Origin of the sequence: Rhodococcus sp. ARC_M6 (assembly GCF_022810305.1) — a bacterium.
In the GTDB taxonomy this organism is placed as follows: Bacteria; Actinomycetota; Actinomycetes; order Mycobacteriales; family Mycobacteriaceae; genus Rhodococcus_F.
The window spans coordinates 1-57671 of sequence record NZ_JALGQH010000007.1 but is presented as its reverse complement, the minus strand read 5'-3'; the positions used below and the strand labels follow the sequence as shown (position 1 = coordinate 57671).

Below are 57671 nucleotides of genomic sequence, written 5' to 3'. Positions count from 1 at the left end.
GGCGAAGGACCTAAGACATGCAAAACGCCCCGGCGCAGGGCGCACGGGGCGTACAGAGGAGACAAACAGGAACGGATTGAACCGCTTCCGACAGTTTCCCCCTACCTCGTCCTCCTGCGTGGGCGCCGGGCAATCCCGGACTTTCAACCACACTCATTTCTGAGTGCAATAACCAACGGTCTTGGGTAGAACATGATTTTGGGGTGAAGTTCATATCCAGCACTGAACTTCGTGTCGAAGACTACCGCACATGGGAGTGCATCTCCAACTCGCCCGCAATCCGAACATCTCACCAGTGAAGTGCGTCACAAGGTAGTCCGGATGTGATGCGCAAGCCATGAAATATGTCGAATTATACGTAACTTAAAGTAACGGTTAAAGGTTAGCGTTGCTCCATGACGCACACCACAGAAATGCCACCGGAAGCCCGAAGGTCACCGATCACCTCCCGCTCCGGACGATTCATCGCGCTTGCCGTCATCTGCCTTGCCGAATTGTTGGTCGTTCTCGACAACACGATCGTGAACGTAGCTCTGCCCTCGATCGGCGTCGAACTTCGTACGAATGTCAGCGGACTTCAGTGGGTTGTCGACGCCTACACACTCACGTTTGCCGGACTACTACTCGCCTTCGGCAACCTCGGCGACAGGCATGGTCGTCGGAAGATAATGATCGTCGGACTGATCGGCGTCGGAGTCATGTCTGTCGCGGGGGCGATGTCGGGTTCATTGGAGCAGGTCATCGCTGCCCGGGCCGCGATGGGAATCTTTGCCGCAGCGGTCTTTCCGGCAACTCTGGCCCTCATCATCAACATCTTCGACGATTCACGTGAACGCGCACTTGCCATTGCCGCTTGGACTGCGATGGCCGGATTCGCGATCGCTATCGGTCCGATGTCCGGCGGCTGGCTTCTTGAACACTTCTCCTGGCATTCCGTCTTCTGGATAAACGTTCCGGTCGCCGCCGTCGCGGTCCTTGCAGTCCTGCGTTGGGTTCCGGAGTCGAAGTCGTCGAAGGTTTCCCGTGTCGACAAGCTCGGAATCGTCTTGTCGATCACCGGCATCACGCTTCTCGTCTGGGCAATCATCGAGGCCCCTCGCTATGGCTGGCTGAGTTCGACAACTCTGGGCGTCGGTATCGGCGCCGTAGCGATCCTCGTCGGGTTCGTTGCGTGGGAACTGCACACTGCCTCGCCAATTCTCGACATGCGCCTGTTCCGCAACCGCCGTTTTGCTCTACCCGCGCTCGCCATCGCCATCGCGTACTTCTCGATGTTCGGCTTCCTGTTTCTGATCACCCAGTACTTCCAAGGTGTTCGCGAGTACACGCCATTCGAATTCGGGGTGGCATCGTTGCCGTTTGCCGTGTCGGTGGCCGTCGGCGCACCGGTCGCGACGCTCCTGGCCCAAAGAATCGGGTCCACTGCTGTCATAGTGACCGGCCTGCTTCTCACCGGTCTCGGGCTGTTCCTCGGCGGACTCGTCGACGTGAACAGCAGCTACTTAATCGACGTTCTGCCGTCGATGGTGTTCATGGCACTCGGACTCGGCATTGTCCAGGGTCCCGCGACCGAATCGATCATGTCCTCACTCCCACTCGACGAGGCCGGCGCAGGCTCGGCGGTCAACGACACGACGCGCGAAATTGGCGGCACCCTCGGCGTCGCAGTTCTCGGATCGATCGTCGCGTCGTACTACTCCAGCAAAGTCAGTCCCCTCATCGACCAGGTGCCCGACGCGATGATGTCCGACGACGAAAAGGGATTCGCGAAAGCCTCGGTACTCAGTGTCCTCGAGATGCGTGAACGGGAAGTGCCGCAGATCTTCGACGCCTCACGCGAGACGCTGATCACCTCGATGAAGTCCGCAGTCCTCGAAGGTTCGCACACAGCCTCACTGGTCGCGACCGGATCCGTCTTGATCTGCGCTGTTGTCGTCGCGGTTTTCCTCCCCTGGGCACCCGCGGACAACGACTCGGTATTGCTCGCTTGGGAAAGAAGGACTGACGAACAGCAAGAAGGCCGGTAGGGAGTGATCCCTACCGGCCTTCTAGTGTTCAGCGAACTGCTTACGCGTCTGCAGCATCCTCGAGGAGGTTGCGCGTACGGTTCGGATCCACCGGGATGCCCGGACCGGTGGTGGTCGAAACCGTGATCTTCTTCACGTAGCGGCCCTTAGCCGACGAGGGCTTCGCACGCAGGATCTCGTCCAGCGCTGCGCCGTAGTTCTCCACCAGCTTCTCATCGTCGAACGATGCCTTGCCGATGACGAAGTGCAGGTTGGCCTGCTTGTCGACGCGGAAGTTGATCTTTCCGCCCTTGATGTCGTTGACAGCCTTCGTGACATCCGCCGTAACGGTGCCCGTCTTCGGGTTCGGCATCAGGCCACGGGGTCCGAGGACTCGGGCGATGCGGCCGACCTTGGCCATCTGGTCAGGGGTCGCGATTGCGGCGTCGAAATCGACCCATCCACCCTGGATGCGCTCGATCAGGTCTTCTGCACCGACTACGTCAGCGCCTGCAGCCTCAGCTTCTGCTGCCTTCTCGCCAACAGCGAACACGATGACGCGAGCGGTCTTACCGGTGCCGTGGGGCAGGTTGACCGTTCCGCGGACCATCTGGTCAGCCTTACGGGGGTCGACGCCCAGACGAACTGCAACCTCAACGGTTGAATCCATCTTGGTGGACGACGTCTCCTTGGCGAGCTTTGCAGCCTGAAGCGGGCTGTAGAGCTTGTCTGCGTCGATCTTCTCAGCGGCGGCGAGGTACGCCTTGCTGCGCTTTGCCATTTGTTCTGTCCTTACTTCTCACCGCAGTGCGGTACTACCTGCAGCGGGTGAATGGTTCAGTTGTGGTCAGGGCCTGGCCGGCCCTCCCACGCGATGCTGTGGAGCGGAGAGCTGTTAGCCCTGGACCGTGATGCCCATGGAACGAGCGGTGCCGGCGATGATCTTCGCGGCCTGCTCGATGTCATTGGCATTGAGGTCTTCAGCCTTGGTCTTTGCGATTTCGCGCACCTGATCCATGGTCACCGTGGCGACCTTGGTCTTGTGCGGCTCGCCGGAGCCCTTTGCCACGCCGGCAGCCTTGAGCAGCAGACGCGATGCGGGAGGAGTCTTCAGCTTGAAATCGAAGGTCCGGTCTTCGTAGACCGAGATCTCGACAGGCACAATGTTGCCGCGCTGGGACTCAGTCGCCGCGTTGTAGGCCTTGCAGAACTCCATGATGTTCACGCCATGCTGACCGAGCGCGGGACCCACGGGAGGTGCAGGGTTAGCCTGACCTGCGGGGATCTGCAGCTTGATGAGCCCGGCGAGCTTCTTCTTCTTTGGGGGCATCTCTAGTTCCTAGTTTCTAGCTTGGGTGTGTGTCTTGCGTCTTACAGTGCAAGTGTGGGGGTCAGATCTTCGCGACCTGGTTGAAGTTGAGTTCAACCGGGGTTTCACGACCGAAGATCGATACGAGAACCTTGAGCTTCTGCTGCTCGCCGTTGACCTCGCTGATGCTGGCCGGCAGAGTCGCGAACGGACCATCCATGACTGTGACGGATTCGCCGATCTCGAAGTCGACCTCGATGAGGGGCTTGCCGAAGGACTCGGACGGTGCCTCGCCTGCTGCGACAGCAGCCGCTGCTGCCTGCTGCTTCTTCTGCTCCTGCTGTGGAAGCAGAAACTTTACGACGTCGTTGAGAGACAACGGAGACGGGCGCGACGTGGCGCCGACAAATCCGGTGACGCCCGGCGTGTTGCGCACTGCGCCCCACGACTCGTCGTTGAGTTCCATGCGGACCAGGATGTAGCCGGGCAAAACCTTGCGGTTGACCTGCTTACGCTGACCGTTCTTGATCTCGGTGACCTCTTCGGTGGGAACTTCCACCTGGAAGATGTAGTCACCGACGTCGAGGTTCTGAACGCGGGTCTCGAGGTTGGTCTTGACCTTGTTCTCGTAACCTGCGTACGAGTGAATGACGTACCAGTCGCCCGGTGCGCGGCGCAGAGCAGCCTTCAATTCCGCAACGGGATCCTCGACCTCGAGGTCTGCTTCGGGAGCAGCTTCGTCGGAGTTCTCGGCGTCCTCGGAGATGACGTCTTCTGTTGCTTCGGTCTCGACAGCATCTTCGGTCTCGACAGCGTCGGCTTCGGTGCCATCGGCACTGTCAGCATCGGTGCCTTCGGCAACCACGACGTCTACTTCGGCTGCCGCCTCGGCAGAAACACGCTCTTCGGCCAAGGCCTCATTCGTGTCGTTCTCGGGGGTGCTCACTGGGGCACTCGCTTCCTCTCGTTACTCGGACCCGGGTCGGGTCGGGTCGTGTCGCGCTCGCAGGCAAAGACGCCCGGTTGTACGGCGATCAGCCGAACAGCCAGGTGACACCCTTGATCACAGCGATATCGACGCCGCTGATGAAAGCGACCATGAAGACCACGAACGCCAGCACGACGCTGGTGTAGGTGACCATCTGCTTGCGGTTCGGCCAGATGACCTTGCGGAGTTCTGCGATGACCTCGCGGAAGAACTTCCGAAGGCGCTTGAAGAGGTTGTCCTTCTTCGCCTTGGGCTTCTTGCCGGGGTTCTGTGCAATCGGCTTTGCCGATGCCGTCCGGGCCGGAGTCTTCACGGTGGACGCGCTGACCGAGGCGCCGCGTGCAGCGCGCTTTCCGGTCGGCTTGTTGGAAACCCCACTCGAAGTGGAAGGTGACTCTTGGTCACCGTCCTTGTCCAGCGAGAGATCGGAACGCGTGACCGCGTCAGCTGCAGTGTCGTCAACACCGGTCGAATCGGCAGACTGTAAAGTCTCCGCGTTCGATGTGTCGGCGTCGCGCTTGTCGCGCTCCTCGCTCACGTCGTTCCTCTCAGTCGCTGGCATCCGGGGGCAGGGGCGACAGGACTTGAACCTGCAACCTGCGGTTTTGGAGACCGCTGCTCTGCCAGTTGAGCTACGCCCCTTTGGTTGACGTCTCCGGCCGACATTTTCATGCCTGCTGTTTCAATCAACCGCTCTGCGATCACACAACACACGCGCTACCCAAGGTGAACATCTTGCGACGTTCAGGGCAGCGCGCAGCGCTGAGGAATCCCAGAAATCTCAGTGTACTTCAAAGCCCCGGAACAAACACAATCTACCCGGCTATCAGGCCAGACGGACCGTGGCAGTGGCTCGACCGAAGATTTTCTTGCCTTCGGACTTCGCCACAATTGCCAGTACTGCAGTCTTACTTTCCTCGTCGATCGACTTCACCTTACCGGTGAACTCGATCTCGGCAGCCTTGTCAGCCGCCACGATAACCGGGCTAGTGAACCGTACATTGTACTCGGTCACAGCGCCCGGGTCCCCCAGCCATTCGGTGACGTAGCCGGCACCGATGCCCATGGAGAGCATGCCGTGCGCCACCACATCGGGTAGGCCGGCAAGTCGAGCAACCTCGTCACTGAAGTGAATCGGGTTGGGATCACCCGCGACACCAGAATAGTTGGCGAGGTTTCCACGCGTCAGCGTGACGGCCTTCTCCGGAAGGAGATCGCCGACGCTCACGTCGGAAAATTTACGAAGCGACATGCATCATCACGTCCTTGACTGCGTGGGCGATATTCTCGTCCACCTCGCCACCGGTGCGGGCAACCAGAGTTGTCCACATCGTGACGACCTTGTCGTCGTTCTGATCAGTGATGATGTTCTTGGTTACGATGATGTCGCTACCGGCTGCCTGCCTGAACGAATCCAGGTAGACGTCGCAGAAGAGTCGATCCCCAACCTGAATTGGCTTATGCAGCACAACCCGTTGGTCGGTATGGAGGATCTGACTCAGGTCGTAGCCGGTGACGATTTCATCGAACAGACGTCGCTGAGCGATACTGCCCACGATCGCAACAAACGTCACCGGGGCAATCAGGCCATCGTATCCGAGGCCTTTAGCAGCGGTTTCGTCATAATGCGCGGGGTGCGCGTCCTGGACAGCGCGAGCGAACTCGCGCACCTTCTCGCGCCCGACCTCGTAGAAGTCTTCGACACGATAGTGGTGACCAACCATCTGGACGGCATGAGCGGCCGGGTCCAGAGGGACCTCGGCCGCTGCCTCGTTCACTTGCAAATCTGTCACGCGGAAAAACTCTCTTCTAGCTTGGACCCGAAGACGCAGGCCCGGAGAGGGTTTACCGCGAAAATCGCTGTCCGGTTAAGGACTGTGCTACTTCGACTCGCGATGCGACTGGTGGGTTCCGCAGTTGGCGCAGAACTTCTTGAGCTCCAGGCGATCGGGGTCGTTACGCCGATTCTTCTTGGTGATGTAGTTACGGTGCTTGCATACCTCGCAGGCCAAGGTGATCTTGGGCCGAACGTCGGTCGAGGAGGCCACGGGATGCCTTCTTTCGGGTGTATCTGATTACGAGCAATCAGGGTGGATCATGCATATTGTGTAGCGGTGACCGGACTTGAACCGGCGACGCAACGATTATGAGTCGTTTGCTCTACCAACTGAGCTACACCGCCTCGGTGTCGAGTGTCGCGCGTAAGCACGGCACCCCAATCCAGCGAGCCCCCTAACGGAATCGAACCGTTGACCTTTTCCTTACCATGGAAACGCTCTACCGACTGAGCTAAGGGGGCGTGGCCTCTGGAGTGCGTTTCCGCTCTCTTGAAGCCTCCGAAAGATTACACAGAAACAGTCGTCAGCACCAAATCGGCTGGTCAACGCGGCAAAATTGGTACCGGAGCCCATTGTTGCACCGATTGGGGCGCATGGCGAGGCCTATCTGCGAACTGGGACGGCGTCAGAACACCGCAGATGGACCCAAGATTCCGCCCCGGAAGGTCGTACTCCTGCCGAAAGGCCCTTCTAGCGGGAAACCGAGCGGTTCCGGGATCAAACCCCACCGCGGAGAGTCCCCGGGCTGACATCTGCCCCGTCAGGAGCTGTCGAGAGTCCCCGGGCTGACATCTGCCCCATCGAGAGAGTGCATAAGGAGAGTGCAACGCAGCAAGCGCCGATGCAGGGCGCGATTGACCGACCGTCGACACGAACCAACCTGCAGATACAAATAAGTCAGCCCCGATCTTCTGATTCGAAGATCGGGGCTGACTGTGTGTGGCAGATGTAGGATTCGAACCTACGTAGGCATACGCCGACGGATTTACAGTCCGCTCCCATTGGCCGCTCGGGCAATCTGCCATGCTGCACCAGGGTCCTGATCGATGCTCTCGCAATTGTATCGCGATGCGCAGCGGCCAAGAACGACTTCCTTGGTGCGGTGAGAAGAATACAACGAACCCACCCCCATTTAGCAAACCGGGTGGTAACAGGCGGTGCCGAACCGATACCGTCGACGTATCCACCGGTATGGAAGGTGGATGCAACACGATGTTCGTGAATTACCGGGAAGCGGGAGTGTGAAGTGGCTGATTCGTCCTTCGACGTGGTGAGCAAAGTAGACCGTCAAGAGGTAGACAACGCCTTGCATCAAGCTGCCAAGGAGTTGACCACGCGTTTCGACTTCCGGAACACCGGTGCGTCAATCGATTGGTCGGGTGAAGAGACGATCACGTTGAACGCCGATACCGAGGAGCGTCTGCTGGCCGCACTCGAGGTGTTCAAGGAAAAGTTGATTCGCCGTGACATCTCGCTGAAGGCGTTCGATGCCGGCGAGCCGGCCCAGTCCGGAAAGATCTACAAGCTGTCCGGGACATTGGTCCAGGGCATCACCAGCGAGAATGCCAAGAAGATCACCAAAAAGATCCGCGACGAGGGCCCGAAGGGCGTCAAAGCACAGATCCAGGGTGAAGAGCTCCGCGTGAGCAGTAAGAAGCGTGACGACCTCCAGACCGTCATGGCTCTCCTCCGCGGTGAAGACTTCGGAATCGCCCTGCAGTTCGTGAACTACAGGTAGGCGCTGCGCCCCTGTGCGCCTTTTTGGTAGTCCGTACTACCAAAAAGGCGCACGTCGGGCCGCAGGGTCCCGACATCGGCACAGCGCCGAAGGCCCCTTACATTCCCGCCATCTTCTCCAGACGCTCGATCCGATCGGCCATCGGCGGATGCGTCGAGAACAGCTTGCTCATCTTCTCCCCCGCCCGAAACGGGTTTGCGATCATGAGATGCGACTGAGCCGCCAATTGCGGCTCCGGCGGCAAAGGGGCGGCTGCAACGCCCGCTTCCAGCTTCCGCAATGCCGAAGCAAGCGCCAACGGGTCTCCCGTGAGCTCAGCTCCCGATTGATCAGCCTGATACTCCCGTGAGCGGGAGACCGCGAGTTTGACCACCGTTGCCGCTATCGGCCCGAGCAGCGCGACGAGTAGCAGCGCGATCGGGTTGGATCCCTGCCCGTTTCCCCGACCGCCGAACATGCTGGCGTACATCGCGAAGTTGGCGAGACCGGAAATCACGGCGGCCATCGCGCCGGCCACGGACGAGATCAGAATGTCCCGGTTGTAGACGTGTGACAGTTCGTGACCGAGTACGGCCCGCAGCTCACGTTCGTTCAACAGAGCCATGATTCCACTAGTCACGCACACAGCGGCATGTCGCGGATTACGGCCCGTAGCGAAGGCGTTGGGCGCGTTTGTGGGGCTGATGTAGAGGCTCGGCATCGGCTGATGTGCCGTCGTCGCCAGTTCACGCACGATGCGATAGATCGCCGGCGCTTCGACCTCGGTGATGGGCACAGCGTGCATCGCGCGCAGTGCCAGCTTGGCGCTGTTGAAGTAAACGTAGGCATTCATTCCCACGGCAAAAACGATCGACCCCAACAAGATGGTCGAGTTGCCGAACAACGATCCGATGAACACGATCAGGGCGGACATGCCGACCAACAGCCCGAAAGTCTTGGCTCCGTTTGCGTAGCCGTGCACAGCGCTCACCTCTTACCCGTCCGAGCTCAGAGCTCGCCGAAACCTACCGGTGTTTCAACCGACCTGCTCAGTCAACGAAGGGCAGTGGTGTGCAGGTTCCCGTGGCAACAGGACGATCCGCTATGCGTCAGCCAACTCGTTCGACGGTGTAGTCGATGAGCCGTACGAGTGCCTCGTTTGCCGGACCCTGCGGCAACTCCGCGAGCTGTGCCCTCGCTGCAACCACGTATTCGCCCAACTTTGCCTTTGCCTTTGCCATTCCGGGTGAACGATCGAGCAATGCGAGGGCTTCTTCAACGTCGGCGTCCTCGGTGACGGGGCCGGCGAGCAGTTCACGTAGGCGATCGGCGTCAGCGCCGTCCTCTTGGAATGCGTAGAGCACCGGGAGCGTATGGACACCCTCACGAAGGTCTGTACCTGGCGTTTTACCCGACTGCTCAGCGACGGAGGAGATGTCGATGATGTCGTCCGCGATCTGGAATGCAACGCCGACGGCGTCACCTAAACGCTCGAGTCGTTCGATGTGGGCAGCGTCGGAACCGGAGAACGTGCCACCGAATCGACCAGAGGCGGCGATCAGCGAACCGGTCTTCTCCCACACGACCTTGAGGTAGTGCTCGATCGAATCTTGTTCTTGGCGGGCACCGATCGTCTCACGCATCTGGCCTGTGACCAGCTCCGCGAATGTCTCGGCGATGATGCGGACGGCTTCGGGGCCGAGAGTCGAGACCAACCGTGAGGCGTGAGCGAACAAGTAGTCACCGGCCAGGATGGCGACGCTGTTACCCCAGCGTGCGTTGGCACTCGGAGCGCCTCGTCGCATGGACGCCTCGTCCATGACGTCGTCGTGATAGAGCGTCGCGAGGTGCACGAGTTCGGTGACGGTGGCTGCCGTGATGATGGACGGATCGGTCGGGTTAGGTCCGAGCTGTGCCGTCAGGATCGTGAACATCGGACGGAAACGCTTCCCGCCGGCGCGCGCGAGATGCAGCGCGGCTTCGGTGAGGAAGTCCTCCCCGTCGGACAGCTCGCTGACCAACAATTCTTCGACATCGGAGAGTCCACTACGGACTACTGCAGCAAGCTCGTCGTTGCCCAGGTCGATTCCTGCAACGACGGTGCTCACTGCTGTTGCGTCGGCAGCAGTCTTTTCGGTGCTCACGATGTCAGTACCCATTCCTGTCGTCAGTGACGGCTCGGTTCCCACGGTAGTGAACCTAGCGCCTCGCCCACCGCACGGCCTCGTCACGGTCGTGAACATGAGCCTGGGAAGATGTGAGTGTGTCCGGAGAAGAGCAGTCCCCCGCCGTGAATTCACAGCCGACCGAAACCGACATTGTGGTCATCGGCGCTGGTCCAGCGGGTTCTTCGGCCGCAGCCTGGGCTGCGCGTAGTGGCCGCGACGTCGTTCTGGTGGACGCTGCCGTGTTCCCCAGAGACAAGACATGTGGTGATGGACTCACTCCGCGCGCCGTCGCCGAGCTCGATCAACTAGGCCTGGGCGAGTGGGTTAGATCACATACCACCAACCGTGGACTCCGCCTGTCGGGTTTCGGTCAGGAACTGGAACTGGAATGGCCCGGGACATCGTTCCCGTCGATCGGAAGCGCCGTCCCCCGCACCGAAATGGATGATCGGATCCGCCGGTGCGCGATCGAATCGGGCGCAGTGATGATCGAGGGCACCAAGGCCGTCGACGTCGAACTCGACGGCGATCGGGTGACCGGCGTCGTCCTGTCAGGCCCGTCGGGCAACAGCACTCTGCGGTGCCGAACCTTGATCGTCGCCGACGGCGTTCGCTCGACTCTCGGCAAGAAACTGGGTCGCGAGTGGCATCGGGACACTGCGTACGGCGTTGCGGCCCGTGCGTATGTCGGAACGCCCCGGAGCGCGGACCCGTGGATCACGTCGCATCTGGAACTCCGCGACGGCGCCGGCACCATCCAAGCAGGTTACGGCTGGATCTTTCCGCTGGGGACGGGTGAGGTGAACATTGGCGTCGGCACCTTGGCGACAGCCAAACGACCGGCCCCCGGAGCGCTCCGCCCGCTCCTGGATCTATACACGGAGCAGCGTCGCAGCGAATGGTCCTGGAACAGTGAAATCCATTCCGTTGCTTCAGCTTTGCTTCCTATGGGCGGTGCGGTTTCGAACATCGCCGGACGCAACTGGGCGATCATCGGCGATGCCGCAGCCTGTGTGAATCCACTCAACGGCGAGGGTATCGACTACGGCCTCGAAGGCGGACGGTTGATAGTCGAGCACCTCGGTGCCGACGATCTGACCGAGCTGTGGCCGAACGTCCTGCGTGAGCACTACGGGCAGGCATTCTCCGTAGCGAGGCGCCTTGCCGGACTGCTCACCGTCCCTCAGTTCCTACCGGCATCCGGACCCATCGCGATGCGCTCGAGAGCCCTGATGACCATCGCGGTGCGGGTGATGGGCAACCTCGTCACCGACGCCGACGCTGATCTGACAGCCCGGGCGTGGCGGGCATCAGGAGCCGCGTCCCGCAGGCTCGACTCCCGACCTCTCTTCGGCTGACTACTGCGTTGCGTAATGCAGCGCTACGACGCCGCCGGTGAGGTTGCGCCATTTGACGTTTTTCCAGCCGGCTGCCTCGATCTTGCGGGCCAATTCTTCCTGCGTCGGCCAAGCCCGAATGGATTCGGCGAGGTAGACGTAGGCGTCCGGGTTGCTGCTCACGGCGCGCGCGACCTGCGGAAGTGCCTTCATCAGGTATTCCATGTAGATCGTGCGGAACGGGCTGAACACGGGGGTCGAGAACTCGCTGACCACGAGGCGTCCGCCAGGCTTGGTGACGCGGGCGATCTCGCGCAGGCCGGCTTCGAAGTCGGAAACGTTGCGAAGGCCGAAGGAAATGGTCGCGGCGTCGAACACGTCGTCGGCGTAGGGAAGATTCATGGCGTCGCCCGCCACCATCGGCACGTTGCGTGCGCGCCCGGCCTTCAGCATGCCCTTGGAGAAGTCGGTGGCGACGCACCATGCTCCCGATCGTCCCAGTTCGACTGTCGAGACTCCGGTGCCGGCCGCGAGGTCGAGCACCTTTTCGCCCGGCTTCAGGTCCAGAGCCTCGCGGGTCGCTTTGCGCCACCCTTTGTCCTGGCCGAAGGACAGCACGGTGTTGGTGAGGTCGTATCGCTCCGCGACGTCATCGAACATCGACGCGACTTCGCGCGGCTGTTTGTCGAGAGTTGCCCGGGTTCCGTGTGTAGTGGCCACACCGGAAACGCTACCAACCTTCGTGTTGCGAAGGTGTTCAGGCTGCTCGGGCACTCGTGCGCCGCGTCTGACCCGCCACATCGTCGTAGTGACGCAGCAGTTCATCACAGATGGCGGGCCAGGTTCGATGCAACACCGAACGTCGGGCAGCCGAGCCGAACGCCGCCCGCAGATCCTGCTGACGCAACGCGTCGACCGCGCCCGGAAGCAGGTCGGTGAACCTGCCGACCGGGAGCACATAGCCGTTGCGGCAATGCGAGATCAGATCCCGTGGCCCACCGGCATCAGGACCGATGACGGGCACGCCGCTCGCGAGGGCTTCCTGCACCGCTTGGCAGAAGGTCTCGTGTTCGCCCGGATGGACGAACACGTCCAGGCTCGCATAGGCGTCAGCCAGAGCAGTACCGCCGAGCTGCCCGGTGAAAATCGCGTTGGGCATCAACGTGCGCAAGCGGTCTCGGTCCGGCCCGTCGCCGACAACAACGAGTTGCAGACTTCGATCTCCGGCCAACACGGCCAGTCGTTCGACGTGCTTCTCCGGCGCCAACCGTCCGACAAATCCGATGACCAACCGGTCTGCGTCGCCGATCCAGGTCCGGCGCAGTTCCGCGCTAAGCCGCGACGGTACAAACCTCTGGGCGTCGACGCCCCGGGCCCACTTGTGGACGCGAGGAATGCCGTGTTCTGCGAGGGCATCGACAGCCGCGGTCGACGGTGCCAGGGTCCGGTTGCAGCTCTTGTGTATTTGCCGGGTCCACGCCCACGCGGCGCGGCTGGCGATGCCGAGCCCGTAGCTTTCGGCGAAGCCTGCGACGTCGGTCTGGTAGACCGCGACGGTGGGCACCTGGACACGTTTGGCAATACCCACTCCCCCGGCTCCCAGCAGGAAGGGCGACGCGAGGTGCATGACGTCCGGCGCAAAGTCACGGACCGCCGCAACCAGCCGTGGCCCCGGCAATCCGACCGGCAGCGAACTGACTTTGGGAACCATGACGGCGGGCACTCGAATAACCTGCACGCCTTCGTGTTCGGTTGGCGCAGATGGTTCTGATCCAACGGTGTCGGGCGCGATGACCAGGGCGTCGTGGCCCGCCCGATCGAGGTGTTCGAGCACGCGCAGTACCGAGTTGGTGACGCCGTTCATGTTGGGCAGGAAGGACTCCGCAACGATGGCTACTCTCACACCGATTACGGTGACAGGGCTGGGAAAAGTCCACGCCGTGTTCGTGTGAAGTGCAAGCTAACTCGAGGTGTCGGGCTTCGGAAGACGGGTCGCGCTTTCTCGTTTGCGCAGGTACCAGATCATCGGTCCGGCCAGCAGCCACGTCACGACGATGACCGATCCGGCAGGGATCAGAGCGACGGAAGCATTACGTCCGGCTACTCGCACCAGGTCGGGGTCACTCTTCGCGTACTCGACCTCGATACGCTGTCCCACAGTCAGATTGGTGGGATACAAGACGCCCAATGGGGGGTTTCGGTTTGCACCGTCCGGGGTGACGAAGCTGATTGCGGAGCGTAGCGAACCGGCCGAGAGCACCTCGGCAGTTGCCGTACCCCTGTCGGCTTCGATGGTCCGGTCGTTGCGCCAAGCGCCGAGAACTAGTACAACCGCGAGAACCGAGATACCGATCGCCACAACCAGAATTCCGATGCGTAAACGACGAAGAACAGCTTCTGTCACAGCTGCGCTCGCACGGATGCATGAAGCTCGCGCAGGCCACTGCGGTCGGTCGGCACTTCCAGAACTCGGATACCGCCGGCTGGTTGCGCCAACGCCGCCGCAAGTCCGTCGACGCCCACGGCTGTATGCGGAACCCGGTAGGCCGCACACAGTGCCGCCAAATCCATACCGTGAGGCGTTCCGAAGACCCGCTCGAAAACACCGGCGTACTGCGGATCGCCCTGTTCGAGCAGTTCGAAGATGCCGCCGCCGTCGTCGTTCGCGACCACGATCGTGAGGTCCCGCGGCCTCGGCTCACCCGTCCCGATCAGGAGGCCGGACGCATCGTGGAGGAACGTGAGGTCACCCATGAGCGCGACGGTGCGTCCCTCGTCGTACGCCAGTGCAGCTCCGACGGCCGCGGAGACTGTGCCGTCGATGCCGGCGACACCGCGGTTGGAAAGGACACGAACCGTCGGCTTGGGGTAACTCACGAGCGCTGCGTCCCGAACCGGGTTGGAGGCGCCGAGCAACAGTTGGTCACCGTCCGTGAGCGCACCCATCACTGCTGCGGCAACATGCAATCCCGTGGGCTTGGGGTGCGCGTCGAGTTGCTTACGAACAGCGGCGTCGGCGTGATCGGTCAACGACATGCACCGTTTGATCCACGCGGGGTCGGGGGTTCCGCTGACAACCGCTCTGGTTCCGGTCGCGAGCACGTTGCCGGAGACGTCGGGCCAGCGCGGTCCGGTGGTCAGCGCGTACACGTCGACGCTGGGATCCGCCAGAACTTTGGATACCTGACGGTGCAGGGTGGGGCGACCGGTGATGATGGCCTGCCTCGGCTTGAGCTGGGACAGCGCGAGCGGATGGAGAGGGATTCCGTGCATCGGCGCAGTGGGTTCGGCGACGGTCGGCAATCCTGCAAGTTCCGGGCGCAGTGCGCTTCCGTGTCCGGAGATGACCACGGTATCGGCGGTGAGATCCAGGTCGACAGGAACGTCGAGCGTCGCGTTCTGCGTGGTAGTCCAGGCTGCTCCGCCCGGGCGGCCTTCCGGAACGGGGCCCTGCCGGTGAACATCCGGGACCAGTGGCTCGCGCAGCGGTATGTCGAAGTGGACGGGTCCGGCATTGCCGGAGCGGGTACCACGCGCAGCAGCGAGGACTCGGCACACTGCCGAGCGCCACTGGCTGTTCTGTGTCGAATCGTCCTCTGCCAAACCGAGACTGATTGTTGCGCGCACCTGGCTGCCGAACAGGCCGAGCTGCTCGACGGTTTGGTTGGCTCCGGTTCCGAGCATTTCGTACGGCCGATTGGCGCTCAGGACCACTAAGGGGACGCGAGCGTAGTTCGCTTCGAGCACCGCCGGTCCGAGGTTTGCAACAGCCGTACCGGAGGTCATCACGATGGGTACCGGACGCTTACCGGCAATCGCCAAGCCGAGCGCCAGGAAGCCTGCCGTCCGCTCGTCGATCCGCATATGCAGACGCAGCCGTCCCTCGAGGTCTGCGGCCTGCAGAGCAAATGCAAGAGGTGCGTTGCGAGAGCCTGGACAGAGCACGACTTCACGCACGCCACCACGGACCAGTTCGTCGACGACGGCTGTGGCTTGTGCTGTGGACGGATTCACGCTTCAAGAGTGTCAGATGTGGGAGCGTGCGCGTCTGAGGGGGCACGATGTGTGAGTGCGCACACTCTTCGATCCGGCCGATACCGAACCCCGACGGTTCTACCAGTTGCTCACGGCATCGGTTGTCCCGCGGCCCATCGCGTGGGTGTCGACGCTCTCGTCCGACGGCGTCGGCAATCTGGCTCCCTACAGCTTCTTCACCGTGGCGAGTTCTACCCCGCCGATTGTGCAGTTCACGTCGGTGGGCCGCAAGGACAGTCTGCGCAACATCGAGGCGACCGGCGAATTCGTGATCAATCTGGCGACAGCGTCGTTGCAAGATGCTGTCAACGACAGTTCTGCGTTCTACGACGCCGATGCCGATGAATTTCTCGAACTCGACATTAAGAGTGAGCCGAGCGAGCGAGTGCGACCGGTTCGGGTAGCGAATTCCCCGATCGCGATCGAATGCACGCTTCACCAGGTGATCGAGGTGGGCAATTCGTTTGTGGTGATGGGGAATGTCGTCGCGGTTGTGGTGAAAGCGGAAGCGCTCGGCGAGGACGGTCTGCCCGATTTCGGCGCGTTGGCTCCGATGAGCCGTTTGGGCCGGGCGGAGTGGGGTCTGCCGCCCGAGGTGATCGTCAAGCAACGCCCCCGGACTCCCCGAACAACCTAGTTTAAGTTAGGGTTGCCTGACCTATTGTCGTTGATCGGGGTATCCAGCCATGGCCAAGCGCTCGAAATTCGTGAAACCTGCGACCCGCAGCGTCGCGACTGCAGAAGTCGTGGCAAACAAACGAATCAGCCCCACCTTCATCCGAATCACGATCGCCGGCGAAGAACTCTCCACCATCGCGCCCATGGGTGCCGATCAGTGGTTCCGCATCTTCATTCCGCAGGCCGGTAACGGCGAACTGCGACTCCCGAGTGCGGCAAGCGCTCTCTGGTACGCCCAGTACCTCCGCATACCCAAGGACGTCCGGCCGGTTCTTCGCGCTTACACCGTCCGCGCCTATCGAGAGGCCGGCTCGGGACTTTTCGGAGAGACCCCGGAAATCGATATCGATTTTGCCTTCCACGGAGACATCGGACCGGCCTCGGCTTGGGCTGTGAGTGCAGCGTCGGGAGACAAGGTCGGACTCCTCGACGAGGGCCTCATTTACAACCCGGCGCCAGAGGCCACCTGGCAACTACTTGTCGGCGACGAGAGCGCACTGCCCGCGATCCTCGGAATCCTCGATTCCGCCCCCACCGATTTGCGCGCCGAGGTCTTCATCGAGATTCCGCACCCCGACGACAAGCAGGAGCATCCTGAACTAGGGGGCGTGAATGTCCATTGGCTCGTCCGAGAAGACCCACAGGCCAAGCCCGGCGTGCTCGCGCTCGAGACAGTCCGCGCAGCCGATCTGCCAACCGGTCCGTCGTACACCTTTGTGGGCGGCGAGCAGGCACTGACAACCGGATTGCGACGCCACCTCGTCAACGACCGTAATTTTGCGAAACAAGACATCTCGTTCACGGGCTTCTGGCGCGTCGGCCACGCGGCCAACTAACGCACGAGAGCGGCCGGGGAATCGAAACTCCCCGGCCGCTCTTTGTCTTGCAAAAAACTTAGGCAGCGTGCTTCTGGATCAGATCGCCCAGACGCGGCAGAGCGGCCGTCACGTGCTTCTTGGCCGAACCACGCAGCTTGGAGTACATCGACTTGACGACTGCCTTGTCGCTGCCGTCGATGCGCTCGTCCGTCACTTCGAGGAGAGAATCGGCAACTGCGTCGCCGCGAGCAGTGATGAACTCGGAGAAGCTGGCACCGCCCGAAGCGGAGAATTCCTGCCAGTACGGCTCGAGCTTCGACACGAAGGCCGGCAGAAGTGCGGTGACCGCGTCCGGAACGATGGACGGGCTCACCTTCTTGACTGCGCCGTAGCCACCCTTGAGAGCTAGCCCTGAGGCCCCCGACTTATCCGAAACCTCTGCGTCGATCAAGGTCTGCACGTCCGCGACGACCGCCGGAAGACGTGATTCCTGGAGCAGGGTTTCGTTCAGAGCTACAACCACTTTCGATCCCTTCATTCTGCACTGATGTTCATCAGGTCGGGCACGAGACTATACGAAATCGAGTTCGTCGCCGTTACCGAGTATCCGATGGCACCGGCGAACTCTGTCGAGCCACCAGTCGCGGCGATCCGGCGTCGCGGCCAACGCTCCGAGCAGTGCCGGATCAGGCTCGACCACACCTACGGGCAAAGCGCCCTCGATCGCCTTTCCCGTAACCGCGACATCTCGGACGAACAATCCGCCGGTGCCGAGTCCACACGCAAAAGGCAAGTCCGGCAAAGCCGCCGCCGCAGCCAAACCTGCTGACATCCCGACGGCCGTGTCGAGTGCACTGGAGACCACTACCGGCACTCCGTACTCCGCCAACCGATCCGAGAGCGCCACCACGGCACGCATACCGCCCAGCGGGGGCACCTTCACCACGGCCACATCGGCTCCCCCGGCGCGCACCACCCGCAACGGATCTTCGGCGCGCCTGATGCTTTCGTCCGCAGCGATCCGCACGCCGGTTCCCGCAGCGCGGACGCGAACCAGCTCTTCGACGCTCGCGCACGGCTGCTCCGCGTATTCGAGGTCACCGTCTTCGGTCAACGCCCGCAAAGCGGATACAGCCTCGTCGACGCTCCAACCACCGTTGGCGTCGACGCGCACGTTCGGGATGTGACGACGCACCGCGTTAACTCGTGCCACATCGTCCGCCAAGGACTGGCCTTTTTCCGCGACCTTGATCTTGGCCGTGAGAGAGCCTGGGAAGCGTTCCAGCAGTTCCGGAACCGTCGACGCGTCGATCGCGGGAACCGTCGCATTGACCGGCACCGACGTGCGGAGCGCCGGCGGCGGACCCAGCCACGCCGCCTCGATCCCCGCGCGGAGCCAATGCGCTGCCTCTTCGTCGTCGTACTCGACAAATGGTGCGAACTCGCCCCACCCGGCCGGACCACGAAGAAGTAGCGCCTCACGCGTCGTAATTCCCCGGAAGCGCACGCGCAGGGGCAGAGAAACTACGACAGCATCGGCGATCAGATCGTCGTACGACGGAAACACGTCAGGGTTGCCCGGAAAGCAGAGCGATCATGAGTGCCTCACCGTCAGCGAGGAGCTTTCCGTCGAGGTCTGTCAGACGCGCGCTGACAAAAGTTTTGCGACCCTCGAACCGATCCACTTTTCCTTCGATCACCAGTTCCGTGTTCAGCGGAGTGATCGCACGGTAGTTGATGTGGAGGTAGCCGGTACGGGATATCGGACGGCCGCCCGCGTGAACGACCATTCCGAAGATGTCGTCGAACAGCAGGGGCAAGGTTCCACCGTGAGCGGCACCGTTTCCGCCCAGGTGGTACCGGCGGAACATACCGGTGCTGCGCACAACTCCGTCGTCGAATTTCTCGACCATCCACGGAAGCATGAGGAGGCTGCCGCGGCCGGGAAGATGAATGTTCGATCCGGCGGGCGATCGACCTTCCGGTACCTCGAACGGCGCCAGGCGATCTGCCAATTCCTCGGCCTTGACGACGATCTCGGCGAGAACGTCGTCGGGCACGTTCGTGGACACCGCAAGGTCCTGCAACCGGCGCATCGTTTCGACGAATCGACCGAAGTCCGGACCTGCCGGCGTTTGACGGAATTGCGGGAATCCGCCGCGTGTTTCGTCCTCTGGCACAATCTCCGTACTGTCTGCGGTGTGTTCGCTCATGACCTGCACGTTAGCGCGCCCGAGAACATGTTCTACTCCAGGTATCCGTTTGCGTCAGCGTGTCTACATCTATGGTTGCTGAGGTGACCTTCAACCCGCAGCTCTGGCGCCCCGTTCCCGGATTCGAGAATCTCACCGACATCACGTACCACCGGCACGTCAGTCAAGGCACCGTTCGTGTTGCCTTCGACCGCCCCGAGGTACGGAATGCCTTCCGTCCGCACACCGTCGACGAGCTGTATCGAGCACTCGATCACGCCCGCATGACCTCCGACGTCGGTGCAGTGCTGCTCACCGGCAACGGCCCCAGCGAGAAGGACGGCGGCTGGGCCTTCTGCTCCGGCGGCGACCAGCGCATCCGTGGCCGCAGCGGCTACCAGTACGCGGAAGGAGACACGGCGGATACCGTCGACAAGGCTCGCGCCGGTCGCCTCCACATCCTCGAGGTCCAGCGTCTGATCCGCTTCATGCCGAAGGTTGTCATCTGCCTCGTCAACGGTTGGGCCGCCGGCGGTGGCCACAGTCTCCACGTCGTCTGCGATCTCACTCTCGCGAGCCGTGAACACGCACGCTTCAAGCAGACCGACGCCGACGTCGGAAGCTTCGACGGCGGCTACGGCAGCGCCTACCTCGCGAAGATGACCGGACAGAAGTTCGCTCGCGAAATCTTCTTCCTCGGCGAGACGTACACCGCTGAAGACATGCATCAGATGGGTGCCGTCAACAAGGTCGTCGACCACGCCGAACTCGAGAACGTCGCCATCGAGTGGGCCGGCAAGATCAACGGCAAGTCGCCGCAGGCCCAGCGCATGCTCAAGTACGCCTTCAACCTGCAGGACGACGGCCTGGTCGGCCAGCAGCTGTTTGCCGGTGAGGCAACACGTTTGGCGTACATGACGGACGAAGCCGTGGAGGGTCGCGACTCGTTCCTCGAAAAGCGTGATCCCGACTGGACCCCCTACCCCTGGTATTTCTGAGAATTACAGGAGACTCTTCATGGAGATTCTGAGTAGCCGGACGATACTGCGCCCCGCAGACTACGAGCTGACCCTGAGCTTCTACCGCGACACTCTCGGCTTGGCGATTGCCCGTGAATACCCCGGTGGCACGGTCTTTTTCGTCGGGCAAGGTTTGGTCGAGGTCGCGGCGCACGGCGGCACCGGCAGCGGCGGGTTCCGCGGCGCGATCTGGATGCAGGTCCGCGACCTCACTGCAGCCCAGGCCGAATTGGTCCTCGCCGGTGTCAAGATTGCCCGCGAGGCCCGCCAGGAGCCGTGGGGTCTACACGAGATGTGGATCGCCGACCCCGATGGAACACCGATCGTCATGGTTCAGATTCCGGAGGATCATCCGATTCGACGGGATTCCCGAACCCCCACCCCGTAACAGAAGCAAGAATGCCCGCCACGAGACTCGTGGCGGGCATTCTCATGTCAACACTCAGATGCGAGAGTTCAGAGCCTGAGCGATCTGATCAACCTGCGCCTGACCCTCCAGCAACTGCCGAACCAACCACAGCCGCAACACCTTTGCCACCGACGCCGCAACGAACAACGCCCCACCGATCACCGCGAGAGCCAAAAACGCGACGGCCAGAATCTGATAGGACGCGATGTTCCGCAAATCCGACTCCGCCAACGACGAAATGTAGACGACAAAAGCGCCAACCACACCCACAACCATCAGGATCAGGCCACCGAACAGCATTTTCGCGTCGCCACCCGACTGTCCCTTGTCGAGCTTCAACTCTGCGATGTTCTTCTTGAACTCGCTACGCCGATCTTCAGCAACAGTTGTCATCGTCATCCTCCTAGGTAACTGGTAGAAAGTTCTTCTTCGATATCGTGGGGAGTTCCGGTACGCACCACACGACCCTGCAACATCAATGCTGCAGAGGTCGCGATCGGCAATACAGCGCGAGCGAACTGCTCAGCCACCAGAATGGAAATACCCTCAGCGGCAAGCGAACCCACCACGTCGTACATCTGCGAAACGATCCGAGGGGCGAGGCCCATCGACAGTTCGTCGAGCAACAGCACGGTCGGGCTCGTCCCCAACGCCCGGGACAGCGCGAGCATCTGCTGCTCACCGCCGGACATCGAGCCCGCCAACTGACTGCGACGCTCCCCCAGAATCGGAAACCTCGAGTACGCAACCTCTTCCAGCTCGGCGAGCGAGGCCCCGGTTCCGGTTGCAATCCACAGGTTTTCACGCACCGACAGGTTCGCGAAAATCCCCCGACCTTCCGGGACGGCGCACACACCCAGACGAGCCAACTCCGACGCCTCGATACCGTTGACCACCCGGCCGGCGAGCTTGAACTCCCCGCGCGTAACCGGCAGAATCCCGGAGCAGATCTTCAAGGTCGAGGTCTTACCGCCGCCGTTCGGACCGAGCAATGCCACCACGGCACCGGGCTCGAGAACCAGATCCACCCCGTGCAGAACCTCGATGGATCCGTAACCGGCACGCACACCAGATAATTCGAGCAACGGCTCCGCGCGGGTTGCCTCGGTCGCAGTTGTATCGATCATTGCTGCGGTCATACTGCTTCCTCCTCGGTGCCGATATATGCGGCGATGACCGCGGGATCGGTCCGGATCTTCTCCGGAGAACCCGAAGCCAACACGGCTCCGTAGTCGAGCACGTGGATCGTCGAGCACACCTTCATCACCAACGGAATATCGTGCTCCACCAAACAAATTCCGAGACCCCCGGCCGCGAGGTCGGTGAGCATCGTTGCGAACACCTCGGTCTCCTGCTCCGTCTGACCCGATGCAGGCTCGTCCAGAAGCAGAATCCGCGGATTCGTCATCAACGCACGCGCCACCTCCACGACACGGGCACGGCCGGTGGGGATATCGGACACATCCTTGTGCGCCACATCGGTGAGTCCGGTCAACTCGAGCAGCCGATCCGTTTCGGCGTCGACGTCGATCTTGTTTCGACTGTTCGCCTTGTGAATATCACCGGCCACGCGCAGGTTGTCACGCACCGAGAGCGAGACGAACAACTCCAGTCGCTGGAATGTACGTGCCAGACCCTGGTTCGCGCGCTTGTGCGGAGCCAGTTTCGTCACATCCACACCATCGAGGAACACCTGACCGGAGGTGGGTTTCTGCAACCCGGTGACGGTATTGAACAGTGTTGTCTTCCCGGCACCGTTCGGCCCGATCAGACCCGTCACGGTGCCCGGGGCCACGGTCAGCGAGACGTCCTTGACTGCGACGTGGCCGCCGAAACGCACAGTGATGCCCCGGGTCTCGAGCAATGGCACCTCAGCCATGTGTGACCAACTCCTTTTCCGACTTGACGAGGTCGATGCCGAGTTCACGATCGAGTTCGTCACGGATTTCAGGGCTGTAGGGCACGTCGATCCCGACCTCCTCAGGAACCAGAGTTGCCTTGGCGGCCAACTCTTCCGGTGTGAGCACCGCACTGGGCATGACCATTTCACCGATCACCGGCAACATGAACACCACCGCGATGGTGATGGATGCAAACCACCAGTTCCCGAGCACCCCGGTTAATGCCAGCACATAGGTCACCGCGATCAGCACGCCGCCGCCGCAGAGCACCGGCTTCGCGTTCATCAAACGTCGATACCCTTCGACCACCTGGTGAACGGTGCCACTGGGATTCGCACCCACACCGATGCCGATCAACGCGGGGCTCACTGCCGCAATGTTGCCCAGCAGCAGCCACATACCCTCTAGCTCAGGCTGAGCCGACGCAAGATTGGTGAACGAGACCATGATGACGGCAAAACCGATGCCCGCCATCAAACCGCCGAACAACGCCCCAGTGACGTAGCCGATTCCGGCGACGACGGTCAGCATCAGCAGCGAGAGGCTGACGATGATCGCGAAATTCTCACCCGAGACGGATCCCATCGCGCTCGACATCAGCATGCCACCCAACCCGGCGATACCGGAGGAGATCATGAAGACGCTGAGCTTGAGCCGCACCAAGGGCTGACCGAGCATCGCCGATCCGGCCGGGCTGTCCTTCATCGCCGCGAGGCGGCGGCCGTAACCGCTGTTGCGCAACGCAATCACACTGACACCCAACACGGAGAACAGGGCGGTGACCGTCATCAGGAACACCGTGTCATTGCTCAGATCGAGCGGTCCGACCTTGAGCGGCGGCAACGCGATATTGCCGTCCTTGAACAGTGTGTACCGGACGCCGAACAGCTCATGCTGGGTGGTGTCACGAAGGACCATGTTGGAGAGGAACACTCCGAATGCCATGGTCGCAAGCGCGAGATACAACCCACGCAGACGCAGCGCCGGCAGCGCCACGATTCCGCCGATAACGGCCGTGACGAGGACGCCGATGATGATGCCCCACAGGTTCAGATGCGCCGCCAACCCGGTACCGGAGATACCGAAGTGGAACGCGACGATGGTAGCGATGGCTCCGAAAGAGACCGGTGCCAAGTTCAATTCACCCGCATAGCCGGTGAGCAGAGTTAGTGAGAGCGCGATGATCGCGAACGTCATACCGATCGTCAAGGTGGTGATCGCGGACGTCACCATCAGCAGACGCAGCAGGTACACGATGACGATCAGCGCGACACCCCAGACGACGGCCTTGCGGACCGTCGGCACGTGATACCGCTCGCGGGTACGGGTCACCGCACCGCGCAACCGGTCCTGCGGCAGCACGATCAACACCACGAAGAGCGCGATCATCGGCAGGGACACCCGGAAGTTCGACGTCCACGACCAACTCGTCGGGAAATACGCCAACACGTAGGTGCCGGCCAAACCGAGAACCACAGCGCCGACGAAGGTCCGCGGGATACTGCGCAACCGGCCGAACATCGCTGCGGCGAATGCATCGATCACCAAGAGCGTCAACATGTTCGCTTCGAGGGTGCCGCCACTGATCGGGGTGATCAGAATACCGGCGAGGACGGCCAGCGTCGAACCCATCGCCCACGACAAGGCGGCGAGACGCTCCGGGTTGTGACCGTTGAGGCGTAGCAGATCCGGATCGTCGACGACGCCGCGCATCGCGACCCCGGCACGGGTGCGGGTGAAGAGGATCCGCAGACCCACAGCAATGGCGATGGCGACGAGGATGCAGATCAGTTCGTGGTAGCGGATATTGGCGCCGAAGACGCTGAACTTCGATTGGTCACCGAAGAACATGTTCATCGTGCGGGCCTTCTCGGGATGCCAGAACCAGTGCGAGATGGAGAGCATTCCGAGCAGAATCGATACCGTGACAACAATTTTCGTGACTTCCGCTGTGTCACGGAGGCCTTTCATGATCAACACGTACAGGCCCAAACCCATCAAGGGTCCGACCAGCCCAAGTGAAATGAGCAGCGCAACCACGGTCGGAAGTTCCCAGCCGTACCGCAACTGCCAGTAGATGAATGCGCCGAGCATCGCCTGAGCACCGTGCGCGAAATTGAAAATGCCGGACGTGTTGTACGTAAGTACCAGCCCGGAGGCGGCGATCGCGTACACCGATCCCAGGACCAGGCCCAGGATCGTGAAGGTGACAAAAGTGTTCAAGGTGAACCCTCGTTAGGGGATGACAGGTGGCGCGCCGCGCACACAAGGCACACAGTGCGCGCCACCGACATCAGATGAATCAGGTGGATCAAGACTGCGGCTTGATCACATTCGCGTTCTGGTACTTCGTGGAGATGCGATCGGCGCCCAGTTCGGTGCCCCAGATACTCTTGTCGTTGGCGACCAGGTACTTGGGGTCGCACTTGAACTCACCAGTCGCAGTGGGGAATACCTGTGAGTAGGTGTCACCCGTCAGTTCTGTCATCAGACCGCAGGTCGTCGGCATGTTCTTACCCGGATCTGTTACGGCGTGCAATCCGCCGCCGTCCCAGTCATGGATCGACGACAATTCGTTGACCATGCACTGACGCGTGAGGTCACTGCCGCACTCGTTCGCCGCGGTGGCCCACAGCAGGAACGACGATGCAGCCTGCATACCGAGCAATGCAGTCTTGCCACCGCTCGCAGAAACCAGATCGGAGTACTTCTTCACAGCCGGAACCTTGTCCGAATTCTCGAGCATCTGGAAAACCATGTCCGCGTTGAGATTGTCGAGCAGTCCGGTGTCCTTGTTCCATGCCGAGACGGATTCGCCATACCAGGTGGCCTCACCGAAGAAGATCGGATCGATGCCGACCTGATCGAGCGCCTTGACGAAGTTCAGTTCCGGCGGGCTTGCCGAGCGGGACGTCCAAATGCCCTTGACTCCGCATTCCTTGAACTTCTCGGCAAACGGGACGTAGCTGGATTCACCCTCGTAGTTCAGCGTGACGCCGCAATCCTTGAGCTTGAAGCCCGCAGCCGCGGCCATCGAACGCGTCTTGGTAGTAGAGGCGATGATCGACGGCATCGTGCTGTTGACGACGTCGAAGTCCCCCAGCAGATCGGGATGCATCTCGGCCATCTGGAACCACGCTGCAGCGTTGGAGTAGTCGACGGGCATCGGCACACCTTGGAACGTCATCGGTCCATTGGTTGCATCAGGTGACACAGTGAAGCCGGGAACGGCAACCATGTTGCACGCGACACGGGTCTGCTCTGCGGTCTGGTCCATCGCGAAGCCGTGGCCGACCATCATGAACTGGCTCGCACACGCTTCCTGCATGACCGAGTTGGCCTGCGTCATCGCGGCGTCGTAGTCGGTCCCGACAACCTTGCGGCCGTTGATGCCGCCCTGATCGTTGCACCACGAGATGAGAGCGCCGACCGCGTCGCTCATTTCCTTGTTCAGACCAGGCGACTTCACGTAGCCGCGGTCGTCGCCGAATCCGATCTTGATCTCGGTGTCGCTGACACCCTGATCCGTCGCGCCCTTCGCGTCTCCGGCGCCGCACGGGGAATTGAGGGTTCCGAACTTTGCATCAGAACTGCTCGACGCTGCATTGGCAGTCGTACCGGATCCACCAGTCGACGTCGCCGACGGATCCTCACCACGATCTCCGGAACATGCGGACACCAATGCTGCGACGGCAGCTAGCGCCACGACCAGCTTCGCGGTCTTGTTGGACTTCACTACGAGGTTCTCCTTCTCACGGACGGCACTGCACAGCAGTTGCACTCAGAGGCGTAGGAAATCAGCGTTCGAGAACGACGAAATGTGTTTTCCCGATGGGTGAGATAAAAAAGTGAGACGCAACACAATGAGCCATTAAGGTGCGGCTGAACACGTCCTCAACTGCAGTGCTGCAGCACAAGGACCGCGGGGCGCCCGCAAGGTGATCTACCCCATGACTGTTCGCTGTACATTTACGCGTTCGATACGCACAATTCACGTTGTGACCGCAGAGCTCGTAATCCTCCTGGTGGTAGTTGTCACCGCCCTCGCGTTCGATTTCACGAACGGTTTTCACGACACCGGCAATGCAATGGCCACATCCATTGCCACCGGCGCACTCAAACCGAAGGTCGCGGTCACACTCTCCGCCATACTCAATTTGGTCGGTGCCTTCCTGTCGGTCGAAGTTGCAGCGACTGTCGCGAAGGGCGTCGTCAATCTCAACACCGTCAGCGGGCAAGACCTGCTGCTGATTGTTTTCGCCGGCCTCGTCGGCGGCATCATCTGGAACCTCGCGACGTGGCTGCTGGGCTTGCCGTCGAGCTCGTCACACGCACTGTTCGGCGGATTGATCGGTGCTGCAATCGCTTCCATCGGCATGGGTGGAGTCGAATGGGGTGGCGTCGCCACCAAGGTCATCTTCCCGGCACTCCTCGCACCTGTTGTCGCAGCGCTGGTCGCCGGCGTCGGCACCAAACTCGTGTACCGCATCACGGCCTCCGTCAAGGAAGACGAGCGTGAGCGTGGATTCCGTTTCGGCCAGGTCGGCACCGCCTCACTGATCTCACTTGCGCACGGCACCAATGACGCCCAGAAGACTATGGGCGTCATTTTCTTGGCCCTTGTCGCGCACGGGTCCATCACCGCCGATGCGGAGATGCCTTTCTGGGTGAAGTTCACCTGCGCCGTAGCCATCGCGCTGGGAACGTATCTCGGCGGCTGGCGCATCATCCGCACATTGGGCAAGGGCCTGGTCGAGATCGCGGCGCCGCAGGGACTCGCGGCCGAAGCATCGTCCGCTGCCATCATCTTGACGTCCAGCCACCTCGGACTCCCCCTCTCCACGACCCACGTCGCAACCGGCTCCATCCTCGGAACCGGCCTCGGTCGCAAGGGCGCCGAGGTCCGCTGGGGCGTCGCCGGCCGCATGGGCGCAGCGTGGTTGATCACTCTCCCGTCGGCGGCCATCGTCGGCGCTATCTGCTGGGCACTCGCGCATTACATCGGCGGCCTTGCCGGCGTGCTGGTCGTATTCACCGCGTTGATCGCGTTCGCCGTATTCATGTACCTGCGTTCGCGTAAAGAACCCGTAGACGCCGCCAATGTGACGGCGGAATGGGACGAGGATCAAGCGGTCACCGTCGTAGATCCCGAACCGTCCCCCGAGACCACCCACAACTCCTGAAAGGGGTAGACGAGAATGCACCTCATCACCGATACCCTCAGTTCGCTCTGGCAGGTAGTTGCCGTCGGCCTACTCTTCGGAGCCGGATTGCCTGCGATCTTCGCATTCGGCCTCAAATCCCTGAGCTTGCAGAACGCCGACGGCACCGACGGACCCAGCCCGCTGGGCAGGGCCGGCGCCTACCTGTGCTTCGCGGTTGTGCTCATCACGATCTTTGCTGGGATACTGCTGCTGATGAAGAACTTCTTGGCCAGCACGTTCGGGATCAACGTCTTCTGAGTTGGGTGCTACGACTAACCCACTTCACTACCGAAACGAAAACGAGGCCGAGGATTTGAGCAAGTATTCATTGCGCAGTGTGCTCGACTGGCTGCGGGCGGGATACCCCGAGGGAATCCCGGACAAAGATCATTTTGCGCTGCTCGCCGTCTTGCGTCGACGTCTGACCGATGAAGAAATCGAGCAGGTCGTCTCCCTTTCCATCGAGTCCGCACACGAAGTTCCGGATCGCCACGTCGACTACGACAGCATCCGAGCGATCATTGCCGGGATCCTGAACGAGGAGTCGTCCGAGGAGGACGTCGACCGCGTGACCGCGCGTCTGCGCGCCGGCGGGTGGCCTGTCACCGAGGACAACATCAGCAGCGAAGTTCGAGATGTGAGCTGACACCATGGCCCTTCCGCCCTTCCTCACCTCGATAGTCGGTTGGTTGCGGGCCGGCTATCCCAATGGTGTTCCCGAACAGGACTACATTCCGTTGTTCGCGTTGCTGACGCGCCGACTCTCCGAAGCCGAGGTCGACGCGGTCGCCGATGCGTTGATCGAGGATGGTGATCTCCCGATCGAGAAAACCGATATCCAGGTGCTGATCACCAAGATCACCAACGAGATGCCTCTGGAAACCGATGTCGACCGCGTCCGGAGCCATCTCGCGGTGGGTGGTTGGCCGTTGGCCGAACCGGATGACCGACGATGAATACCCTTCGGACGCTTCCGGTTCCACAGGGCGAAGCTGTCCTCGGACTCATGCCGCGGATCGCGCAGATTCTCGACGGCAACCACGGCGCCGTACTCCCCGTCCCGGCCGCGGATACCCGCGAAACCGCCAGGCTCACCGATGCGTTGCGTCCCGATGAGTCCATCGAAGACGGTATCTCGTTGGTAGTCGCAACGTCTGGCACCACCGGCACCCCGAAGGGCGCAATGCTGCGCGCCGACGCGTTGCGAGCCAGCGGCGAGGCCACCCACGAACGCCTGAGCGGGCCCGGTTCCTGGCTGCTGGTCTTGCCCCCTCATCACATTGCCGGGATGCAGGTATTGCTCCGAAGCGCGCTTGCCGAGACCGAACCGGTAGTTGTCGACGTCAGCGAAGGTTTTTCTCCCGCAACACTTTCCGGCGCCATTTCCTCGATGAGCGGACCGCGCCGGTACACGTCCTTGGTACCCACCCAGTTGGTCAAGGCACTCGGCAATCCCGGCGCCGTCGAAGCACTCGCTTCTCTTGATGCAGTCCTATTGGGCGGTGCCGCAACCCCGGCGCCGGTTCTCGAGCAGGCCACTGCTGCGGGCATCACCGTCGTGCGCACCTATGGCATGAGCGAGACCGCCGGGGGGTGTGTGTACGACGGAATCCCGTTGGCCGGCGCAAGAATCCGCATCGACGACGGCCGGGTGTTGCTCGGCGGACCAATGCTGGCGTCGGGATACCGCGGGCTTCCCGACCATCCCGCTTTTGCCGAGTCTGGTTGGTTCCGCACCGACGACGCCGGATCCGTGGTCGACGGCGTTCTGCGCATCAGCGGGCGCCTCGACGAAGCAATCTCGACCGGTGGCCTGACCGTTGTACCGCAGGTGGTCGAGGCTGCACTGATCGACCATCCCGCGGTGAGGGAGTGCGCTGTCGTCGGTATCAGCGATCCCCGTCTGGGGCAACGGGTTGTGGCCGTCGTGGTGCCCGAGGGAACACCGCCGACACTCGATGAATTACGCGCACATGCTCAGCGCACCGTCGATGCGACGGCAGCGCCCCGCGAACTCTTCATCGTGGACGCACTCCCCCTGCGCGGACCTGGCAAGGTCGACCGCGCAGGGTTGGTGGCCCGCTTCAGTTGAACGCCGTTGCGCTACTCTTCCTCTGAAATATCCGGGCCTTGCGCCAGGTAGGCCCGCTGCACTGCGTCGATGTCGGCGCCGATCTCCGCAGCGGTTCCTTCGAGCATCACCTTGCCGCGGCGCATGACGTACACCCGGTCCGCGACCGCCAGTACCTGCCGCACGTGCTGCTCCACCAGGAGCACACCGAGATTGCGACTGTCCGCTGCTTCCCGGACCACGGCAAGCAGTCGTTGCACGATCTGCGGCGCGAGGCCCAATGAAAGCTCATCGGCCAACAGAAGCCGGGGCTCCCGGGCCAGCGCCCGGGCCAGCGTCAACATCTGTTGTTCACCACCCGAGAGCAGACCGGCCGGCCGCTTGAGCAGTGCCCGTAGCTCGGGAAATATCTCGCACGCGGCATCGGCGGAAACGCCGGCAAGACGGAGATTTTCGGCCCCGGTCAGGCCCATGATCACGGACCGTTCTTCGGTGACGTAGCTCAGGCCGCGCCGCGCCAGCGTCGCGAGTGAGGAACGCTTCCCAGAACCGAGCACGGACAACTCGCCTGATATCGGGGCAAGTTCGCCCGAGACCGTGAGCATGGTGGTGGACTTGCCGGCGCCGTTGGCGCCGATGAGTGCCACCACCTCCCCGGCCTTCACTGTGATGTTGAGGTCGCGGCACACCACCGCTCCCTCGTAACCTGCACTCAGGCCCCGACATTCGAGGACTACGTCGGACGCCACCGTCTTCTCGCTCGTGATGGTCATAGCGCTGCCTCCGTCGTCGTCTCTTCTTCGCTACCCAGATACGCTTCGCGAACGGCCTCGCTGGCAGTGATCTCTGCCGGTGTGCCGGCCGCGATCACGCGCCCGGCCTGGAGTACCACGATGTGATCGCAGGTGGACATGACCAGGCCCATGTCGTGTTCGATGAGAAGCACGCCGGCTCCTCGTTGCACGGCCAAGTGCCGGATGGCGACGGCTAGTTCGCGGCTTTCGGCGTCGTCCAGTCCGGCGGCCGGCTCGTCGAGCAGGATGACGGACGGAGCGGACGCGACTGCCCGGGCGATACCCACGAGTCGACGCCGACCGTAGGACAGCTCGCCCGGCAATACGTCGAGGTCGTTTTCCAGTTCGAAGTCTCGCACCACCCGTGAAGCGCTTGCTGAAAGCGGGTGTCGGCCCGGACGGATCAGGTCGACAAGCCAGGTGCGCCAAGTCGATTCGTCGGCTCCGGCATGGATGTTTTCGCCGACAGTGATGTCCTCGAACAGTTCGAGCGACTGGAAGGATCGGCGCAGTCCACCCTGGGATCGCCGTGCGGTTGACCAGCCGGTGATGTCGTTGTCCCCCAGCGTAAGCGCTCCCGCCGCGGGGCTGACAAATCCGGTGATCGCGTCGATCACGGTGGTCTTACCGGCACCGTTGGGTCCGATCAGGCCCACTACCTGGCCGGGCGCGACATCGAGGTCGACGCCGTCGACAGCGGTGACGCCGCCGAACCGAACCGTTAATCCGCGTACCGTCAGCGGCACGGGGGTGACCGTACCGGTCGGCAATTCGTCGGAAAGCTCATGGCCACGCCCCTTGGAGCGCTTTCCCAGCTTGGCCAGCCCCGGAATCCGCCGGAGGCCTTGGGAGATCATGTCGGCGATGCCGTTCTGGTTCGTGAGCAGTGTGACGATGAGGATCACACCGCCGAGCAGAGCTGCCAGAGCAAAACCTGACAGCACTCGGCTAAAGAGTGCACCCGGTGCCATGAATGAGCCGATGACGCTACCCAACACGAATCCGAGACCACCGGTCACCGTCTGGACCACGGCGTTGATCGACGCGAACACGTTGAACTCGACATAAGTCACTGCGGTGTTGCGCAGGCCGAGGAGAATGCCCGCCACCGCAGCCAATCCGGAGGCCAGCGCGAAGGCGTAGATCTTGACCGCAAAAACACTGATGCCGAGAGAAGCTGCGGCCCGCTCGTTGGTGCGCACAGCAATGAGTCGTCGGCCGGTGCGCGAGCGCCGCAGGTTCGCGACCATCAGACCGCACACGACCAGCGCTACGAGGCACAGCAGTGCCCAGCGCTCGGGATACTTACTGGGTGTCACGTCCAGCCCGAGCAAGCTCAGGTGGCTGATCTTTACCGAACCCTCGAGCTTGTCGCCGGTGAAGGTCGGGTTGTTGAACACCATCTCCTGGATCGTGAACCCGAGTCCCAGAGTGACCACGGCAAGGTTCACCCCTCGTGTGCGCAATGCGGGTAGTGCGAACACCACACCGATCGCGATCACGGCAATCACACTCACCAGTGCTGCGGGCACCAGCGGCCAGCCGGCCTGGCCGACGAGGCGCGCGGCGAACAGCGCCCCCAGACCACCGACGGTGTACTGGGCGAGCGAGAGTTGGCCGGCAAAACCCGTCAGGACCACGATGGACAGCAGGAATACGGCAGCGGCCAGCGTCAGGGTCAGCGACCGCAGCCAGTCTCCACCGGCCAGGATGATGCCGACGGCCACCAGGACTGCGAGTCCGACACCCGCCCAACGGATCTCGCCGGATCCAAGCTTGGGCAGCCGCTCGGATACGTGGCTGCGTAAAGGCAGCCCCTTGCCTCGTACGACCAGCACGACCAGGATCACCGCGAACGGCACGGCGCGGTTGACGCCGGTGAGCGTCTCCATTCCGAGTAGGTCACGCAGGTTGTCCTGGTACAGGACAACCAGGCTCTCGCCCACACCGAGCAGCAATCCGCCGAGCAGGGTGAGCGGGAAGGAACGGAAGCCGCCCAGAAGTGCTGCGGCAAGTGCCGAGACCGTCACGATCACGACAAAGGCCGACGGTGTGAGACCGGTCAAGGGCGCCACCAGGATTCCGGCCGCACCGGCGAGCGCTCCGCCGATGGTCCAGGTCAGCGCAGCCAGGCGCTGCGGCGACCAGCCGAGCGCGGCTGCTGCTCGCTCATTCTCGGCAGATGCGGTGATGGCCAAGCCCACTCGGGTGAACTTGGTCCAGGCCCAGAGCGCCGCAGTCGACGCCACCGCGATACCCAGCAGGATCATCCGATCCTGCTGCACCACAATGTCTCCCCAGTGGTACGCGGCGTCCGGCAGGAAGGTCTTCACGCGGATCGCCGTGCTGCCGTAGTACTGCTGCACCCCGGCCTGCAAGATCACCATCAGGCCGAGAGTGGCGGCAAGCCGGACGATCGGCGCGGCATTTGTGAGCCACCGCAACACCAGCATCTGAAATGCCAGTCCGATCAGTCCGGCCACCACGACGGCTGCGATGGCAGCCGGAAGCAGACCCCAACCTTGGTCGTGCCGAAGGGTTTCCAGGCAGATATAGGCGCCGACCATGGCGATCGCGCCTTGAGCGAAGTTCACCACCCCGGAGCCTCGATAGACCAGCACGATGCCCTGCGCCAGGAGCGCGTAGGCGGAGCCCGCTCCCAGGCCGAGAATCGCAAACTGTAAGAACTCAGTCATTCGTCAAAACTCCAGGGGTGGGTCGGGTTACTTGGCGCGAAGGTCGTACTGCGTCGGATCGGTGACGAAGACGTCACCGTCGAACGTCATGCGGTACATCATCGAGTTCGAGACACGCTGGAAGATTCCGAACGGCTCGACAGCGCTCGGGGTCCAAGGCTTGATCAGACCGGCCATGTCGAGGTCCTTGGCGGACTCCAATCCCTGAACGACGGTGTTCTTGTTGATGTCCTTCAGGCTCGACGCAACCTCGCCGAACGCACGCACCGACAACCACGGGTTCACGGCGTCGCCGTTGAGGTTCTCTGTCTTGAGTTCTTCCTTGCCGGACTTGTCCATGTCAGCCAGGAAGTCCTTGAGTCCGGGGAAGTCCGTGGTGCTCGACGAGGGCGCCGGAGTCGGGCTGGTGAACGTCGAGGTCGTAGCGAAACTACCGAGGTCCTGCAGGTCTGCCTGCGAGAATCCTGCCGTACCCAGCGCGAAGACCAGCTTCGATCCGAGCTGCTCGAACGCCTGCGAGATCGGGTTGGCGTCGGATGCGCCCAGCGCCAGGATCACGCCCTCTGCGCCGTTGCGCTCGGCTGCGGCGATGAACTGCGTGTAATCGGTCGCGCCCGCACCGACGGCGACGTCGTTGACGATCTCGGCGCCCTTCGCCTGCACTGCCGGAGTCAACAGGCCGACCAACTGCGCGGCGACCGGCAGGTCGGGGCGCATCAGGGTGAGCTTGGTCTTGCCCTGCGCCACCAGCATGTCGATCATCCCGTACAGGTTGAGCAGCGAGCCGGAGAACGGCGTGTACACGTTCGTGGAATAGAAGTCGGACATATTCACCGGGTTCAACCCGACGCGCGCGATACCGGCGTCCTGCAGGATCTTCGATACCGCTTCGGACGAGATCGGGGTGAAGTCCGCGAGCGTTGCGACGGCCCCCTCGGAGACCATCTTGTTTGCGCAGTCGACTTCGGTGTTCGGGTCACCCTTGGAGTCGCACTGGATCAGCTGGAGTGGGCGTCCGTTCACGCCGCCGCGCTCGTTGAATGCGTCGACCGACGCGACAGTGCCTGCGGCGTAGGCGACGGATCCGACTCCGGCTGCCTCGATGGGAATGATCTGGCCAACCTTGATGGGAGCGCCTGTCGCGGCGTTCGGGTTGTCGCCACCGGTATCCCCGCTGCTGTCGCTGCAGCCCGATACGAGCAGGCCGAATGCTGCGAGGGCAGCTATTGCGGGTGTCATTCTCTTCAAGTTCACGAACGCGTCCTTTGCGTGTTGATTGCTACGTCTCGGACGCCATGCCCTGGCCTGCTCCGACCGAGTTGCGATTTACCCACTCGCCTTCGGTCGCGGAACCGCCATGCCGTCCAACTTGGCAGCAGCGTATTTCAGCGCACATCGGTTTGTGTCAGGTTTCACAAAATTTCCATTACGGGGCACAACGCAATGTTACGATTCGTCCTGATCAAGGCCACAAAACGGGTCCTTTTGGCCCGTCCAACTGAATGGGATGCTCCTAGTCGCAATTTCCGTGCAAGAACCCGAAAGTTCCGTGCAAGGCATATGCAAGCGCACTCTGTCAGGCTTTACCCCATGAACCACACAGCTTCGCCTTTTGCCATCGAAGCCGAGGGCCTGGTCAAGAAGTTCGGCGAACACCGCGCCGTCGACGGCGTCAGCCTCACCGTTCCCACCGGCACGGTATTCGGGGTCCTCGGCCCCAACGGAGCAGGCAAGACCACGACGGTCCGCATGCTCGCCACACTCCTGCGCCCCGACGGCGGGGAGGCCCGAATCTTCGGCCACGACGTCAGCCGCGAGCCGACTGCTGTTCGGTCGCTGATCGGAGTGACCGGGCAGTACGCCTCGGTGGACGAAGATCTCACCGCAACCGAGAACCTGGTGATCTTCTCGCGGTTGCTCGGCTTGAGCCGCAAAGATTCTCGCAAGAAGTCGCTCGAACTTCTCGAGGAGTTCGACCTGACCGACGCCGCTACGAAGCCGCTCAAGAACTTCTCCGGCGGTATGCGTCGACGCCTCGATCTGGCGGCCAGCCTGATTGCCCGCCCACCGTTGTTGTTCCTCGACGAGCCCACCACCGGCCTCGATCCGCGAACCCGCGCTCAGATGTGGGAGACGATCCGTCGTCTGGTCGCCGAGGGGTCGACGGTCATGCTCACCACCCAGTACCTCGACGAAGCGGACCAGCTCGCTGATCGAATCGCGGTGATCGATCGCGGTCGTGTGATCGCCAACGGCACAGCCGACGAACTCAAGGCTTCGGTCGGCATTTCCTCCTTGCACCTCAAGTTGGTGGATCGAGATCGCACCGAGGAGGCCCGGTCGATCATCTCGTCGATGCTGGGCGTCGAGGTTGCCGTCACGCCCGAGGTCGGCCGGGTCACCGCTCCGATGAGCGATCCGTCCGTCACCGCCGACCTGCTGATTCGCCTGCGGGAATGCGGCATCGCCGTGGACGAGATCAACGTACAAAAGCCCAGTTTGGACGAAGTGTTCCTGACCATCACCGGGCATCAGCCCGAAGACGGTAGCCGTAACGACGCCGATTCCGACAACGACTCCGATCGGATTTCCGCATGACCACTACGCTGACCACTCCCCAATCGCCGGTCACCGACCTTGTTCCGAGGCGCATCAGTCTCGAGCAGAGCTTCGCGAATACCTTCACTATGGCGTATCGCGGAATTCTCAAGATCAAGCACAATCCGGAGCAGTTGTTCGACGTCGTCATCCAGCCCATCATTTTCACGCTGATGTTCACGTACATCTTCGGCGGGGCCATCGCCGGCGACGTCACGGCGTACCTGCCGACGATCATCCCCGGCATCCTGGTTCAGACCGTGATCACCGGTTCCATCGTGACCGGCACTCAGCTCCGTGAAGACATGGACAAGGGTGTGTTCGACCGCTTCAAGTCTCTGCCGATTGCGCGCATCGCTCCCCTGTCCGGAGCTTTGCTTGCCGATGTCGTACGGTACGGCATCGCGACGACCATCACGTTCATCGTCGGTTTTGCGATGGGCTACCGCCCCGCGGGCGGAGCTGTGGGCATTCTGTCGGCCGCGATCCTGGTGATGGTGTGCGCATTCTCGATCAGCTGGATCTTCGCCCTGATGGGCGTGATGATGAACAAAGCGTCTACGGTGCAGGGTGTTTCGATGCTCGTACTGTTCCCGCTCACGTTCCTGTCCAACGCGTTTGTCGATCCTGCCACCATGCCGAGTTGGCTGCAGAAGTTCGTGAACGCCAACCCAGTTTCACACCTGGTGACCGCAGTCCGCGAACTGGCCAATGACGGTCACTTCGGCATCCACGTCGTGTGGTCACTGGTGGGCGCCGCCGTAATCGTGGCGGTGATGGCACCGCTCACCGTGCGGATGTACATGCGAAAGACGTAAAGGAACCTAGTTTTCCAGCGGTCCGCGAAGCGCAGCCATCACTGCTTCGCGGACCGCTCGGCGTGAGAGGCCGGAGACCTTCTCGGTTTCTACGAGCCACCGGTCTTCCCCGACGATGCCGACAGCAAAGGCCGCGAGACGTCCGTGGTGCAGCGAGACGAAGTCTTGTCGCCCCGGCATTTTGACGGCCAGTGCCATCAATTCCGTTCCGCGGCTCACGTTCCCGGTACACAAATCGTAGGCACCGACAGCCGCTGCCACCGAACCGGCGAGCGGTAGATCCGCATATCCGTGGGGGTTCAACTTGATCACGCTGGATTCGCTCATCCGTCGCACCCGATCAGCCATCGACGCAGACTCTCCGTGAACCGCGTGGGCGCACACCGCTGCCGCGCTGAGCAGAACGACAAACGGATCTCCGTACACATTCTCGACCTCACTGCCGAGCAGTTCCAGAGCCTCCCGATAGTGACCGAGTCCGAGTTCGACGTGCCCTTCCGCCAGATCGGCCTCGGCAACACTGGCAAACAGTGCAGCACGCCGCGGAGCGTTCTCGATCGCGGCGCTCCCACCGGACAAGGCCAATGCCGGCCGAATCTGATCCAGCAACGCACGTCCGCCGACGGTATCGCCGCCCGCAATCAGTGCGCCGGCTTGAAAGCTGATGAGCTGCAATGCCTCTTCGTGAGCGCCGAGCCGTTCTGTGGACGCTGCTGCCATCGCGTAGAACGCCACGGCTTCGATGTACCGCGCGGATTGACTGTGCACCGAACCCACCTGCTGAGCGGCCATGGCGACACCCCACTCGTCCCCGATTTTGCAGGCGTACCGCAAAAGTTCTTCGGAGTCACCGAGTGCGCCGCGCAGGTCGCCGAGGTTCTCGCGCATGTTCGCCCGGGTTGCGAGAGCTGCCATCCGTGTCTCGATGTCCCGACTACGTATGCCCTCGGCCACTAACCGCGCCACCCGATACCCGGATTGCGGACCGACCATCAACCGAATGAGAAACACGAATGTCGGCGCCAGATCGTCCCTCTCGCGCAGGATCTTTCGCAGACGAAGACGCGCACGGGCATGATCCCTCGTGAATGCCCCGAAGAGCAGGTGCATAGCCACAATCATGAATGTCATCGCCACCAGTTCGGCATTGACGTCGGCCAAATTATCATTGTTCGTGGCCACGACTACCTTGGGTGCCCAGTTCGCGACTTCCGAGTGCGAACCTCGGATCGCCCACAGCAATCCCAGCACCGGAAAGACATTCGCCACTACGCGGCCGTCGCCGCGTTCGACGGCCCATCGCAGAACTGCCAGGAGATTGTCGTGTTCCTCGTCGATCTCGGAGGCAAGCCGAACCTGGTCGGACCGTGAACGCTTCCGCGCGTCCGCGGCGATACCGACAGCCCATTGGTTCAGTCGCCGAAGAACTTCCGCTCCCTCACCCAGCGCCGCCAGTTGCTCCTCGCCGTATTCCCGAACCGTCTCGAGCATGTGATAGCGCAGCCCGTTCGACGTGTCGACCACCGAGAGCAATGATTGATTGACCAGCGCTTCTACTGCGTCGGCGACGTCAGTCAACTGTCCCCATTCAGCAACCGCCTCAGCCGACGCCAAGGTGAAACCTGCCGGGAATCGGCACAATCGGGCGAGCGCCACTCGATGCTCGGACCGCAGCAAATTCCAACTCCAGTCGATGACCGCGTGCAGGGTGCGATGCCGGTCCGGGGACGTCGGGTCTCCGGATCGAAGCAACGCGAAACGATCACTCAAGCGCGCGGAGATCTCCTCCACACTCATCGTGCGGGCTCGCGCCGCCGCCAATTCAATGGCCAACGGCAAGCCATCGAGTGTCGTACACAGCTTTCCGACGGTTTCCGCGTCGAGTCGCACGGACGGTCGCACCGCACGGGCGCGGGCCGAGAACAACTCCACTGCCGATCCGGCATTGCCGTCGATAGCCAACGGCGGCAACGGATACACGGCTTCGGCGCTGATCATCAAGGGTGATCGACTGGTGGCCAGGACGGTCAACTGACCACCGGCCGCAATCAGTTCTGCGACGATGTCCGAACAAGCACCGATCACATGCTCACAGTTGTCGAGAATGAGCGTCATCGGCCCGGCCGACAGCGCTTCGGCAAGACGCTCGCGTGCCGAATGCATTCGTCCGACTGTCAATCGTCCTGGCGCCAAGTCGGATTCACTGATACCGAGCGTTGCCCCGATGGCTGCGATGACGTCGTCACTGCTGCGTAGCGCTGCCAGTTCGACCAATACCACCGAGGTACGTGCGGACGCACGCAATCCCAATTCGTGTGCCAGACGGGTTTTTCCGCCGCCGCCCGGACCGAGAACTGTCACTACGCGCGAACGCGAGAGCAACTCCTCGACGTTCTCGATATCACTGTCACGGCCGAGCAGTGCGTTGGGTGCCGCACGTAGGCCGATTGCCCGGGTGCTCCGCGTCGGAGCCGACGCCACACTCGGAAGCGGCATACTCAGAAGCGCTGCATTCAGCTCCACCAAGACCGGGGACGGATCGCCGCCCAAACGATCGGCCAGGTGCGCTTTGAATGCGGCGAATACCTCCAGCGCCTCGTTGGTGCGACCCGAACCGGCCAGCGCCCGCATCAAATCCCCGGCGGCGGCATCGTCAAAAGGGTTGTCGGAGTGCCGGATTTGCGCAGCCGAAAGCGCGTCGGAGAAGTCTCCGAGAGCAAGGAGAGCCTGCAACCTCACAGCGGAGAGTTCGTCGTGCAGCCGCGATGCAGCCGAAGCCAGCTGCTCTCCCGGCACTCCGACGACGTCATCGCCGGCGCTCCCCCGCCACAAACTCAGGGCCGCGGTGACTACCCTCAACGACTCTCGGGAATCTCTGTCGACGCGAACGCCCCGAAGCGCGTCCTGCGCCCGGGCGAGGTCCACTCGATCTCGCGGCCCTGTGAGCCGATAGCCCGCCGCCGTAACCTCCACCGAACCTTCCGGCAGCGCGGACCGTAAGCGTGAAACCTGTGTGTGCAAAGCATTCATCGGTGAACGCGGCGGGTCGGAGCCCCAGATTTCCTCGATGAGGTTCTGCGCCGGACAGGGCCGACCAGGAACGAGAGCCAAGGCAGTGAGCAGCGCCCGCGCCCGTGGCCCGGGCAACGCAACCAAACGGTCGCCGCTTCTGGTCGAGACAGCGCCGAGCAACCCTATGTCCACCACGTCTCGAGCCTTGTCCTGATCCACCGCATTCAATCGTATTGCACAGTGCAAAGATCGTTACATGGCTACAGCTGCTCAATGGATCGAAGGCGCGAGGCCGCGCACCCTCCCGAATGCGATTGCACCCGTGTTGGTCGGCACCGGCGCTGCCGCATCGCTGGACCTCGCGGTGTGGTGGAAGGCACTCTTGGCGTTGATCGTCTCCTTGGCCTTGATCGTCGGCGTGAACTTCGCCAACGATTACTCCGACGGAATCCGCGGCACCGACGACGATCGTGTTGGCCCATTGCGATTGGTGGGATCGAAGCTGGTGAGCCCCGGATCGGTGAAAGCGGCCGCGATCGGTTGTTTCGCGATCGCCGCAGTGGCGGGCTTCGCTCTCGCAGCGACGACAGCCTGGTGGCTGGTCGCTGTCGGCGTGTTCTGCATCATCGGCGCCTGGTTCTACACGGGCGGCAAGAAGCCTTACGGTTACAGCGGTTTCGGTGAGATCGCCGTGTTCATCTTCTTCGGTCTGATCGCTGTGCTGGGAACCCAGTTCGTGCAAGCCGAGCGCGTGGATCTGGCCGGATTGGCCGGTGCCGTGGCCATCGGTTCCTTCTCGAGTGCCGTGCTGGTTGCCAACAATCTGCGCGACATTCCGACGGACACCGAGTCGGGCAAGATCACGCTCGCAGTTCGTCTCGGCGACGCCAGAACTCGTGTGCTGCACATCATCCTGCTGGCAGTGCCGTTCATCGCGACGCTACTACTCGTTCTTCGAACCCCGTGGGCGTTGCTCGGACTGCTCGCGTTGCCGCTGGCAATCCGAGCTAACGCACCACTGCGCACTGGTGGTCAGGGAATGGCCCTGATTCCTGCGCTGCGCGACACCGGACTCGCCATGCTCGTCTGGGGTGCCGCGACGGCGGTTGCTCTCAGCCTGGCCTGATCAGTCCCGGTCGGGCACCAAAGCGCCGAGAACGAAGTTCACGATCGAGATGATCAGGGCGCCCCAGACAGCAGTCCAGAAACCGTCGATGTGTAATCCTGCGTCCAGTGACGTCGACAGCCACGCGGTCAGCAGGAGCATCAGCGCGTTGATCACCAGGGTGAACAAGCCGAGCGTCAGAATCAACAGCGGCAGCGACAGTAACTTCAAGGCCGGCTTGATCAGAGCGTTGACGATCGTGAAAATCAACGCGATAACCGCAATAACCAGGACGGTTCCCCAGGTGTCGTCCTGCTTGGTTTCGATAGTGATGCCGGTGACCCACAGGGACGCGAGCCAGATAGCAATTCCGTTGACGATGAGACGTGCCAGAAATGTCATGTCTGAATGCTGACACATTTCGACCGATCGGATCAGTAGCTCGCCACTGCTCCGTCAACTGCATGCTGCAGATCACCCTGCACGGCGCGCGCGATATCCATCGGCTTCCCACCCAGATCGACCACCGGCGTTCCCACGAAAACACTTGCACACTTGACGTTTCCGACGCCCGAACCGTAGCTGATTCCGATCGACACGAGAGCCGGAGAGCACCCCAACTTCTCGGCCCGCGAGACGATATGGCCGATTCCACTGTTGACGTGTTGAAGCGTTCTCGGGTCCTCGACGTTGCACGTTCCTTCGGGGAAGATCGCGAGACAATCCCCGCGGTTCAAACGTTCGGCGGCAACGTCCATCATCACGCGGCCCGCTTCCGACACCGCGCGGAGGCCGTGATTCTTGCTGCGAAAAACCGGGATACTGCCCATCATGTCGACCTTCTTGCGCTGCGCCGGATCAACGAAGAGTTCGTCCTTGGCCAGAACCCGCGTGCGCCCGATCATCCGACGCAGCGGTGTACGCCACGCCGTCGCCGCCAGCGTGAATTGGTCACTCTCCGTTAGGTGATTGACCGCGACGACCAGTTGCGTCCGACACTCCAGCAGTGCCGCCAACGCCGCTTCGGCACCGGGAGCGTAGGTGATCCGCGGCCGATACTTCAGCGCCAGCGCAGCGTAGGCAAGTTTGGCAGCCCACCGATTCTGTTGGTGCGCACGGTAGTACTCGTACACGGCTTCGTAGTTGCCGAGTGAAACCTCTGGACTGTCCATGATCCGCCCGTCGTTCGAGAATGCCCCTCGAACAAGACGATACACAAACCTACGGTTGCGTAGGTTTGTGTGAGATCAGGCGTTGGGCGCCCAGATTCCCGATCGTATGAACTCATCCAGCACAGCCGTCGGACCCTCGAGATCGATCCCTTCGGACGCAACCCACTCGTCGTTGTAGTACGTGCCCGAATAACGCTCGCCGCCGTCGCAGAGCAGCGTGACGACGCTTCCGCTACGACCGGCTGCCATCATCTCCGCAATCAACGCAAATGAGCCCCAGAGGTTAGTTCCCGTCGAACCGCCCACTTTGCGCCCCAGTGCCGCGCTGGCGTGCCGTGCGGCGGCAACGGAACCTGCGTCCGGCACCTTGATCATCCGATCTACGACCTGACCGACAAAAGACGGTTCGACGCGCGGACGACCGATGCCTTCGATCCGAGATCCACGGGTTCCGACGATCGACGGGTCACCCGCACTCCACGCGTCGAAGAACACGGAATGCTCCGGATCGACCACGCACAGACCTGTGTCGAACTTGCGATAGCGCAGGAAGCGACCGATCGTGGCCCCGGTTCCACCCGTGCCCGCTCCGACGACAACCCAATCCGGCACCGGATGTTCCTCGTGTTCGAGCTGAGTGAAGATCGATTCCGCGATGTTGTTGTTTCCGCGCCAATCCGTTGCGCGCTCGGCGTGCGTGAACTGATCCATGTAGTGCCCACCCAACTCGCGGGCGAGACGATGAGATGCCGAATAGATCGACGAAGGGTCCGTGACGAAGTGACACCGACCGCCCTGCGCTTCAATCAACGCAACCTTGGCCGGGCTGGTGCTTGCCGGCATCACAGCGACAAAATCGAGGCCCAGCAACTTCGCGAAGTACGCCTCACTGACTGCTGTCGATCCCGACGAAGCTTCGATAACCGGCGTATTTTCGGTAACCCAACCGTTGCAGATCGCGTAGAGGAAAAGTGACCGCGCAAGCCGATGCTTGAGACTGCCGGTGATGTGTGTCGACTCGTCTTTGAGATAGAGCTGGACGCTCCAACTACTCGGTAGCGGGTACCGCAAGAGGTGTGTGTCCGCACTCCGCTGGGCATCGGCCTCGATCAGCCGGACCGCGTTGTCCACCCAGCCCCGCGGGCCCCGTCGGGAGACATCGAGGGTTTCGGACGTCACCGCTGGTCACCGCGTAATTTGGCCCGCAAATCGTCGCGATCTGCGCGTCGCTGAGCGTCCACAGCGGCGATGCCGAGGTTCACTCGCTTGCGCAACTTCCCAAAAAGGGCGAGCGACAGCGGAAGCGCGATCAGCACGGCAAACAAGGCTGCTACGAGAAGCGGAACTTCCGTGCCGGCAAGCTTGCCGCCACCGATGATGATGCCGCCGATTACTACCACTAGCAGGAGTCGGGCGACCGAATACAGGACGACGTCTCGCACCAGTTGCCCCTTCGTCACAACCCCGGCAGACGTAATTGCTTGCTCAGAGTTTGCGGGCCGACTCTTGGCCAGGTCCGGGCTGGAGGGCTGATTTTCAGGGTGTTCAGGCAACTTACTCACACTCCAAGGTTACCTACTCGAAGCGACTAAAAAATTCGGCCCGCTTTATCCGCTTTGTCCATTACTTTTTCTTTACCTAAATTTTAAGTTTCGACTACCTGGATATATCTGTGCAAACATTGCGCTACCAATCGCAAAATGGTCGAATGTGAGCAGCGGCCGCCGAAACAAACTCGGCGTATGTTTTGGGCAACTGTTCGACACCAAATGTTCGACGCCAAGACGGAGGAACATCAGATGAGCGCACCAACATTCCACGTAGCCGCAGACGCACTCATGACACCCGGACAGGTCGCGGCTCTGTTTCATGTCGACCCGAAGACCGTGACGCGCTGGGCGCACGCCGGACGACTGGGATCACTGCGCACCCCCGGCGGACACCGTCGGTTCCGCGAGACCGAGGTCATGCAGCTTCTCCGCTCGCTGACAACAGAAGCTGCTCACAACTGAACGGGCAATGCCGCAGGTAAATCGGCTACACCAGCTACACCCGTTCCGCCAGCTCTACCCGCTCCACCCAGCTACAGCTTCACCAGATACAGCACGACGCACCAAGCCCGACACATATCCCCGGGGGATTCTGGCAAACCAGACCGGAGACTGAGTAGGCTCTTCCTAGTACTTAGGAGGTGCGCCGTGCTGTATCTGTTGGCGTTAGTGGGTTTGGTGACTTTGGCCGTCTTGATGTGGAAAGCGTTCGGGCCGTCGCCGTCTACCCGAACGCCTGTCGGTGGCGTTCGTGGACCCGACGACGATCCCGAATTTCTGTGGAACGTCAATCAGCAAACTCGACGCAAGCAAAACGAAGGGCCGGACACCGCACCGACGGATCCGTCGGTGTAGGTCCGGCCTGGCGAGGGCTTCAGCGCTGCTGCGAGAATCCGTGCGGCGAGCGCGGGAAGTCCTGCGCCACTGCGGCGGCCAGTTCGAACAGCGCATCACGAGTGCTCGGCCGAAGTCGATCCAGGTCTACTTCGGCGCCTTCCTCGAGGTGCGGATCGAACGGAACCAGCTGCACCGTGCGGCAGCGCTGCTCGAAGTGCTCGACAACGCGCGATAGATCGACCTTTCCGGAACCTGGACGTACCGCGTTGATCACGGCAACGGAATTAGCGACAAGCCTGCTGTGCCCGTGCGCATCGAGCCAGTCGAGAGTCGCGGAGGCGCTCCGCGCTCCGTCGACCGAACCCGAACTGATCACGATCAGGGAATTCGATCCGTCGAGAATCGCTTTCATCGCCGAATGCATCAATCCGGTTCCGCAGTCGGTCAGAACAATGCTGTAAAACTTTTCGAGCATGTCGACGGTACGCATGTAGTCCTCACCGCTGAATGCTTCCGACACAGCCGGATCGCTGTCCGAGGCAAGCACTTCGAGGCGGTGGCGACTCTGCGAGGTGTACCCCCGAACATCGCTGTACTTCTCGATGCTCGCTTCGTCGCGGAGTAGGTTGCGCACCGTAGCCGGTGTTTCAAGGGGAACTTTCTGACTCAGCGTGCCGCGATCCGGATTTGCGTCGAGGGCGATGACGCGGTCTCCGCGAACCGACGCGAACGTGGAACCGAGCGTGACCGTTGTCGTCGTCTTGCCGACGCCACCTTTGAGGCTGAGCACTGCAACCTTGTAACACCCCTGCAGCGGTTGATTGATCTGCCGAGTCAGCTCGAGCATCCGCTGATCCTTGGCGCCGTTCCCGAGGTTGAGGTGACGCCCGGACAGTGCGTAGAGGGCCTTACGCCATCCGCCGACGGGTGCGGGCTTTACCGGCTTGAGCAGTAGCGCGCTGGAAAGGTCTAGCGCGGACATCGGCAGGGCGGACGCAGGTTGTTGCGAGACTGTCCGACTTGGTGCGGCCTGCGGTCCGACGGCCAACTGTTGACCGGGAGCCCCGGGAGCCGAAATCTGCGGCCCCGACGGTGTCGGGACTGAAGGTGCTGCACCAGTCAACCCCGACGGGGTGGGCACCGCCGGCGCCGGCGCCGAGGGTGCCACCACCAACCGCCGGGGAACCGCGTTGGAAGTTGGTTGTGGCGCAACAGAATTCACAAACGCTGGATTCGCAACAGCCGGATTCACAACATCAGCAGGCTGAGTGCCGCGATACGCGGGTTCGTATGTCTGCGGCGGCAGCGTGGTCGGGAATTGGTCGGCAGCGAATCCCGACGGACCGGCGGGGTACTGGATGACCGGCTGACGTGGAGCACTCGGCTCCACCGTCGGCGCCGCGGCAGGCACCGAACCCGCAGCCACTACCGGAACATGAGGTACCGCCGGCCTCGGATTCTGCGGTGGCGCATACATGGGACTGGAGTCCTGGCTGGACGTACGTGGCACCTGACGAGGATCGGCTGAATCCGTCGGCGCGACGAACAGGCTTCGCGTCCCGGCATCGATTGCGGCGGCGGGGTCGATACCTATCGCCTGGTCACGCCTCGCAACCGGAACCGGTGCCGCAATCGGCTTTGCCGCACTCTGTTCGTGCGAAGTTGCCGCAGGACGCACCGGTTCCCAGATCCCCGCCCCCGCGTCGTCCTTGTTGTCGGCCATGGCCGCCCCCTGTCGAATATCGGTCGCACACCCGCGTGACCAATCTCGACCATACAGTTATCTAGCAGCTAGTTCGATTGGGACATTTTGTCTAACACTTGTCACCACTCGCACACCCTGTAGTCCCCACGGTCGGCAACAACCAACCGTTCCGGAGAAGATCAGTTCAGTCCTGCGTAGGAATGCAGGCCAGATACCACCATGTTGACGATGAACAGATTGAAGAGCATCGCTACGAAGCCTGCGATGTTGATCCACGCGGCCTTGGTTTCACGCCATCCGGATGTTGCGCGGGCGTGGAGGTATGCGGCGTAGATCACCCAGGCGATGAACGAAAACGTCTCCTTGGGGTCCCAACCCCAAAACCTGCCCCACGCAGCTTCCGCCCAGATCGCGCCGAGAATAACTCCGGCACCGAACAACGGGAACGCGATGATAGTGCTCTTGTATGCCAGTCGGTCGAGGGTCTGCGCATCGGGAAGTCGCTCGGCGATCCGGCCACCGATGCCGGTGCCCTCTTCACCGGGAGGGAACTTCAGGCGCAGCAGGAACAGCAGGCTGGCGATGCCACCGATCATGAAGATGCCGGATCCGACGCTCACGATGGTGACGTGAATCGGAAGCCAGTAGGAACGCAGTGCCGGAACTACCGGCGCTGCGTCGGCATAGAGGATGGTTCCGGCGAGGAACATCAGGATCAGTACCGGCGCCAACAGGAAGACCCACATCGGACGGTACGTCGCCTTGGCCAGCAAAACGTGGCCGACCAGCAATGCTGCCGCACACGCCATAGCGACAAATTCATACATATTGCCCAGCGGGAATCGCTCCGTGGCAAATCCGCGCAGCACGATCGACGCGAAGAGCAGAACGGTGCCGACCACAAGGACCGCCCGGCCCATACCGCCGAACCGCTCGGCCAACGGTTTAGCCGGTCGTTCCGTCACTCGGCCGGGCACCGAAGCGTCCGTGGCAGCACCGGCACCGACCAGTTCTTTGTCTTGAACGGCTCGGGCCTGGGCCGACGCATACTGGATGATCAGCAGTACAAACGCCAGGACCAGCACAGTGAACGCGGACTTGAAGGCCCAGTCGCTGTATTGAGCGAGAGTCTCGTTGGTTGTCATCGGGCATTCTCCTGCGCGTGCGGCTTGGATGCCGCGTTGGTGGGATTGCTGTCAAGTAGGCGATCTGCAAGGCGATCGAACTCGTCGCCCCAACCGGCATGGTCGGTACGGGCGAGTCCGCCCAGCTCTACTACAGTACGTCGTTCTTCATCGAGATAGATACGCGCCCAGATTCGGCGACGCTTGATCACCAGCGAGACCAGTAGTCCCGCCATCATTGTCAGTGCCGAGATCAGCACCCATTGCTGTGCTGGATCGTGAGAAACCTGCAGGTTGACGAAGTCGACGGCGCCGTCGAACCGCACCTGAGTTCCGTCGGCGAGTGTCGCGCTCTCACCGGGAAAAAGATTGACACGATCCTGTTTGACCAGGCGTCCCTGATTGATGAGCTCGGTATTGAGCTCGAACAGGGACTGCGGGTTACCGGTGTCGAGTCCGGTGTCGCCCTTGTAGATGTCGATGGCGACGGCAGGATCGTTCATCGCCGGGAAGCTCGACGACAGCAGATTTCCGTGGAACAGAGCCGTCGGCGCGAACAGGCCCTCGATGGCGATCTGGTTCTTGCGTCGTTCATCTGCGTCGGGGTACATGCCGCCGGGAGGGTCGAATCGCATTGCGCCACTGCTCAGGAACGTGGTCGCGTCGTCCGGTCGCCACTGCAGTGTCTCCGTGCGGGTTTCCCCGTTCGGGAACGTGACGGTGAAGGTCGGTGCGTAACCGTGGCCCTGGAGGTACACGCGGTCGCCGGCAACGCGCAACGGGTGGTTCACCTGGATCGTCGTATCGCGCCAGGTGTCGGTCGCGAGGTCGTCACCGGATTGGTAGGAGATGTCGGAAGTGAACATCTCGGCCTGGCCGGTCTCGAGGTAATCGGCCTGGAAGTTCTTGACCCTCACGCACAACGGCGTCATTCCGGTGCCGTCGAGGCTCAGACCCGCGACGAACGAATCGAAAACTGCCGGAGATGTGGTGCAGAATCCGGGACCGTCGTTGGCGATCACGATCCTGTTGCCTTCGTAGCCGAACAGCTTTCCGGCGGCAATGGCAACCAGTAGGGCGACAAGCGAGAGGTGGAAGACGAGGTTGCCGGCTTCACGCAGATAACCCTTCTCCGCGGAGACCGTGATTTCACCGTCGCGGCGAGAACGCTCGTCGTCGGTGCGGGTTTCGACGCGCCAGCCCTTGAGTTCCTTCGACAGACGCGCAGCCAAATCCTCCGGAGTCTCGCCGTCGGCAACGCTCTTCGTGTGGTGCGGCAGGCGAGCGAGGTTGCGCGGGGCCTGCACCGGACGTGTCCGCAGTGCCTTCGCATGTTCGACGCAGCGCGGGAGGATGCAGCCGACGAGCGAGATGAACAGCAGTGCATAGATCGCGGTGAACCAGAAACTGCTGAACACGTCGAACAGTTCCAACTTGTCCATCCACGGCCCGAGTGTGGGCCGCGCGGCAATGTAGTCGGCGACTTTGCCCTCGTTGAGAGAACGCTGTGGCAGCAGTGCCCCCGGAATGGCGGCGAGAGCGAGCAGGAACAGCAATACCAGTGCGGTCTTCATCGAGGTGAGACCGCGCCAGGTATTGCGTCCGAGCGCGATGACGCGACCGATCATCGACTGCCGAGGCAGTGCTGGAGTCGGGTTGTCGTGTTTATCGTCAACTGTCATATCGGCAGCGTCACCTCCGAGATAAATGCGTCACGGACCCAGCCGACGAACTGGTCCCACGCGCCCGTGACGAGGGCAATACCCACCGCCACCAACATGATTCCGCCGAAAATTTGAATGGTTCGTGCATTGCGACGCAACCAACCGACGCCCGTCAATGCACGTGCCGACCCGAGGGCCAGGAAGATGAACGGCAATCCGAGCCCGATGCAGTAGGCCACGATCAAGATGACACCGCGGGCGGCGGTCATGCCTTCGGTGCCGGCGGCAACGGACATCACGCCGGCCAGCGTCGGGCCCAGACACGGCGTCCAGCCGAGTGCAAAGACGCCGCCCAACAGCGGAGCGCCCACCAACGAGGACACTCGACGCGGCTCGAACCGAACGTCCTTCTGCAGTGCGGGGACCAATCCGATGAACACGAGGCCCATCGCGATGGTGACAACTCCGCCGACGCGCATCAGGACGTCACGGTTGATCAGCAGCGTGGAGATCACCCCAAACACGGAGGCGGTGGCCAACACGAAGACGACGGTGAATCCGGCGACAAACAGCCCGGCAGCGCCGGCGACTCGTAAGCGGGAACTGCGGGCGATCGTTCGGGTTTTTGCCTCGTCTGCGGTGATAGCCGGAGCGTCGGCGCCGACGACCCCGGCCAGGTAGGACAGATAGCCGGGAACCAGCGGCACAACACACGGCGACGCGAAGGAGACGAGACCGGCGAGCAGGCAAGCGCCCAGCGCCAGCAGCAACGGACCGGACGAGGCTGCATTCTGGAAGGCTTCGCCCACGCCGGCGCCGAGAGTTTCAGTGCCCGCCAGCACCGTCACAGAAGTAATTGTCATTGCTGCGCAGGCTCTTCCGCTGCTACTCGTTGGACCACGGGCAGGAGATCCTCGGCGAGGAGTTCCTGCAGGAACACCGCGGCGACGCGATGCTGACGGTCCAGAACGATGGTGGTCGGGATAACCGACGTCGGGTAGCCCTCGCCCAGAGCGATCAGAGAACGCATCGACGGGTCGTAAATCGACGGGTACGAGACCTTGTTATCGACGACAAAATCTTGAGCCTTGTTCTTGGTGTCGTCACGAACGTTGATTCCGAGGAACTGCACTCCGGAATCGCGCGTCTGTTCGTAGACCTGCTCGAGATCGTCGGCTTCGGCGCGGCAGGGGCCACACCACTGACCCCAGACGTTGAGAACAACTACTTGGTCTTCGAAGTCGCCGACTCCGACGGTCTTACCTTCGGACATCAGGTCCGGTCCGGAAAGTTTGCCGATGGTCCCGCGGGTTGACGGCGGATCGTAGAAGATCTTCGTCTTCCCCCCCGGGGAAACGAAGTCGAAAGTTCCGCCCTGGGCGACGGCGTCGGTGCCGGTCGCGCACGACGAAAGGAAGAGCATCGCTGCAGCAGCCGTAGCGACTGCGGCAGCGACCTTGCGGAGAATCATGCGCCGGTCACTCTCGGGTCGGAGGCACCAGCAGGTTCGGAGTAGATGATGTCGACGAGGGTGTCGCCTTCGTAGACGAGTGAGGTCAGAGAAGCGAGGCCGCACTGACGGTGACGCGGGTCGTGCCAGAGGCGTTCGCCCTGCAGGAATCGGCGCAGCGTCCACACGGGCAACTGATGGCTGACAACGACGGCTTCGTGACCGACTGCAGCGACGCGAGCGGCGTTGACGGCGGCGAGCATGCGGTGCGCAATCTGTAGGTACGGCTCACCCCACGACGGTGTGAACGGATCGCGAAGCTTCCACCAGTGGCGGGGACGCGAAAGTGCGCCGTCGCCGACGGCAACCTTGAGGCCCTCGAATTCGTTGCCCGCTTCGATGACGTTGTCGTCGGTCGTGATGTCGAGACCGTGGGCCTCGGCAATCGGGGCGGCAGTTTCCTGAGCGCGCTGCAACGGCGATGCGACTACGTGGGTGATGTCGTGATCTGCAAGTACAGCCGCAACTGCCCGTGCCTGAGCCTCACCGGCCACCGACAACCGGAAACCCGGAAGCCGCCCGTACAGAATCCCGCGGGGATTGTGAACTTCACCGTGGCGAAGGACATGCACGATCGTGCGGGTGGACGTGTGGTCTGGGTGATCGACGTCGGTCACAGTCGAGAGTCCTCGCTGAAGAAGGTGTGTGGTGGGGAGCGTGTGCTTGTTTTAAGGCTTGACGGCTGCTGCCGCAGCCCTGGCTGCGTGCGGCATGGCGTCGGCGATGATCGAGAACGCCCGATCGTCGAGTGCGGCCGAGACGAACCACGCTTCGAATGCGCTCGGCGGCGGGTACACACCGCGCGAGAGCAATGCGTGGAAGAAAGCGGGGAACCGCCAGGTCTGCGCGGCCTTGGCTTCGTCGTAATTGGTGACCGCGTTCTCGGAGAAGAACACGCTGACCAGCGTGCCCGCGTATTGCACGCGGTGTACGACGCCTTCAGCGGTGAGCGCCTCGGACATGAGGTCACCCAAGGCCGTAGCATTTTTGGCGAGCTTGGCGTAGACGTCGGCGTCGGCAGCACGCAGGTTTGCCAGCCCGGCGGCAACGGCGACGGGGTTTCCGGAGAGTGTGCCGGCCTGGTAGACGGGGCCGTCGGGGGCAAGGTGACCCATGATGTCGGCGCGGCCACCGAATGCTGCGGCCGGAAGCCCACCGCTCATGACCTTGCCGAATGTGTAGAGATCGCCGGCGACGTTGTCGATGCCGTACCAACCCGAAGCGCTGACGCGGAATCCCGTCATCACCTCGTCCATGATCAGCAGTGCGCCGTGCTCGGTGGTGAGTCGACGCAGGCCCTCGTTGAAACCGGGCAGGGGCGCGACGGCACCCATGTTGCCGGCGGCCGCTTCGGTGATAACGCAGGCGACAGCGCCGGGGTTCGCGGCAAAAGCTGCGGCGACGGCCTCGAGATCGTTGTAGCGAACGACAATGGTGTCCTCGGCCTGAGCCCCGGTCACACCCGGTGACGTGGGCAACCCGAAGGTAGCGAGTCCGGATCCGGCGTCGGCCAGGAGGGCGTCGACGTGGCCGTGATAGCAACCGGAGAACTTGATGATCTTGGTGCGGCCCGTGAATCCGCGGGCCAGACGCACTGCACTCATCGTGGCTTCGGTGCCCGAGTTGACCAGGCGCACCTTCTCCACGGGCGCGACGCGGGCGACGATCTCCTCGGCCAGCGCGATTTCACCTTCGGTGGGAGCACCGAAGGACAGGCCGCCGAGCGCGGCTTCACGAACAGCTTCTACGACGGCGGGGTGCGCGTGTCCGAGGATCATGGGGCCCCACGACGACACAAGATCGACGTAGTTATTGCCGTCGACGTCGGTCAATGTGTAACCGGAAGCTTCGCGGATGAATCGGGGTGTTCCGCCGACCGAACCGAACGCCCGGACCGGCGAGTTGACGCCACCGGGGATCACTTTGCCGGCACGCTCGAAGAGGCGAGCCGAGTTCGTTGCATGCAGGTCGAAATCACCGGAAGACACAGTCACGACCTCCAGTGTCCCAGTTCTGTCGAATCTGACAACGACAGGGTGTAGGACTTCGGCACCAAGACAGCGTTTTCAGGTCTGAACTGATCAATTATGAGACCATTTCGACCATGAAGCGACTGTTGACCACGCTGTTGATTCCAGTTGCGATTCTTGTCACATCCTGCAGTTCCGAGGCCTCGAACGACGCCCCAGCGACAAGAACAGCGTCGACGACCAGTTCAACTGCGGTCGTGGCCACCCCCGCGGCGCCTCGCACCGAGCCCGCATTTCTGGGTGGTTGCTCCGCGGTCTCGGTCTACGTCGCGCAGCGGACGCAGACCGGCGGCGCCCCCACCGATACAGCGGTGGCCTTCCTGAAAATCGTCGAAAACGACCCGTCGTACCTAGCCATGCCCGATACCGACAAACAACTGTTCAGAGAAGGAATCGAAGCCGGCGCCGCCGGAAACTGCTGACGCCTCTCGCCGCTCACCGCTAGGGTCGGATCCATGGCCACTACAGCGGACCACCTCAGGATTACTCTCGACGGACGCTGGCGGGAGGTGCGTGAGCGAGTGCGCGGCGAGTTGGACGATCCTCGTTTCGCTCCGCACTACACACCGAACCTCGCCATCGCTCGCACCAAGGCGCTCGAGCAAATGCGGATTCTTGCCGATCTCGGTTATGCGGCAAACGGTTTCGCGGTAGAACACGGCGGAACCGGAGACGCCGGTGGCGCCGTCACCAGCATCGAGATGCTCGCGATGTCCGACCTGTCCCTAATGGTCAAAGCCGGAGTCCAGTGGGGACTGTTCGGCGGCGCCATCGAAAATCTGGGCACGGAACGCCACCACCAGGCCTACGTCAAACCGCTCATCGACCTGGAACTTCTCGGGTGTTTTGCCATGACCGAGACCGGTCACGGCAGTGACGTTCAGGAACTCGAGACAACCGCCACGTACGACGCCACCACCGGCGAATTTGTTGTCCGCTCCCCCACTCCGTCGTCGCGCAAGGACTACATCGGTGGTGCGGCGGAGCACGCGAGCGTCGCTGCGGTATTCGCGCAGCTCATCACTGGCGGCGAAAGCCAGGGCGTGCACTGCTTTGTGGTGCCGATCCGCGACGACGCCGGAAACGATTTGCCCGGTGTCACGACGTCGGACTGCGGACTCAAGGGCGGACTCCCCGGAGTCGACAACGGACGCATCATGTTCGATCAGGTTCGAATCCCCCGCGAGAACCTCCTCAACCGCTACGCCGACGTTGCCGAGGACGGGACCTACAGTTCCGAAATCGAGAACCCGAACCGTCGTTTCTTCACGATGGTCGGAACCTTGGTTCGGGGACGCGTCACCGTCGGCGGGTCTGCAGCAGCGGCAGCGCGAGTAGGCCTGGCTATCGCGGGTCGATACGCATTGCAGCGCAGGCAGTTCAGCGCCCCCAAGAGCGATGACGAAGTCCTCATCATGGATTATCTCGTTCATCAGAGGCGCCTACTGCCGCTGATCGCCCGTTCCTACGCCCTGCAATTCGCCCAGAACGAACTCGTCTCGGCAATGCACGATGTTCAGAGCAGTAAAGATCCCGATCCGCAGGAGCAGCGCGAACTCGAAGGCCGCGCCGCCGGCCTCAAGGCTGCCAACACCTGGCACGCCACTCGCGCCATCCAGGAAGCGCGCGAAGCTTGTGGCGGCGCAGGCTATCTCGCGGAAAATCGCCTCACTTCACTGAAGGCGGATACCGACGTCTTCACCACGTTCGAGGGCGACAACCACGTTCTGACGCAATTGGTCGCGAAGGAACTCCTCACGTCGTACGCAGATGAAGTACGCGGCATGAGCCCGGTCGACTGGATGCGTTTCGCCGCCACAACGGTCTCCGACGTGGTCAAGAAACGTACTGCGGCGCAACAGATTCTGCAGACCATCGTCGATACCCGCCAGGACAACGAGGAGGACGGCAGCCTCTTCAACCGCGGCACTCAGATGAAAATGTTCGAGGATCGCGAGGAGTACCTACTCTCTACTGCGGCAAGGAGATTGCAGGCAGCGCAGAAACGCGAGGAGAATCCGTTCGACGCCTTCAACTTCGTTCAGGATCATGTTCTCAAGGCTGCGCAAGCCCACATCGAGCGTGTAATCCTGGAAGCCTTTGTCGCCGGCATCGATTCGTGTGAGGACGACACCGCGAAGGAACTCTTCGGCGAGGTGTGCGACCTCTACGCGCTCTCCGTCATCGAGGAGGACAAAGCCTGGTTCATGGAGCACCGCCACCTCTCGGTCGAGCGTTCCAAGGCCGTCACTCGCGGAATCAACGAGCGCTGCCGCACCCTGCGCCCGCATGTCGCGACTCTGATCGACGGTTTCGGCATCCCCGAATCGTTGTTGGGTTCGGCGATGCTCGACGGAGACGGCACAGATGCAGTACGACTGAAGTAAGAAGTTGGTGAGGTCGGATGATTTCCGACCTCACCAAACTTATTGCGCTACTGCCTTCTTCGACTGGCGAGCGGCAACCAACCAAGTTAGTCCGAGCGCGGCCACCAACCAGATACCCAAGACGACCAGGTGGGGGCCGGCGCCGTTGCCACCGAAGTAGATGACGGAACGGATGGGCTCCATGGCAGACGATCCCAGCCAGAACGAGTGGATGTGCTGCCAGAACCCCGGCAGGAATGACACCGGAATGGCGCCGCCCGAACTCGGGAAGTTGATGAAGACCAGCACCGTCAACACCGCAAAGATCGCGGCCTGGCCGAGCAGTCGGTTCAACAGAATGCTCACCGCGCCGACGGTGAAGGTGTAGACCATCGCGATCCCGAGCAGTTGCAGGATCTCACCGAACGAAGCACCGAAAGCATGCATGAAGATACTCGTGATTCCGAAGGCGAGGAGCGGGGTGAGGATTGCCGCGCCGGCGAGGACCGAATACTGCTCTTTCAAGCGCATTCTCGGCGCGACCTGACTGAGCACTGTGATGGTCAGGTAACCGCCGAGCGTGCAGACGATCAGGAAGTAGAACAGCCCGACGGTCGACGAATCGCGCGCTGTGACGGGCGCGGAGTCGATCACTGTGACCTCTTGCCCGGTCTCGTCCGCGATGGACTGAGCCACGTTGGTGACTACGGATACCGTCGACGCCCCGGCACCGGTCGCGATGTGCGCTGTGACGGTGTCACCGATTTCGATGGCACCGATGGCATCACGATTGTCGATCCGGGAGATGGCGTCGGCAACACTGTCGGTGGCGACGATGTCGAACTTGTCGCCCGGCGTTCCTTCGATTCCGTCGATCAACGGTGCCGTCACGGACGGTGGGCCGACCACCACGATCGGCGCCTGGTTCGGCATCGGCGAATGGAAGGCGCTGACGTAACACAGACAGAACATGATGACGAAGAACAGCGGGAATGCCAGCCCGCCACCCACTGCCTTCCAGTTCGTGGGTGGATCAACCGGTTGAGCCACTGGGCTGATCGGGATCTTGACGTCGATATCTGTCATTACATGTGCTCTTTTCCGCTAACCGCATCTAGGTGTCAACACCGTTGACAGTTTCTTTAGTCAACACTGTTGACACACTAGAGTCAACAGTGTTGACAATGAGGTTGACGTGAGAGCGAGCACAGGGGTCTACGGCGTGAGCAAGAACGGACAGATTTCAGAGCAAGAGCAACCCTCGACACCGGAAGCGATTCGCGCCGCAGCGTTCCAGTTGTTCGGCGAGCACGGCTTCGGCGGCACTTCGGTGCGCGCCATCGCCAAAGTGGCCGGAATCGACCCAGCACTGGTCATCCGCCACTTCGGATCGAAGGAAGCACTGTTCCTCGAGACCACGCCGGTCGAAGACTACTTCGAAGGACAATTCGACGGCCCCCTCGACACCCTCGGCCTGCAGATCGCAACGTTTGTCCTCCGCAAGGCCGACGCCCGGATGCTGTCGGTTCACACGGCGCTGATGCGAGCGTCCGACAGTGCTCGTATCCGCGGACGACTACGGGAGATGTCCGATACGTTCGCCCGTAATCTCGGATCCCGCTTGCCCGGCGAGAATGCTTACACACGTGCGCTTTTGATTTCCGCCCAGGTAACCGGGCTGTTGAGCGCACTCGGCACGGAGAGCATTCCGCCGGATGCTGATCGAGGCGAAGTTGCCGAACTGTACGGTCGGGCGATACAGGGACTGGTCGATCAGTACTGAGCGATTACTCGTTAGCGGTGGGGTGAAATCGGTTCCGCCACAAGGCGAACGCCCCTCACCGTTCAGGCGAGGGGCGTTCGTCATGGTGTTGTCACTGTGCGAGTGGGACTAGGAACCGAAGATGTTCCCGAGCCAGCTCAGCGAGCCTGTGCCGCCGGGGTTGGTGCTGCCGGCGGAGACGGTGACCGTGGAGGCGACTGAGGTCGACTCCTTCAGACCCGAGGCGCCGCTGTAGACGGCGGTGATGTGGCGGTCGCCGGTCAGAGCAAACGGGTAGGACAGCGTCGCCTGGCCATTGACGACGTTGACGGCGGTGCCGATCGCGGTGGTGCCGTCCATGAAGGTGACGGTGCCCGAGGTGACCGGGTCACCGGCCTCGGTCTTGACGGACGCGGACAGATTCACCGCGGCACCCTTCGTGGCCGTAGCCGGTGCGGTCAGCGTGGTGACCGTGGTGAGCTCGACCGGTGCCGGATCGGTGACGACGATAGACGCAGCCGTCGCGGTCGAACCGTTGAACGTCGTGGTACCGCTGTACACGGCTCCGACGGAGTGCGAACCAGCCGCGAAGACGTGGTCGAGCTTGGCACTGCCGCCGGTGACTGCGATGGCGCCGCCGACGTTGCTGCCGTCGATCGAGAACTGGACGGTGCCGCCCTCGGCCGGGGTGTTGTCATTGCCCGCGACCAGTGCGAAGAGCTCGACACTGTCACCGGTGGTGGCTGCACCCGGAACGTTCAACGTGGTGGTGGTATCGGCAACCACAACGTCCGTGGAAACCTCGACCGTCGAAGCAGCCGACGTCGACGTACGGTTCGTGGCGTCACCGGAGTACACAGCCGTGATCGAATGGCTGCCGTTCGTGGTGAACGTGTGGTTCAGCGTCGCAACACCAGCATTAACCGGTGCGGTACCCAAAACTGTTGCACCGTCCCTGAAATCGACGGTACCGGTAGCACCCGCCGGAGCTACGGTAGCCGTGAGATCCACAGCAGTACCCGTCTTGGCTGTCGCCGGAGCATTCAACGTCGTGGTGGTATCGGCAACCACAACGTCCGTGGAAACCTCGACCGTCGAAGCAGCCGACGTCGACGTACGGTTCGTGGCGTCACCGGAGTACACAGCCGTGATCGAATGGCTGCCGTCGGTGGTGAACGTGTGGTTCAGCGTCGCAACACCAGCATTAACCGGTGCGGTACCCAAAACTGTTGCACCGT

At 62.1% G+C, this 57671-nt stretch carries 58 protein-coding genes and 4 tRNA genes; 20 read left to right on the top strand and 42 right to left on the bottom strand.

Annotated features, from left to right (window positions below; all coding sequences use genetic code 11):
- Positions 1-395: 395 nt before the first annotated feature.
- The gene (locus MTX36_RS10765) at positions 396-2027 is read left to right on the top strand and encodes an MFS transporter (protein ID WP_243619741.1); all 1632 of its coding nucleotides are present in this window, start codon (positions 396-398) and stop codon (positions 2025-2027) included.
- Positions 2028-2067: 40 nt separating this feature from the next.
- Here the strand turns inward: MTX36_RS10765 and rplA are convergent, their stop codons facing one another.
- The 11 genes from rplA to MTX36_RS10710 form a co-directional block, all read right to left on the bottom strand.
- A complete protein-coding gene (rplA, locus tag MTX36_RS10760) occupies positions 2068-2787 on the bottom strand; it encodes a 50S ribosomal protein L1 (protein WP_243619740.1) in 720 nt (239 codons plus the stop codon).
- Between the two features lie 114 nt (positions 2788-2901).
- Positions 2902-3336, bottom strand: coding sequence for a 50S ribosomal protein L11 (gene rplK, locus MTX36_RS10755; RefSeq protein WP_243619739.1), 435 nt, complete (start codon positions 3334-3336; stop codon positions 2902-2904).
- Between the two features lie 61 nt (positions 3337-3397).
- Complete coding sequence (nusG, locus tag MTX36_RS10750; RefSeq protein ID WP_094271796.1) at positions 3398-4261, bottom strand: transcription termination/antitermination protein NusG; 864 nt, start codon at positions 4259-4261, stop codon at positions 3398-3400.
- Positions 4262-4349: 88 nt separating this feature from the next.
- Positions 4350-4841 carry a preprotein translocase subunit SecE gene (gene secE / locus MTX36_RS10745; protein WP_243619738.1) on the bottom strand — a complete coding sequence of 164 codons (492 nt, stop codon included), beginning with the start codon at positions 4839-4841 and terminating at the stop codon, positions 4350-4352.
- A gap of 31 nt (positions 4842-4872) precedes the next feature.
- A tRNA-Trp gene (locus tag MTX36_RS10740) sits at positions 4873-4945 on the bottom strand.
- 184 nt (positions 4946-5129) lie between these two features.
- The gene (gene hadB, locus MTX36_RS10735) at positions 5130-5555 is read right to left on the bottom strand and encodes a (3R)-hydroxyacyl-ACP dehydratase subunit HadB (protein ID WP_094271794.1); all 426 of its coding nucleotides are present in this window, start codon (positions 5553-5555) and stop codon (positions 5130-5132) included.
- Positions 5542-6027, bottom strand: coding sequence for a (3R)-hydroxyacyl-ACP dehydratase subunit HadA (gene hadA / locus MTX36_RS10730; RefSeq protein WP_243619830.1), 486 nt, complete (start codon positions 6025-6027; stop codon positions 5542-5544). Before hadA ends, hadB begins: the two co-directional genes overlap by 14 nt.
- A 156-nt stretch (positions 6028-6183) precedes the next feature.
- Positions 6184-6351 (bottom strand): 50S ribosomal protein L33, encoded by a 168-nt coding sequence (rpmG, locus tag MTX36_RS10725; protein WP_243619737.1) that lies wholly within the window; start codon positions 6349-6351, stop codon positions 6184-6186.
- Between the two features lie 61 nt (positions 6352-6412).
- Positions 6413-6485 (bottom strand) — tRNA-Met (locus MTX36_RS10720).
- Between the two features lie 44 nt (positions 6486-6529).
- Positions 6530-6602 (bottom strand) — tRNA-Thr (locus MTX36_RS10715).
- Between the two features lie 479 nt (positions 6603-7081).
- A tRNA-Tyr gene (locus tag MTX36_RS10710) sits at positions 7082-7164 on the bottom strand.
- 223 nt (positions 7165-7387) lie between these two features.
- On the opposite strand from MTX36_RS10710, the gene MTX36_RS10705 reads away from it, so the two are divergent.
- A complete protein-coding gene (locus MTX36_RS10705; RefSeq protein ID WP_243619736.1) occupies positions 7388-7879 on the top strand; it encodes a YajQ family cyclic di-GMP-binding protein in 492 nt (163 codons plus the stop codon).
- A 97-nt stretch (positions 7880-7976) separates the two neighbouring features.
- On the opposite strand, the gene htpX is transcribed toward MTX36_RS10705, so the two are convergent.
- Both htpX and MTX36_RS10695 read right to left on the bottom strand, forming a co-directional pair.
- Positions 7977-8840, bottom strand: a complete 864-nt coding sequence (gene htpX / locus MTX36_RS10700; protein WP_308198216.1) for a zinc metalloprotease HtpX — start codon at positions 8838-8840, stop codon at positions 7977-7979.
- A gap of 127 nt (positions 8841-8967) precedes the next feature.
- The gene (locus tag MTX36_RS10695) at positions 8968-10017 is read right to left on the bottom strand and encodes a polyprenyl synthetase family protein (protein WP_243619828.1); all 1050 of its coding nucleotides are present in this window, start codon (positions 10015-10017) and stop codon (positions 8968-8970) included.
- Between the two features lie 104 nt (positions 10018-10121).
- Here MTX36_RS10695 and MTX36_RS10690 point away from each other — a divergent pair, with 104 nt between their 5' ends.
- Positions 10122-11384: a geranylgeranyl reductase family protein gene (locus MTX36_RS10690; RefSeq protein WP_243619827.1), complete on the top strand. Its 1263-nt coding sequence runs from the start codon at positions 10122-10124 to the stop codon at positions 11382-11384.
- Here the strand turns inward: MTX36_RS10690 and MTX36_RS10685 are convergent, their stop codons facing one another.
- The 4 genes from MTX36_RS10685 to menD are packed head-to-tail and all read right to left on the bottom strand — an operon-like array spanning position 11385 to position 15377.
- On the bottom strand, positions 11385-12083 hold the full coding sequence (locus MTX36_RS10685; RefSeq protein ID WP_308198215.1) for a demethylmenaquinone methyltransferase: 699 nt from the start codon (positions 12081-12083) through the stop codon (positions 11385-11387).
- Between the two features lie 37 nt (positions 12084-12120).
- Positions 12121-13266 (bottom strand): glycosyltransferase family 1 protein, encoded by a 1146-nt coding sequence (locus MTX36_RS10680; protein ID WP_243619735.1) that lies wholly within the window; start codon positions 13264-13266, stop codon positions 12121-12123.
- A gap of 57 nt (positions 13267-13323) precedes the next feature.
- A complete protein-coding gene (locus MTX36_RS10675; RefSeq protein ID WP_243619734.1) occupies positions 13324-13767 on the bottom strand; it encodes a DUF3592 domain-containing protein in 444 nt (147 codons plus the stop codon).
- A complete protein-coding gene (gene menD, locus MTX36_RS10670) occupies positions 13764-15377 on the bottom strand; it encodes a 2-succinyl-5-enolpyruvyl-6-hydroxy-3-cyclohexene-1-carboxylic-acid synthase (protein ID WP_243619733.1) in 1614 nt (537 codons plus the stop codon). The genes MTX36_RS10675 and menD overlap by 4 nt, the downstream gene beginning before the upstream one ends.
- A 55-nt stretch (positions 15378-15432) precedes the next feature.
- On the opposite strand from menD, the gene MTX36_RS10665 reads away from it, so the two are divergent.
- Together MTX36_RS10665 and MTX36_RS10660 are read left to right on the top strand one after the other, a co-directional pair.
- Positions 15433-16035, top strand: a complete 603-nt coding sequence (locus MTX36_RS10665; protein WP_243619732.1) for a flavin reductase family protein — start codon at positions 15433-15435, stop codon at positions 16033-16035.
- A 49-nt stretch (positions 16036-16084) separates the two neighbouring features.
- Complete coding sequence (locus tag MTX36_RS10660; protein ID WP_243619731.1) at positions 16085-16912, top strand: siderophore-interacting protein; 828 nt, start codon at positions 16085-16087, stop codon at positions 16910-16912.
- A gap of 58 nt (positions 16913-16970) precedes the next feature.
- Here the strand turns inward: MTX36_RS10660 and MTX36_RS10655 are convergent, their stop codons facing one another.
- Genes MTX36_RS10655 through MTX36_RS10645 form a run of 3 tightly spaced genes read right to left on the bottom strand, consistent with a single transcriptional unit; the run spans position 16971 to position 19107 of the window.
- Positions 16971-17417: a hypothetical protein gene (locus MTX36_RS10655; protein WP_243619730.1), complete on the bottom strand. Its 447-nt coding sequence runs from the start codon at positions 17415-17417 to the stop codon at positions 16971-16973.
- A 48-nt stretch (positions 17418-17465) separates the two neighbouring features.
- Positions 17466-18461: an o-succinylbenzoate synthase gene (locus MTX36_RS10650; RefSeq protein WP_243619729.1), complete on the bottom strand. Its 996-nt coding sequence runs from the start codon at positions 18459-18461 to the stop codon at positions 17466-17468.
- A gap of 1 nt (position 18462) precedes the next feature.
- Positions 18463-19107 (bottom strand): PaaI family thioesterase, encoded by a 645-nt coding sequence (locus MTX36_RS10645; RefSeq protein ID WP_243619728.1) that lies wholly within the window; start codon positions 19105-19107, stop codon positions 18463-18465.
- Positions 19108-19190: 83 nt separating this feature from the next.
- Here MTX36_RS10645 and MTX36_RS10640 point away from each other — a divergent pair, with 83 nt between their 5' ends.
- On the top strand, positions 19191-20084 hold the full coding sequence (locus MTX36_RS10640; protein WP_243619727.1) for a 1,4-dihydroxy-2-naphthoyl-CoA synthase: 894 nt from the start codon (positions 19191-19193) through the stop codon (positions 20082-20084).
- Between the two features lie 19 nt (positions 20085-20103).
- A complete protein-coding gene (locus MTX36_RS10635; protein WP_243619726.1) occupies positions 20104-20493 on the top strand; it encodes a VOC family protein in 390 nt (129 codons plus the stop codon).
- 54 nt (positions 20494-20547) lie between these two features.
- Here MTX36_RS10635 and MTX36_RS10630 read toward each other — a convergent pair whose 3' ends face one another.
- From MTX36_RS10630 to MTX36_RS10610, 5 genes are all read right to left on the bottom strand, one after another.
- Complete coding sequence (locus MTX36_RS10630) at positions 20548-20907, bottom strand: hypothetical protein (RefSeq protein WP_243619725.1); 360 nt, start codon at positions 20905-20907, stop codon at positions 20548-20550.
- 2 nt (positions 20908-20909) lie between these two features.
- Positions 20910-21653 (bottom strand): ABC transporter ATP-binding protein, encoded by a 744-nt coding sequence (locus MTX36_RS10625; RefSeq protein ID WP_243619724.1) that lies wholly within the window; start codon positions 21651-21653, stop codon positions 20910-20912.
- Positions 21650-22393, bottom strand: coding sequence for an ABC transporter ATP-binding protein (locus MTX36_RS10620; RefSeq protein WP_243619723.1), 744 nt, complete (start codon positions 22391-22393; stop codon positions 21650-21652). The genes MTX36_RS10625 and MTX36_RS10620 overlap by 4 nt, the downstream gene beginning before the upstream one ends.
- Positions 22386-24638 (bottom strand): ABC transporter permease, encoded by a 2253-nt coding sequence (locus MTX36_RS10615; protein WP_243619722.1) that lies wholly within the window; start codon positions 24636-24638, stop codon positions 22386-22388. Before MTX36_RS10615 ends, MTX36_RS10620 begins: the two co-directional genes overlap by 8 nt.
- A gap of 88 nt (positions 24639-24726) precedes the next feature.
- A complete protein-coding gene (locus tag MTX36_RS10610) occupies positions 24727-26151 on the bottom strand; it encodes an ABC transporter substrate-binding protein (RefSeq protein WP_243619721.1) in 1425 nt (474 codons plus the stop codon).
- 262 nt (positions 26152-26413) lie between these two features.
- Here MTX36_RS10610 and MTX36_RS10605 point away from each other — a divergent pair, with 262 nt between their 5' ends.
- From MTX36_RS10605 to menE, 5 genes are read left to right on the top strand one after another with little or no spacing between them, the layout of a single operon-like run.
- Complete coding sequence (locus tag MTX36_RS10605) at positions 26414-27598, top strand: inorganic phosphate transporter (RefSeq protein ID WP_243619720.1); 1185 nt, start codon at positions 26414-26416, stop codon at positions 27596-27598.
- Positions 27599-27613: 15 nt separating this feature from the next.
- Positions 27614-27877, top strand: a complete 264-nt coding sequence (locus MTX36_RS10600) for a hypothetical protein (RefSeq protein WP_243619719.1) — start codon at positions 27614-27616, stop codon at positions 27875-27877.
- A 55-nt stretch (positions 27878-27932) separates the two neighbouring features.
- Complete coding sequence (locus MTX36_RS10595) at positions 27933-28265, top strand: DUF3349 domain-containing protein (protein ID WP_243619718.1); 333 nt, start codon at positions 27933-27935, stop codon at positions 28263-28265.
- Between the two features lie 4 nt (positions 28266-28269).
- Positions 28270-28575, top strand: coding sequence for a DUF3349 domain-containing protein (locus MTX36_RS10590; RefSeq protein ID WP_243619717.1), 306 nt, complete (start codon positions 28270-28272; stop codon positions 28573-28575).
- Entirely contained in the window at positions 28572-29711 is a 1140-nt protein-coding gene (gene menE / locus MTX36_RS10585; RefSeq protein WP_243619716.1) for an o-succinylbenzoate--CoA ligase, read from the top strand. Before MTX36_RS10590 ends, menE begins: the two co-directional genes overlap by 4 nt.
- A gap of 11 nt (positions 29712-29722) precedes the next feature.
- On the opposite strand, the gene MTX36_RS10580 is transcribed toward menE, so the two are convergent.
- Genes MTX36_RS10580 through MTX36_RS10570 form a run of 3 tightly spaced genes read right to left on the bottom strand, consistent with a single transcriptional unit; the run spans position 29723 to position 34434 of the window.
- On the bottom strand, positions 29723-30463 hold the full coding sequence (locus MTX36_RS10580; RefSeq protein ID WP_243619715.1) for an ABC transporter ATP-binding protein: 741 nt from the start codon (positions 30461-30463) through the stop codon (positions 29723-29725).
- Positions 30460-33180: a branched-chain amino acid ABC transporter permease/ATP-binding protein gene (locus MTX36_RS10575; RefSeq protein WP_243619714.1), complete on the bottom strand. Its 2721-nt coding sequence runs from the start codon at positions 33178-33180 to the stop codon at positions 30460-30462. Before MTX36_RS10575 ends, MTX36_RS10580 begins: the two co-directional genes overlap by 4 nt.
- A gap of 27 nt (positions 33181-33207) precedes the next feature.
- On the bottom strand, positions 33208-34434 hold the full coding sequence (locus tag MTX36_RS10570) for an ABC transporter substrate-binding protein (RefSeq protein WP_243619713.1): 1227 nt from the start codon (positions 34432-34434) through the stop codon (positions 33208-33210).
- A gap of 336 nt (positions 34435-34770) precedes the next feature.
- Here MTX36_RS10570 and MTX36_RS10565 point away from each other — a divergent pair, with 336 nt between their 5' ends.
- Positions 34771-35778, top strand: coding sequence for an ATP-binding cassette domain-containing protein (locus MTX36_RS10565; protein WP_243619712.1), 1008 nt, complete (start codon positions 34771-34773; stop codon positions 35776-35778).
- Positions 35775-36596, top strand: a complete 822-nt coding sequence (locus tag MTX36_RS10560; RefSeq protein ID WP_243619711.1) for an ABC transporter permease — start codon at positions 35775-35777, stop codon at positions 36594-36596. The genes MTX36_RS10565 and MTX36_RS10560 overlap by 4 nt, the downstream gene beginning before the upstream one ends.
- A gap of 6 nt (positions 36597-36602) precedes the next feature.
- Here the strand turns inward: MTX36_RS10560 and MTX36_RS10555 are convergent, their stop codons facing one another.
- Entirely contained in the window at positions 36603-39827 is a 3225-nt protein-coding gene (locus MTX36_RS10555) for a BTAD domain-containing putative transcriptional regulator (RefSeq protein ID WP_243619710.1), read from the bottom strand.
- Between the two features lie 37 nt (positions 39828-39864).
- Between MTX36_RS10555 and MTX36_RS10550 the strand changes: the two genes are divergently transcribed.
- Positions 39865-40734, top strand: coding sequence for a 1,4-dihydroxy-2-naphthoate polyprenyltransferase (locus MTX36_RS10550; RefSeq protein ID WP_243619709.1), 870 nt, complete (start codon positions 39865-39867; stop codon positions 40732-40734).
- Here the strand turns inward: MTX36_RS10550 and MTX36_RS10545 are convergent, their stop codons facing one another.
- From MTX36_RS10545 to MTX36_RS10530, 4 genes are all read right to left on the bottom strand, one after another.
- Positions 40735-41115 carry a phage holin family protein gene (locus MTX36_RS10545; protein WP_094271768.1) on the bottom strand — a complete coding sequence of 127 codons (381 nt, stop codon included), beginning with the start codon at positions 41113-41115 and terminating at the stop codon, positions 40735-40737.
- A gap of 32 nt (positions 41116-41147) precedes the next feature.
- Complete coding sequence (locus MTX36_RS10540) at positions 41148-41885, bottom strand: 1-acyl-sn-glycerol-3-phosphate acyltransferase (RefSeq protein WP_243619708.1); 738 nt, start codon at positions 41883-41885, stop codon at positions 41148-41150.
- Between the two features lie 75 nt (positions 41886-41960).
- Positions 41961-43064 carry a PLP-dependent cysteine synthase family protein gene (locus tag MTX36_RS10535; RefSeq protein ID WP_243619707.1) on the bottom strand — a complete coding sequence of 368 codons (1104 nt, stop codon included), beginning with the start codon at positions 43062-43064 and terminating at the stop codon, positions 41961-41963.
- Complete coding sequence (locus MTX36_RS10530; protein ID WP_374230463.1) at positions 43061-43447, bottom strand: DUF4229 domain-containing protein; 387 nt, start codon at positions 43445-43447, stop codon at positions 43061-43063. The genes MTX36_RS10535 and MTX36_RS10530 overlap by 4 nt, the downstream gene beginning before the upstream one ends.
- 237 nt (positions 43448-43684) lie before the next feature.
- Between MTX36_RS10530 and MTX36_RS10525 the strand changes: the two genes are divergently transcribed.
- Positions 43685-43897: a BldC family transcriptional regulator gene (locus tag MTX36_RS10525; RefSeq protein ID WP_094274852.1), complete on the top strand. Its 213-nt coding sequence runs from the start codon at positions 43685-43687 to the stop codon at positions 43895-43897.
- Between the two features lie 186 nt (positions 43898-44083).
- On the top strand, positions 44084-44290 hold the full coding sequence (locus MTX36_RS10520; RefSeq protein ID WP_243619706.1) for a hypothetical protein: 207 nt from the start codon (positions 44084-44086) through the stop codon (positions 44288-44290).
- A 19-nt stretch (positions 44291-44309) separates the two neighbouring features.
- Here the strand turns inward: MTX36_RS10520 and MTX36_RS10515 are convergent, their stop codons facing one another.
- From MTX36_RS10515 to hemL, 7 genes are all read right to left on the bottom strand, one after another.
- Positions 44310-45749: an AAA family ATPase gene (locus MTX36_RS10515; RefSeq protein ID WP_374230466.1), complete on the bottom strand. Its 1440-nt coding sequence runs from the start codon at positions 45747-45749 to the stop codon at positions 44310-44312.
- A gap of 407 nt (positions 45750-46156) precedes the next feature.
- A complete protein-coding gene (ccsB, locus tag MTX36_RS10510) occupies positions 46157-47122 on the bottom strand; it encodes a c-type cytochrome biogenesis protein CcsB (RefSeq protein WP_243619705.1) in 966 nt (321 codons plus the stop codon).
- Positions 47119-48783: a cytochrome c biogenesis protein ResB gene (locus MTX36_RS10505; RefSeq protein ID WP_243619704.1), complete on the bottom strand. Its 1665-nt coding sequence runs from the start codon at positions 48781-48783 to the stop codon at positions 47119-47121. Before MTX36_RS10505 ends, ccsB begins: the two co-directional genes overlap by 4 nt.
- On the bottom strand, positions 48780-49628 hold the full coding sequence (locus tag MTX36_RS10500) for a cytochrome c biogenesis CcdA family protein (RefSeq protein WP_243619703.1): 849 nt from the start codon (positions 49626-49628) through the stop codon (positions 48780-48782). Before MTX36_RS10500 ends, MTX36_RS10505 begins: the two co-directional genes overlap by 4 nt.
- On the bottom strand, positions 49625-50236 hold the full coding sequence (locus tag MTX36_RS10495) for a TlpA disulfide reductase family protein (RefSeq protein WP_243619702.1): 612 nt from the start codon (positions 50234-50236) through the stop codon (positions 49625-49627). The genes MTX36_RS10500 and MTX36_RS10495 overlap by 4 nt, the downstream gene beginning before the upstream one ends.
- Complete coding sequence (locus MTX36_RS10490) at positions 50233-50892, bottom strand: histidine phosphatase family protein (protein WP_243619701.1); 660 nt, start codon at positions 50890-50892, stop codon at positions 50233-50235. Before MTX36_RS10490 ends, MTX36_RS10495 begins: the two co-directional genes overlap by 4 nt.
- 51 nt (positions 50893-50943) lie before the next feature.
- Positions 50944-52269 (bottom strand): glutamate-1-semialdehyde 2,1-aminomutase, encoded by a 1326-nt coding sequence (hemL, locus tag MTX36_RS10485; protein WP_243619700.1) that lies wholly within the window; start codon positions 52267-52269, stop codon positions 50944-50946.
- A gap of 110 nt (positions 52270-52379) precedes the next feature.
- Between hemL and MTX36_RS10480 the strand changes: the two genes are divergently transcribed.
- Together MTX36_RS10480 and MTX36_RS10475 are read left to right on the top strand one after the other, a co-directional pair.
- The gene (locus tag MTX36_RS10480; protein WP_243619699.1) at positions 52380-52727 is read left to right on the top strand and encodes a hypothetical protein; all 348 of its coding nucleotides are present in this window, start codon (positions 52380-52382) and stop codon (positions 52725-52727) included.
- Positions 52728-52760: 33 nt separating this feature from the next.
- On the top strand, positions 52761-54692 hold the full coding sequence (locus MTX36_RS10475; protein ID WP_243619698.1) for an acyl-CoA dehydrogenase: 1932 nt from the start codon (positions 52761-52763) through the stop codon (positions 54690-54692).
- A gap of 39 nt (positions 54693-54731) precedes the next feature.
- Here the strand turns inward: MTX36_RS10475 and MTX36_RS10470 are convergent, their stop codons facing one another.
- Complete coding sequence (locus tag MTX36_RS10470) at positions 54732-55757, bottom strand: ABC transporter permease (protein WP_243619697.1); 1026 nt, start codon at positions 55755-55757, stop codon at positions 54732-54734.
- 109 nt (positions 55758-55866) lie between these two features.
- Here MTX36_RS10470 and MTX36_RS30240 point away from each other — a divergent pair, with 109 nt between their 5' ends.
- Positions 55867-56454, top strand: coding sequence for a TetR family transcriptional regulator (locus MTX36_RS30240; RefSeq protein ID WP_308198213.1), 588 nt, complete (start codon positions 55867-55869; stop codon positions 56452-56454).
- A 108-nt stretch (positions 56455-56562) separates the two neighbouring features.
- On the opposite strand, the gene MTX36_RS10460 is transcribed toward MTX36_RS30240, so the two are convergent.
- Positions 56563-57671 (bottom strand): Ig-like domain-containing protein (locus tag MTX36_RS10460; protein ID WP_243619696.1); only part of this gene is annotated, 1109 nt, incomplete at its 5' end.

Excerpts from the sequence above, each read along its gene's own strand:
- MTX36_RS10765 (WP_243619741.1), top strand. The coding sequence starts at position 396 with ATGACGCACACCACAGAAATGCCACCGGAAGCCCGAAGGTCACCGATC.
- rplA (WP_243619740.1), bottom strand. The coding sequence starts at position 2,787 with ATGGCAAAGCGCAGCAAGGCGTACCTCGCCGCCGCTGAGAAGATCGAC.
- rplK (WP_243619739.1), bottom strand. The coding sequence starts at position 3,336 with ATGCCCCCAAAGAAGAAGAAGCTCGCCGGGCTCATCAAGCTGCAGATC.
- hadB (WP_094271794.1), bottom strand. The coding sequence starts at position 5,555 with ATGTCGCTTCGTAAATTTTCCGACGTGAGCGTCGGCGATCTCCTTCCG.
- hadA (WP_243619830.1), bottom strand. The coding sequence starts at position 6,027 with ATGGTTGGTCACCACTATCGTGTCGAAGACTTCTACGAGGTCGGGCGC.
- MTX36_RS10695 (WP_243619828.1), bottom strand. The coding sequence starts at position 10,017 with ATGGGTACTGACATCGTGAGCACCGAAAAGACTGCTGCCGACGCAACA.
- MTX36_RS10660 (WP_243619731.1), top strand. The coding sequence starts at position 16,085 with ATGGCCAAGCGCTCGAAATTCGTGAAACCTGCGACCCGCAGCGTCGCG.
- MTX36_RS10645 (WP_243619728.1), bottom strand. The coding sequence starts at position 19,107 with ATGAGCGAACACACCGCAGACAGTACGGAGATTGTGCCAGAGGACGAA.
- MTX36_RS10635 (WP_243619726.1), top strand. The coding sequence starts at position 20,104 with ATGGAGATTCTGAGTAGCCGGACGATACTGCGCCCCGCAGACTACGAG.
- MTX36_RS10630 (WP_243619725.1), bottom strand. The coding sequence starts at position 20,907 with ATGACAACTGTTGCTGAAGATCGGCGTAGCGAGTTCAAGAAGAACATC.
- MTX36_RS10625 (WP_243619724.1), bottom strand. The coding sequence starts at position 21,653 with ATGACCGCAGCAATGATCGATACAACTGCGACCGAGGCAACCCGCGCG.
- MTX36_RS10620 (WP_243619723.1), bottom strand. The coding sequence starts at position 22,393 with ATGGCTGAGGTGCCATTGCTCGAGACCCGGGGCATCACTGTGCGTTTC.
- MTX36_RS10600 (WP_243619719.1), top strand. The coding sequence starts at position 27,614 with ATGCACCTCATCACCGATACCCTCAGTTCGCTCTGGCAGGTAGTTGCC.
- MTX36_RS10590 (WP_243619717.1), top strand. The coding sequence starts at position 28,270 with ATGGCCCTTCCGCCCTTCCTCACCTCGATAGTCGGTTGGTTGCGGGCC.
- menE (WP_243619716.1), top strand. The coding sequence starts at position 28,572 with ATGAATACCCTTCGGACGCTTCCGGTTCCACAGGGCGAAGCTGTCCTC.
- MTX36_RS10580 (WP_243619715.1), bottom strand. The coding sequence starts at position 30,463 with ATGACCATCACGAGCGAGAAGACGGTGGCGTCCGACGTAGTCCTCGAA.
- MTX36_RS10575 (WP_243619714.1), bottom strand. The coding sequence starts at position 33,180 with ATGACTGAGTTCTTACAGTTTGCGATTCTCGGCCTGGGAGCGGGCTCC.
- MTX36_RS10565 (WP_243619712.1), top strand. The coding sequence starts at position 34,771 with ATGAACCACACAGCTTCGCCTTTTGCCATCGAAGCCGAGGGCCTGGTC.
- MTX36_RS10560 (WP_243619711.1), top strand. The coding sequence starts at position 35,775 with ATGACCACTACGCTGACCACTCCCCAATCGCCGGTCACCGACCTTGTT.
- MTX36_RS10550 (WP_243619709.1), top strand. The coding sequence starts at position 39,865 with ATGGCTACAGCTGCTCAATGGATCGAAGGCGCGAGGCCGCGCACCCTC.
- MTX36_RS10545 (WP_094271768.1), bottom strand. The coding sequence starts at position 41,115 with ATGACATTTCTGGCACGTCTCATCGTCAACGGAATTGCTATCTGGCTC.
- MTX36_RS10540 (WP_243619708.1), bottom strand. The coding sequence starts at position 41,885 with ATGGACAGTCCAGAGGTTTCACTCGGCAACTACGAAGCCGTGTACGAG.
- MTX36_RS10525 (WP_094274852.1), top strand. The coding sequence starts at position 43,685 with ATGAGCGCACCAACATTCCACGTAGCCGCAGACGCACTCATGACACCC.
- MTX36_RS10515 (WP_374230466.1), bottom strand. The coding sequence starts at position 45,749 with ATGTATGCGCCACCGCAGAATCCGAGGCCGGCGGTACCTCATGTTCCG.
- ccsB (WP_243619705.1), bottom strand. The coding sequence starts at position 47,122 with ATGACAACCAACGAGACTCTCGCTCAATACAGCGACTGGGCCTTCAAG.
- MTX36_RS10505 (WP_243619704.1), bottom strand. The coding sequence starts at position 48,783 with ATGACAGTTGACGATAAACACGACAACCCGACTCCAGCACTGCCTCGG.
- MTX36_RS10500 (WP_243619703.1), bottom strand. The coding sequence starts at position 49,628 with ATGACAATTACTTCTGTGACGGTGCTGGCGGGCACTGAAACTCTCGGC.
- MTX36_RS10495 (WP_243619702.1), bottom strand. The coding sequence starts at position 50,236 with ATGATTCTCCGCAAGGTCGCTGCCGCAGTCGCTACGGCTGCTGCAGCG.
- MTX36_RS10480 (WP_243619699.1), top strand. The coding sequence starts at position 52,380 with ATGAAGCGACTGTTGACCACGCTGTTGATTCCAGTTGCGATTCTTGTC.
- MTX36_RS10475 (WP_243619698.1), top strand. The coding sequence starts at position 52,761 with ATGGCCACTACAGCGGACCACCTCAGGATTACTCTCGACGGACGCTGG.
- MTX36_RS10470 (WP_243619697.1), bottom strand. The coding sequence starts at position 55,757 with ATGACAGATATCGACGTCAAGATCCCGATCAGCCCAGTGGCTCAACCG.